The following is a 41,073-nucleotide window of genomic DNA, read 5'->3' on the forward strand; positions in this document are numbered from 1 at the left end:
TTCTAGTCTAGTGAAAGTGACTATTCCTGCAATTAGTGACTGCTGTACGATATTACCGAACTGATTTCGAAACCGTGCAACGGGCTATTATCCACCGCAAAACCCCGACGTAGACGAACCAACCGACGAACGACCGCCACTCGTGGTGTTGAGTCACGGCGGTCCGACGAGCGAGACGCTGCCGCTGCTTTCGATCAGCGGCGTGCCCTCGATCCAGTTTCTCACGACACGCGGGATCGCTGTCGTCGACGTCAACTATCGCGGGAGTACGGGCTACGGGCGTGACTACCGCGAACGACTCACCAACGAGTGGGGTGTGATCGATACGATCGACTGTGTCAACGCGGCTGAATACCTCGTCGAAGAGGGCCGAGTCGACGGGGAACGGCTGGCGATAGAGGGTGGCAGCGCCGGTGGATATGCCACGCTGTGTGGACTGACCTTCCACGATACGTTCGATGCCGGAGTGAGCCACTACGGCGTGGCCGATGTCGAAGCTCTGGCTCGCGAGACACACAAATTCGAGTCACGGTATCTTGACGGCCTTATCGGTCCCCTGCCCGAGACACAAGACACCTACCACGAACGGTCACCCCTCTATCACGCTGACGAGATTCGCTGCCCGACCCTGTTGCTGCAAGGCTCCGAGGACGCCGTCGTCCCGCCCTCTCAAGCGAAGCAGATGGTCGAAGAGCTCGCCGACAACGGTGTCCCGCACGCGTATCTCGAGTTCGAAGGCGAACAACACGGGTTCCGACGTGCGGAGTCGATTCAGCGCGCTGCCGAGGCAGAACTATCGTTTTATGGACAGGTGTTCGGATTCACTCCCGAGAGCGACATCGAGCCGATCGAGCTTAGCGAGTGACGACATCCGTCTGTAGCTAACTCCAGCGGTTCGGTTGAGCGGCGGTAGCGAGCCGTTCCTGCAGGACTGGACGCTGTTGATGGATCGTCCGGGTCGGCCACCATCCGTTCCAACAGCGGTGGTGGCGAATAAGCCGGGGTAGTCACTGAGTCGCTTGAGGATCTGCTGGGCGTGTAGCTAGAGGTCGCCGCCCAACGTTCCGATGGGGAAACCCGCGGATCGCCTCTTCGTCCATCTGTACCATGCCGTGTTCGTCCAGTTCATCGGCCGTTATCAGTCCACGTCCTTCCGCGCGTTGACCGCCAACACCGGCATTTCGGCGTGTCTGATGACTCGTTCGGCCGTGCTCCCGAGGAGGTAGCGGTTGAGACCCGTTCGGCCGGTCGTCCCCATCGTGATCAGGTCAACCCCGTGTTCGTCAGCGTAGTCAAGTAAATCGCGTGCCGGAAGCCCCTCGTAGACGCTCGTCGTTGCATCGAGATCGACATCCGCCGCGCGCGTAGCGATCTCCTCGGTCGCGCGCTCGCCTTCGGCTTCGAAACGCTCGGCCAACTCCGGTGGCGCGGAGTAGCCGGGTGTGAGTGTTACCGAGCCGGCATCGACGATGTTGACTGCATGAACGCGAGCGCCGGCTTTCTTTGCGATCTCGATGCCGTGGTCGATGGCCATGCTTGCGGCCTCGCTGCCGTCGGTCGGAATCAGTACGTCTTCGTAGTCCCCGCTGAGTTCGCTCCGCTCGATTGCTTTGGTCGTTAGTACTGGACACGAAGCCTGACGGACGACGCGCTCGGTCACACTGCCCGCTACGTATCGACTCACTCCGGTTCGACCGTGCGTCCCCATCGAGACGAGATCGATATCGTGTTCGGTGGCGTATTCGAGTATCGCGTCAGCAGGTTTCCCTCTGAGTACTGACGTCTCTATCGCGTCGCCCTGGAAGGTCTCCTCGGTTGTCGCGATGGCGTCTTCGTATTCGGCTTCAATGCGTTCGACGAACTGTCGATCGACCCCGCCAGCGTTGAACATCCCACCCGCCGTNCGCGATGGCGTCTTCGTATTCGGCTTCAATGCGTTCGACGAACTGTCGATCGACCCCGCCAGCGTTGAACATCCCACCCGCCGTCTGTACGTCGGCAGCACTGACGAGATGAACCGTTGCGTCGAACGCCTGCATGAGGTAGTGGGCGTGTTCGGCGGCTCGAATCGCGTGCTCACTGCCGTCGGTCGGAACGAGAATCGTCTCGTACATCGTTCGTCGGAACAGCTCGCCAGCAGATAAATCTAGATGACAGTTCTAAACCGTGGAGAAGTGGCCTGTGTGTTTACATTCGATACACTCGTAGTGTCTAAGTCATTTCGGCAGTATCTATTTAAGCTGGCTTGAGGGAGGGCAGGTCGTAGCGAGCACTATCGATAAAACTCACGGATCTACTCAGAGAGACGTTGAACGTGGACTGTGTTGAGTTGAGATGGGCGCACCCAACATCCGTCAGGAGTTGGGGATGTATCTCCGTTCGATGAGGGCGTCGCTGCGGGAGGTCGCCGAGGATGCATCAGAGTTCACAACGGACGCGTATGAGCCGTGTGCCGGCAGACAACGACTTAGATCGCCATCAACGGCAGCATCAACGTGATGCCACCAGCAACGCCAGCAGCCAGTTCGCGATGGCCACCACCGTCCAGTCCGGCACCGATCTGTAGCGCCTCGGGGATGAACTCGGTAATGACGAGGTAGATCATCGCCCCAGCAGCGAACCCGAATCCGAACGGCAAGAATCCTCGTGCCCACGAAACGAATGCAAACGCGATCACGGCACCGATCGGCTGGGGCAGCGACGAGAACACCGCTGCGCCAACCATCCGCCACTCACTCACCTCCATCGATCGGAGCGGGATCGAGATCGCGATTCCCTCGGGAATGTTGTGGATCGAAATCGCGATCGTCATGAACACGGCCAGTACGGGCACGACGAGACCGAACATCGTGACACCGCCCTCCAGACCGACATCGGCAAACGAAACCCCGATAGCAACTCCCTCGGGGAAGGAGTGGACNACGGGCACGACGAGACCGAACATCGTGACACCGCCCTCCAGACCGACATCGGCAAACGAAACCCCGATAGCAACTCCCTCGGGGAAGGAGTGGACCGTCAAAATACCGAGTATCAACACCAGTTTTCGCAGGTCGCCTTCAGCGACCACGTGAGTGGCCAACGGGGCGTCTTCTACTGGCACAGTAGTGTCTGCTGGCCCGGTATCCGAGGGTCCACCATCGGATCGAGGGGCGTTGGCGTCCTCGTCCACGGTGGAGCCACCGATCTCCGGAGAAGTCGGTTGGTCGCTCAGATCGATCCTGTCGAGCACAGCGTCGGCGATTATCACGAGGAAGACGCCAGCGATGCTTCCGAGTATGAGCAGTGTTGGGATCCCCGTCGAGACTGCGAGCCCCTCGCCCAAGAGGCCGAACCCGGACGCTGCGAGCATGATGCCCGAGGCGAGACCCCACAACGCGACGTTCCATCGGTCGCTGATGTCGTCGAACAGAAAGAACGGTATCGCACCCAATCCCGTCGCGAGTGCCGTGACTAGTCCGGCAACAAACACGAACGCCACTGCTCCCGGCTCGGTCATCGATATCCACTCGGGCGATCCGCGATCCGCTCCAGTTTCGTGACCATCTCTCGTCGTCGACTACACACTATACCCGAATAACTCTTATCAATATGCAAACTGTTTTTGGCTCTCCGAAACCTCTCGGTAGTGGATANTTCGTGACCATCTCTCGTCGTCGACTACACACTATACCCGAATAACTCTTATCAATATGCAAACTGTTTTTGGCTCTCCGAAACCTCTCGGTAGTGGATAGTCGATTCCAGACGTTGCAAATATAGTGGATCTGTAGTTCGAATCTGCAATCGTAGGGGATGTTGAAATCGATCATTCGCCTCTGTCAGTGCTTCCAATGATTGATTGCGGTGGACGACGGCAGATCTACTAGTGTTCGACAACGTTCTCGTCCCGACCGACGGAAGCGCGTGTGCCGAGATGGCCAGCGAGTACGCCAGGAACCTGGCGACGAAGTACGAGGCGACCGTCCACGCGCTGTGCGTCGCGGATTCCCGGAGACTCGAAAACGCACCACAATACGAACGGATCAAAGAAGAACGGAGCGAATCCGCCGAACAAGCCCGTTCCGAGTTCTCCGCTGCCGGACTCTCGGCGAATCAGGCCGTCCGGACTGACGTTCCCCACGAGGCCATCCTCGAATACGCGTCAAATCAGGAAATAGATCTGATCGTCATGGGAACACACGGGCGAACGGGGGTCGATCGGTATCCCCTCGGCAGCGTCACCGAGAAAGTCGTTCGTCTCTCGGACGCGCCAGTGTTGACGGTACAAGAGATGGACGACGACGCGATCACGTATCCATATACTGACGTCCTGGTGGCGACCGATGGCAGTGATGGAGCGGCTGCAGCAATCGATCCGGCCGTGGATATCGCACGGACCTACGATGCTCGTCTCCACGCACTCTCGGTCGTCGATTCGATGGCGCTGGGGGTCGACGTTCGTACCGATATCATCGACGAGCAGTTCGAGGACGCAGCCCAGACAGCAGTCAAAACTGTCGACGAGCGTGCTCGTGATGCATCCGTCTCCGTGATCGAAACTGCCGTCGAGTACGGAACGCCCTATCGAGAGATCAACGCCTATGCGGACGCGCACGATATCGACCTCGTCGTGATGGGGACTCGTGGACAAAGCGGCCTCAAGCGCTACCTCCTCGGCAGCGTGACGGAGAAGACGGTGCGGACGTCACCCGTGCCCGTGCTGTCGGTTCGGGAGCCGGATCCGAAGGAGTGACTATCCAGCCAGTACCGAGTACTGTTTGCACCAGAACGCCGAACACCGCTGTTGTTCCCGATAGCACGCCCGGATATGAGAACCAGGCAGGTAGTTGCTCTCCCCTTCCCCGACGATAGAACGTTCGCGTGCAATGGGCCAAACTGCGCCGGATGACGAACGTTCGTAAATGACCCTGCCCTGCTCGCTCACCCCGTCTTGGGACAACTGTCTATCGTTCCGCTGGTATCCGTATCCTGCAGCTGTCACTCTCTGGGTCGGCCTTCGGAGGCTGGTTGACTGTTGCATTCCGACCTCTACAGGAAACGCAAATGAGGCGTCGATATTTCCTCAATTTTCAATCATTGAGAATTGCCCTCGCAGTATATTCTGGCTGCGTTCGTCTGTTCAACTGTAGGAGAGAAAACCCATGGCAGCAAACCAGATGACCGGCGAAGCAAACACGTTCAAGAGCAAAATCGGAGGGATCACGCTCACTGGGAAAGCCCATAGCCTGAGCGCGTGGTTCGTCCTCGCACTCCGACTCATGATGGGGTACGCGTTCCTCTACTCCGGAGTGGACAAGATCCTCGCTGGCGGATTCGATGCACAGGGCTATCTGGTCGGAGCGGTCCCCGAGGGGAGCCCACTGGTTGGTGTGTTCGCGACGATGGGTCAGACAGCGTGGTTCGTGGATGTCGTGAACGTCGCCGTCCCGTGGGGTGAGCTTCTCATCGGGCTCGGTCTACTGGTCGGGTTCCTGACCCGCCTCGCAGCGTTCTGGGGCGCGTTCATGATGCTCCTGTTCTACTTCGGGAACTGGGAGGTCGCCAACGGTGTGATCAACGGTGACTTCGCGTACATGCTCGTGTTCCTCGCTGTGGCCGCCTTCGGGGCCGGGCGCATCCTCGGCCTCGACGCCATCGTCGAGCAGCACGAGATCGACGGCGAACCGCTCATCGAGCGCTACCCGAAACTCGACTACATCCTCGGGTGATCGTCACCCGGGGTGCTCTGTACGATAAGCTACCATCCGAAAACGAGTGAGACCAAACTACAAACACCATCGGGATTCACGACAACACGTTATGTACAATACCATACTCGTCCCAACGGACGGCAGTGAGGGAGCGAAAGCTGCAGCACGACACGGACTGAACCTTGCGAACGCCTTCGACAGCAAGGTTCAGTTCTTGAGCGTCGTCGACGATCGAGCGTACAGTAGCAGTCTCGCAGGTATCGACTCGGCGGCAAACGACCAACGGGAAGCGCTCGAACGACAGGCCTCTAACGCACTCCAAGTGCTCGAAGGACTCGTAGACGAAACGCCAAGCACGTACCAGACCGCGATCGAACACGGCGTCCCACACGAGACGATCCGTTCCTCTGCCGACGAGCACGATGTCGATCTGATCGCAATGGGTACCCATGGTCGTACTGGACTCGATCGATATCTCATCGGCAGCGTCGCCGAGCGCGTCGTCAGAACGAGTGACGTTCCCGTTCTTACTGCTCAGACCAAACCCGAGGAGAGTTCGGGGTACGACAGAATCGTGATCCCGACCGACGGAAGTGATACTGCAACCGTCGCCGTCGATCACGGACTCGCCATTGCAGAACAGTACGATGCGACGGTTCACGCGCTCTCAGTCGTCGAGCTCAGTGCTGTGGCAGGTTCGTACGATGTCCCTTCCATGATCGAATCGTTGACGGAACGATGCGAGCGAACTGTCGAAAGCGTCGCTGAAGAGTGTGAAAACCGCGGTCTCGATGTCGTTGCTGACGTTGTAGAAGGAACGCCCTACCAAGCGATACAGAAGTATATCAGAAGCGAGGAAATCGACCTCGTTGCGATGGGTACTCACGGACGGACTGGACTCGGACGATATCTCATCGGGAGCGTGACCGAGCGTATCGTTAGGACGAGCGATATTCCGGTACTCACAGTCTAATATCACGATATAATCCCCATCTTTCAACGACGTGAACGGCGATGTGCAGCCGGATCGCGGCACACTGCCGAACCTGTTCGGGCGCACTGCAAGGGGGCTGGCCGCCGTAGGCGAGCGCATGAGCGCGATCATGGGCGATCTCGAAACGGATCGTCAGCCGCCGATGACGATCCCGCTGGCACATTTCGTCGTCGGCTTCTGCTTTCTCCTCCTCGGCGGTCTGCTCGGAATCGTGGACGCGGTCGCTGGCGGGGTCGGGCTGACACGGCTCTCGCACATCCATCTGCTCTTCGTCGGCTGGATCTGTCTCACCATCATGGGCGCGATGACGCAGTTCGTCCCGGTCTGGTCGGGCGTCGAACTCCACTCGCGCCGGCTCGCGCTCGCACAGCTGTGGCTGCTCACCCCCGGACTCGTCGGGTTCGTCGCGGCGCTGCTCGCGGGAAATCTCGGTTGGCTCCCGCTGTTCGGATCGGTGATGCTCGTCGGCTTCTGGCTGTTCGTCTACAACGTCGGGCGGACGCTGCTGTGCGCTCGTCCGTTCGACGTGACCGAGCGCCATTTCGCGTTCGCGCTCGGAACGTTCCTCTTGCTGACGATACTGGGGGTGCTGCTGGCGATCGATTTCACCCAGCCACTGTTCGGCTCGTCGCTCCCGCGTGGGCAAATCCTCATGGCGCACGCGACGCTCGCGGTCTTCGGCGCGGTGCTCGCGACGGTGCTCGGCGCACTCTACCAGCTGGGAACGATGTTCACCCAGACCTCGCTGCACGGCATCGATCGCCCGCTCAAACGGTTCGAGGAAATCGCCTACCCCACCGGCGTACTGGCACTCGCCGCTGGCCGCCTCGTGGCGAACGGGAGTCTCGCCCGTGTCGGTGGGCTGCTCGTCGTTGCGGGTATCCTCGCCGTCGGTGTGATCCTCGCCCGACGGCTCTTCGAGACGCGGGTTCCGTGGACGCCGATGCTGTCGCGGTACGCCGTCGTGGCCGTTGCGATGGTGCTCTGGGCGCTGGTGACAGCGCCAGCGTGGGTCGCCGATCCGCTCGCCCGTGCGACGCTGTTCGGCACCGAGAGCCCCCACCTGCTCGCGTTCGGCGTCGTCGGATTCGTGGTGCTCGGCACGCTCTATCACGTGGTGCCGTTCATCGTCTGGGTGCATCGCTACAGCGACCGGCTCGGCTACGAGACGGTGCCCATGATCGACGATCTCTACGACGCACGCGTCGCCACCGCCGATCTCGTCGCGCTGGTCGTCGGTACCGGACTGCTCGTCGTCGGCGAGCGATTCGCCGTTCCGGCTTCCGTGTTCGCCGTCGGTGGTGGCATCGCAGTCGTCGGGTTCGCCCTCTTCGTCGGGAACATGCTGCTGGTCGTTCGCGATCACAGCCCACAGGGACTCGGGCGTATCCTCGTTCCGACATCCGCGTCACGTGACTCACGTGCCGTCGACTCCCGACCCGAGGAGCGCTGATCCACACCCTCTCCTTCCCCTTCTCATCCCTCCCCTCACTCTCATACCCGATCATGTTCGTGATGAAAGCGATGGCAACGGAGCGATGATAGAGAGAACGAACACCGATGACAGCGACCGAACCCGAATCCGAACCCACGACCGAGCCCGAACGCGTACGCCTCGACGAACTGGATGGAGCACCGCACGCGGTGGTGTTCGAACACGACGCGCCGCGCACCATCCGTCTCACGCTCGACGCCGACCAGCAGCTGCCCGCCCATCGCCATCCGGACACCGACATCGTCTGCCATCTCGTCGAGGGTGTACTCGATCTCGCACTCGATGATGAGTCCCATCGCCTCGCCGCGGGCGATCTGCTCCGGTTCAGCGGCGATCGCGAGATCGCACCGACGGCCATCGAGGACAGCGTCGCCGTGCTCGTGTTCGCCCCGCAGGAAACCGATTGATTCCGGAGGGATCACGTGCGATGGCCGGCAGCATCGTCGAACCGTATCCCGTCCGGAGTTCGTGAAAAGCGACGCACCTGCCGGACGGTCGAACGGCTGTCGTCGATCTCAGAACGGTGACTGTTCCCCGCCGGCCGATCCCGGCTGCCGTCTCGACCCGGCCGTTGCACTCTCGCTCGCTTCGTCGATCCGCCCGGTGTCGCGATAGCGTGCGTCGAGTTCGTCGAGACGATCGTTGATGGCCGTGCTCTGCTGGTGCATCGGATGGACGCGAACGCGCACGCGGTCGTACTCGTGGCGATCGCTCAGACCGTTCCACGCGCGAAACGAGCCGATGGTGAGCGTGTGGCTCTGCGGACAGAACGGTGTCGTCGGGGTGAACTCCGCACGGAGCGTCGAAGAATCGTCGGTCTCCTCGGCGTAGCGATAGCCCGCAGCCGGATGGCGATCGTCGAGATTGAGCCGTGCGAGATTGTAGCCGAACGTCATGTCGTAGACGCCGCGCTCGTCGAACAGCCGTTTCGTGAGCCGGTGGAAGGCCGTGTGGCGATCGTCGGTCAGAACGTCGTGACCGTCGAGAAACGGGCCGGGTTCCGGCAGGTTTTCGGGAACGAACTCGTGATAGCGATCGAAGAGGCTATCGTCCGCCCTGGAAAACGGCGACGGGAACTCGGGCATGGTCGTGTATCGAACCCGAGAACCGGTAACTGCTGTCCCGAACCCGTTCGTGGCCATCGGGCGTTTCGACGGGATGAAATCGGGATCGGTTCCTGATGCGAAGATGTTCGCAACAGCGTATTCCGGTTAGTATGATCAAGTATCACTATGGCCGATCGCTCCGGGGATGCAGGCGTCGCCTGCGACGGGTGGGACTACTCCGGCTGTGAGGGGACGAAATACTGTCCGCCACGCTGCCCACGGTTCGTCGATGGCGACGGGACGGCGCTGCTAGTCAGACCGTACGAGTCGGATCATCGGGACGCGCTGGTGCAGATGTACGAAGAGATCGATGCGGACAGCAGAACGCTCGGTCTGCCACCGGAGTCGCGTGAAGGGATCGAGGACTGGCTCGATCACCTCACGTCGAACGGATGGAACCTCGTCGCGCTCGCCGGCGACGACGTGGTCGGCCATATCGCGGCCGCCCCGCTTGACGACGAGGAGCCACATATCGTCGTGTTCGTCCACCACGCCTACCAGAATCGAGGCCTCGGTACCGAGCTGATTCGACAGCTCATCGCCCACGCCGACGACAGGGATCACGGTGCGCTCGTACTGACCGTCGCCGCGGAGAACGAACGAGCCAGAACCGTCTACGACAACATCGGCTTCGATGTGAGCGATCGGCTGGCAACCGAGATCACGATGCGGCTCTCGATCGAGGAACCGATCGCGAAACGCGTTCGGCTCCCGCCGGCGGAGCGGCCGTGAGCACCAAGATCGCCGAACATCATCGGGAAAGGAACGTTTGCATCGTGGCTCGCGTGTGGAACCATGGCCGAGCAATCGAACTGGTCTCGCGTCGGCGAGCAGCCCCGTGATGCGGTCGATCGTGAATGGGAGGTCTTCATTCGGAACGAGTCACGGGATCCACTGCAGCACGTCGGGAGCGTGTCCGCGCCCACGATCGAAACTGCTCGGACACAGGCGACGACCCTGTTCGGCCGGTACGCGACCGATCTGTGGCTCTGTCCAGCGACCGACGTGCGGCGCTATTCCAGAACGACGATCGACGAACGGGCCGTGTCGGTCGATTCCGAGGGAGAGCGCGACGAGCGAGGCCACAGCGCATGATCTCGATCAGCAAGCTCCTCTGTGGTCTCGACGCGGAGGGTGACGGGCTTCGCTACGACGCTGCCGGCGAGTCCGCGAAACCACAGATCACCGACCACAAACAGCGACGGCCGGTCGTCGTCTGGAACCTCACCAAACAGTGCAATCTCTCCTGCTCACACTGTTACGCGGCCGCCGACACCGAAACCGCCGACGGCGAGCTCACTACCGAGGAGGGCAAGCGCGTGCTCGACGATCTCGCCGACTACGGCGTCCCGGTCGTGCTGTTCTCCGGCGGCGAACCGCTCGTCCGCGACGATCTACCCGAACTGATCGAATACGCGGACGCGAGCGGCATCCGTCCGGTGCTCTCGACGAACGGCACGCTCATCACCACCGAGATCGCACGGGAGCTGCGCGAGGCGGGCCTGAAATATGCGGGCATCTCGGTCGACGGACTGCCCGAACGGAACGACGCGTTCCGTGGCCAAGACGGTGCGTTCGATGCGGCCGTGCGTGGGATCAGGGCGTGTCTCGACGCCGGCCTCAAGACCGGGCTCCGATACACGATCACCGAGCGGAACGCGGCGGATCTCCCCGCTGTCGTCGATCTTCTCCACGACGAGGGCGTCGATCGGTTCTGTTTCTACCATCTCGATTACGGTGGTCGTGGTGCAGGGATCGTCGACGCCGATCTCTCGCCGGAAGAAAAGCGGGCCGCCGTGAAGCAGCTCTGTGATCTCACGCGACGATATCACGATCACGGCGACGAGATCGAGACGTTGCTCGTGGGCAACTACACCGATGCCGCCTATCTCGTCGAATACGCGCGCCAGCATCTGAGTGAGGCCAACGCCGAACGGATAGACGATTACCTCCGCCGAAACGGGGGCGATCCGACCGGCGAGCGCGTCGCCGACATCGATTACCAGGGAAACGTCCATCTCACACAGTTCTGGCAGAACTACAGCCTCGGCAACGTGCGTGATCGCCCGTTCAGTGCGATCTGGGATGACGATTCGAACCCACTACTGGAAGCGTTGCGCAACCGAGAGCAGCGACTGTCAGGGCGGTGTGCTGACTGTCAATATCAAGATATCTGCCGAGGGGCGTCACGACTCCGGGCACTCTCCGTGCACGACGATCCGTTCGCCCCCGACCCGCAGTGTTATCTCAAAGAGGACGAAATCGTGCCGACAGTGTGACTGTTGTCTATCCGATCGTATGACAGTCAGCATGCCGTCGAGAAACGCGGATTCGACACTGGAGGGCGTCTCAGTATCGTCATTCGTTCGAGAGCGTGTCCGGATCGAACAGCTCCAGCGCCGTCCGCACATCGAAGGAATTCGTCGACGACGGGTTTCGAAGCGACTGCGTCGGCGGAGCCAGCAGTTCGTCGACGAGCGCGTCCGCCATATCGACGACGATGGCTCGTTGGGCATCCGTGAGGGTTCCGTGCTGCTCCAGTTTCGTGAGGGCGGTCCGGAGCTCCCGCTGTTCGATCCGATCCGCGTGGGCGTGCAGCCGCTCGATGGCGCGCTCTCGTGATCCATTCGGCTCGACCGATCGCTGCGAACCGCGATTTCGCCGATCACGACCACGGTTGTCGGTGCTCTGGGTCATCGATCACGCTCGTCAGGCAGTGAACTGCTGGTCGGGCGGTGCTCCATCGTACTCGTCAGGCAGGTACGCACAGAGCGGATCACTCGCCAGTGGATCGCCCGTGTACGCGTACGCTCGCGAACGACTCCCGCCACAGACGTGTCGGTACTCACATGCTCCACATTTCCCCCGGAGTGCGTCGGGATCGCGGAGTCGCCGGAACAGTTCCGACTCGCGATAGACGTCGACGACATCCTCGTGTTTGACGTTCCCCGCTGCCTGCGGCAGGAAGCCCGAGGGATACAGCTCGCCAGTATGGCTGACGAACGCGAACCCGTTTCCCGCGGTGATCCCCATTCGACGGCCGATCCCGTCCGGTGCCGACGATCGGGTCGCGTGGTCGGCGCGGCCGCGTTCGATCGCGACCCGTCGGTAGTGGGGCGCCTCGGTCGTCTTGATCCCGAAGGGGACGTCGTCGTTGACGGTACACAGCCACTCCATGACCCGTTCCGCACGGTCGGGCGAGATCGGATCGAGAACCCGTCCCCGTCCGACCGGGACGAGGAAGAACACCGACCAGAGCACGGCACCGAGCTCCGCAACGAGATTCCGAACGGCCGGTAGTTCGTTGACGGTGTCCGCACAGACGGTGGTGTTGATCTGTATCGGAACACCGGCAGCGCGGGCGTCGCGTGCTGCCCGCAGCGTTTGCTCGAAACTGCCCCGTTCTTGGCGGAACTCGTCGTGAGCCGCGGCCGAACCGCCATCGATGCTCAGTGCCATCCGGCGAAGGCCTGCATCGGCCAACTCCCGGATTCGGTCGGCAGTGAGCGACGTCGTCCCGCTCGGCGTGAGCGTCATTCGCAGCCCGTTGTCCGTCCCGTAGTCGACGAGTTCGACGGTGTCGTCGCGGGCCAGCGGATCGCCACCGGACAGCACGACGAGCTGTCCGTCGCCGAACGTACGGATGTCGTCCAGCAACTGCTTGCCTTCGGCCGTCGTGAGTTCGTCCGGATGTCGCTGGGGCTGTGCGTTCGCCCGACAGTGTTTGCAGGCGAGCGCACACGCCTGCGTGACCTCCCAGATGAGGACGAACGGGCGCTGGCTGGTGTCGATCGCCCGTGGATCGGCCGCCATCGATCAGACGTGGACGCGGGTGACGTGGCCGCCACAGCCACACTGTTCGACGTAGTTCCACTCGATCTCGTCGCCGTATTCGTCGGCGAGCGCGTCGAAGAGGTACTCCTGCGGGTGGCCGTGATCGCCGTGCGTGACGAGGTTGACGTGGTTGCCCGAGACCGTGTGTTCGATGGCGTCGAGCGCCTGCTCGACGACCAGTGCCCTGTCGTCGGCGTGGCGCGGTTTTTCGAGGTTCGCCGACCAGGAGTTGTCGTGCAGACGGTCGGTGATCGGTTCGGCATCGTTGTGGGATACGCTCGCCATGTTCTACCTTGGGCTCCGGAACGGGAAAGCAAACCCCCGAACGTGTTCGGCGTATCGGCAGCGGAGAACGCGATTCCCGAAGCGATCGGATTCGACGAACGATTGTGTGAACATCTTCGGGGAACCATTCGAGGGCATCCAGTCCGTCGATTCATCCATGCCCGCCGTGGACGAGTACGTGGTCGAGACCGAGGCGCCGCCGGACCGAGCGAGGGAGACGATGGACGCCCGCGATCTCCCGCCGCCACAGCCGCTCCAGAACACTCTCGAACGGCTCGTCGAAATGGACGACGAAACCGTGTTGGTGCAGGTGAACGACCGTGCTCCACAGCATCTGTATCCGCGGCTCACCGACCGTGGCTACGAGTACGAGACGATCGAGGTGGAGCCCGGCGTCGTCACCGTCATCTGGATGGCGGACCCCTGAATCGGACGTGGTGGCTCACGCCACACGACGATGAAACGGCTGCGTCGGGATGGTTACTTCTTCGGCAGCGTCGCGACGAACTCGTTTTCGCCCCGCTCCTCGACTTCGTAGCCCTCGGCGTCGAAGTCGGAGATTTCGGCCTGCATCTCGTAGAACAGCGGCTTCGGATCGTGGTCGTTGACCAGGGTCAGCGCCTCGCCGCTCTCCAGATTGCCGAACGCGTCGTGGACTTTCGGGTGGCGTTTCGGGGCCGGGATATCACGGAGATCGAGTCGGTCGGACATGCGCTTGCTCGTACTCCCCGGAGAGCCCAAATCGTTTTCCCGAAACCGTTCGGTTAGGCCTTCGTGATCGACACGCGCCACTCGTCCTCGCCGGCACGTTCGGTTTCGTGGGCGTAGCCCTGCCGTGCGAGAACGGCGTAGAGCGGCTCTGGCTCGAAACTGTTGACGAGCACGAGCGTCTCGCCGCCGTCGAGTTCGTCGAGCGCCGCCATGATCTCGCCGAACGGTTCGCCGTCGATCGTTCGGACATCGAGCTCGCGCGTGCCGTCCGCCGTCGGTCCGGTTGGCATGGACGTTCTCACCGATCGACAGGAATAGCCGTTCCGCCGATGATGTTCGCTCAGGGTCACGTCGTCGCGTAGACGAACATATTCGGGAACACTGATTGGGTTCCGGGCCGAAGACATCTCACTAGAGACGATGCCACGAGCCAATCTCACGCTCACGATCCCCGAACACGTCTGGATCGGGGAGATATCACGCACACATCCGGCGGCGACCGTCCGCATCCTCGCGGCGCTCGCCGGCGACGACGCCGGCGTCGGTCTCGCCGAGATCACGAGCGAGAACCTCCCCTCGATCCTCGCCGATATCGAGGCGAGCGATGCCGTCGTCGAACTCGACATTCTCCGCCAGCAGAGCGACGAGGCGCTGATCCAGTTCGAGACGACGACGCCGCTGTTGCTGTTCCCGATCCAGGATTCGGGCGTCCCGCTCGAGATGCCGTTCACCATCGAGGAGGGTGAGGCCATCTGGGAGGTCACCGCACCGCAGCGACGGCTCTCGGAGCTCGGCACGCAGTTCGAACAGTTCGGGATCCCGTTCACCGTCAACGAGATCCACCGTCGTATCGAGCCGACACAGCTCCTCACCGACACGCAGCTCGAACTCGTCCGTGCGGCCATCGAGCAGGGTTACTACGACACGCCGCGACGCTGCTCGCTGACCGATCTCGCCGCGGAATCGGATCTGGCGAAATCGACGTGCAGCGAGACCCTCCATCGTGCCGAGGAGAAGATCATCAAACGGTTCGTCGAGAACCTCCCCGAGTCGACACCGGCGGAGCGACCATGAGATGCGATGGCCACACGTCCACCGACGGTGGCGAGCAGCCGTCGGCGTGAGAGCACCGCTACCGACGACGAATGAGTACGTTCAAACCGCCCGTGGCCGATCGACCGATCGAACACGAGGCGATATCCAGATGGGGGGCAAAGATGGGGCGTGATCCGTTCGCTGCCGATCATCCACAGCTACAGGTCGTCTTCGATGCCCTCGACGACCCCGAATGTCGCACCATCATCAAGCAGATGGAGGAGCCGATGACCGCCAAGGAGCTCTCGGAGGACTGTGACGTGCCGCTGTCGACGACCTACCGGAAGCTCGAACGACTCACAGAGGCCTCGCTGGTCGAGGAACAAACCGAACTCAGAGCCAGCGGTCGACACACGGCACGGTACGCACTCGATTTCGAGGCGGTACACATCGATCTCGACGAAGATCGATCGCTGGAGCTGACGATCGAGCAGCCCGAACAGACGCCGGAGAAACAGCTCTCGGAGCTCTGGGCGGAGGTACGAAAGAAATGAGCGCACTCGTCGCGACCGCAGTGACCGTTTTCAAGGTGTTGAGTCTCTCGCTCGGCGGGCTGATAACGTATTTCGCGTACAAGGCCTATCGACGAACCGAATCACCCGCCCTTCGTGCGCTCACGATCGGCTTCGCCGTGATCACGGTCGGCGCGTTCGTGGCCGGCATCGTCGATCAGATCGTGCCGGTCGATCAGAGCCACGCGCTCCTCGTCGAGAGCGCGTTCACCGCGGCCGGCTTCGCGATCATCCTGTATTCGCTCTACGTCGACTGAGTGTTGACTCGCGGATGGAGGAGAAGGGAAAGAGTGGCGGATCCCACGAGCCGGCTGCTGGCGAACGTGTTCGGGAGATATCAGCGAGTGAGAATCGTCCCGGCTCATATTGAAGTGGCCGTCGAAGCACCGACGTAGCATGGACGTCACTCGAAAGACGCTCGCGAAGATCCTCGTCGTGGTGTTCGTGGCCAACCTCGTCGTCATGGGCGCTGGCGCGCTCTACTCGTATCAGAACGCCCCGCCCATCCCGCAGGAGGTGGTCGGCCCGGACGGCCAAACGGTCGCCACCGACGAGCGGATCCAGGCCGGCAAGGCCACCTTCCAGTCGAACGGTTTGATGAACCACGGGTCGATCCTGGGCAACGGGGCCTATTTCGGCGAGGACTTCACCGCCGATGCGCTCGATCTCAAGACCCAGTATATGCAGGAGTATTACGCGAACGAGCGCCGCGATCAGTCCTATCGCTCCCTGTCTGACGCCCAACAGGCAGCCATCGACAGCCGAGTGACGAACGAACTCGACAGGGACTACGACGGCGGCCCGGTCGAATACTCCGCCGCCGAACTGTTCGCCCACCAGCAGGTCCGCGAGGAGTACGTCGACCGCTACGCGAACGGTGCGCGCGAGCGTGGCGTGCCCGCCGGAATGATCGAAGATCCGGAGGACGCACGGCAGTTCGCCGACTTCGCGCTCTGGACCGCGTGGGTCTCCCACACCGATCGTCCCGGTGCGGACTACTCCTACACGAACAACTGGCCGTACAACCCCGTCGCGGGCAACGTGCCTGCCGGTCCGACGGTCGTCTGGAGCGCCATCGCGATGGTCCTGCTCATCGCGGGCGCTGGCATCGGCGTCTGGCTCTACCACTCGATCGAACTCGCCGAACCCGAGATCGCCGGCATCGATATCCCCGACCCGCGCGAGGTCGATCTCCTGCCGAGCCAGCGCGCCGCGACGCGATATATCCCCATCGCCGCGTTGCTGTTCGTCGTGCAGGTGCTCTTCGGCGCGCTGCTCGCGCACTACTACGTCGAACGCGACGGCTTCTTCGGACTCGGCGACCTGCTCGGGATCGATATCCTCCAGTGGCTCCCCTTCGCCATCTCGAAAACGTATCACCTCGATCTCGCCATCCTCTGGGTCGCCACGCTCTGGATCGGTGCCGGCCTCTTCCTGCCCGGCTTGCTCACTGGCCACGAACCCGACCACCAGCGCACGCTCGTCAACGTGCTGCTGGGCGCGCTCGTCGTCGTGGTCGTCGGCGGGTTCGTGGGCGTCTGGCTCGGCTTCAAGGGCGTCATCGGCACCGACAACCCGCTCTGGTGGATCCTCGGCAACGAGGGCCTGGAGTACGTCGAGGTCGGACGACTCTGGCAGTTCGGCTTGCTCCTCGGATTCGTCCTCTGGACGATCCTGCTCTATCGCGGGTTCAAGCCCATGCTCGAACGCGAGTCGCGCTACGGGCTCGCCCACATGATCATCTACGCCGGCGGTTCGATCGGCCTGCTGTTCGTCGCCGGCGTGCTCTACACGCCACAGACGAACATGGTGATGACGGAGTTCTGGCGCTGGTGGGTCGTCCACATGTGGGTCGAGGGCTCCTTCGAGTTCTTCATCGTCGCCGTCATCGGCATCACGCTCGTCTCGATGGGGCTGCTGGAGAAGCGCTCGGCGGAGAAGGCCGTCATGCTCCAGGCGCTGTTCGTGATGGGGTCGGGCGTCATCGGTGCCTCACACCACTACTGGTGGGTCGGATTGCCCGACGTCTGGATCCCGTTCGGCTCGATCTTCTCGACGCTCGAACTCATCCCACTGATCCTCATCCTCTTCGAGGCGCTCGGGCAGTATCGCGCGCTCGCGACGAGCGACGAATCGTTCGCCTACCGACTGCCCTTCATGTTCATCATCGCCTCGGGGGCGTGGAACTTCCTCGGCGCTGGCGTGCTGGGATTCTTCATCAACCTCCCGATGATCAACTACTACGAGCACGGCACCTACATGACGGTGGCCCACGCCCACGCGGCGATGTTCGGGGCCTTCGGCTTCCTCGCGCTCGGGATGGCCGTGTACATGCTCCGGCTCACCGTCGATCCCGATCGGTGGAACGAGCGCCGGCTCCGGTGGGCGTTCTGGCTCTGGAACGCCGGTCTCGCCATCATGGTGCTCATCTCGCTGCTGCCGATCGGCTTCCTCCAGCTCGAGACCGCGTTCACGCAGGGCTACGACGCCGCGCGCTCGCTGGCCTTCTACAATGGCGATCTCGTCCAACTGCTGTTCTGGGCACGGTTCCCCGGCGACACGCTGTTGATCCTCGGGACGGTCGTCTTCGCCTACGACGTGATCCGCAAGCGGTTCGTCCTGCGGGAGACGTCGACCCCCGACGAGACTCCCGGCGGAACGATCCCCGATCGGATTCTCCCCGAGGACGACGACTGAAGCCGGGATAGTCCCTCCCCACCTCCTCCGAGTGGTCCGTGTCGTGGGTTCTCGACCGGTTCCGTCCGACAGTATCAAGACGCCGGAACGAAACGGCGAACGTATGAGTAGCGACTCCGGCGAGCTGGACGGCGACCGTCCCGCGGGAACGGTCCGTCACGCACTCCGGGTCCAGTTCGAGCTCGGTTTCGAGGGCTCGTCGCCATGCCCGCTGCAGGAGTTCGATCGGTCGCCGACGGTTCTCGGCCAGCAACTGGTCGATGGGGACTGTCACGCGGACGTGCGGCTCGCCGACGACGGCGACAGCGATGCGGTGATCCACATGGAGAACGTGCCCGACGAGGCGTGTCCATGCCCGATTCTCGCCGCCCACGGCGCTGTCCCGAACATCACACGAGTGGCGGACGACCAGTTCCGCGTCGAATGCTATCTGCCGGATCGAGGGACGCTCGAACCGCTCGTCGAGGAGCTGCGTTCGGCCGTCGAACGACTCCGCCTTCGCCGGCTCCAGCAGCTCGATCATGCCGAGACGGGATCGGCGGAGCTCACGACGATCGATCTCTCGGTGCTCACCGAAAAGCAGCGCGAGGCGGCCGTGCTGGCCGTCTCCGCAGGCTACTACGAAACGCCCCGTCAGACGAGTCTCGGCGAGCTGGCCGACAGGCTCGACATCTCCAAATCGGCGCTGTCACAGCGGCTGACCGCCGTCGAATCGAAACTCGCTATCGCTGCCTTCGGCTCCACCGGACGATAAACCGCACCGGCACCGACCGTATCGGGACGATCTCGTCGCGGAACCGGTGAACGATACCCCCGAACGACCGATCCGTACTGATTGTCGTTCGTTTCCCTCCCTCACTCACACGACGTGGACGCGACCGTTCTATCTTAAAAGCCATCATTATACAGCGATGGACCCAGCAGGCCGAGTGGCAAACCGGGTCGTATGCAGAGATCGGATCGAAACCGACGATCGCCGGCGGAGAACGATATCGATGGCTGCACGAACGGATCCACTCCGCAGTTCCAACAGGTGGGATGATGGCCGAGATCGCCCCGAGGGGCACGGATACTGTCGGACGGAAGCGCGTGACGGTCGGAGTACGGAGATCCACTACAACGAGCGACAGTGCGCCTCACGATTTCCGATCGGTTCCGTCCAGTATAGACCGACGTGAGAAACGAGAGTCATCGACGGCGAACCGATCCGTTCCCGGCTCCGAAGCGGCCACCAACTGACATGTCCTCGATAGCAAGCGATACGACGGCAGTCGAGCTGACGGACGGCCAGACGGCAACGCTCCGGCTACTGATCGACTGCTACCGTGAACGCGACACCGCGGTCAAAGTGGAGACCGTGGTCGGGAGAGCCGAGCGAGATCCCACCACGGTTCGCAGTCAGCTGCGGAACCTCAAAGCGCTGCAGCTCGTCAGGGGGATTTCGGGCCCCAAGGGAGGCTACAAACCGACCGGGGACGCGTACGGAGTGCTCGATCGGCAGACGATGGACGACGTCGCAGCCGTCCCTCTCAGCCGGAACGGCGAACGGATCGAGCACGTGAACGTCGAGGAGATCGATCTCATCAGCGTCCGCCATCCGGAGCGCTGTCTCGCCGAGGTTCGGGTTCAGGGAGTAGTACGGGACGTTCGGGACGGCGATACCGTTACCGTCGGTCCAACGCCACAATCACGCCTTACCATCAGGGGGTCGATCGACGACGTCGATGGTGGTGTTCTGGTGATCGACGTCGAGAAGATGGACGCGCCTGCCAACGATTGAGAAACAGTCGCGCCCGACCGATCGGGAGCGGCGAGAGTGACCGCCGATCGCTCGCGGCTCACAGGTCCTTGCCGCCGTTGACGTCGATCACCTCGCCGGTGATGAACGACGACTTTTCGCTCGCGAGAAAGCCAACGACCTCGGCGACCTCCTCGACCGTGCCGAGGCGTCCGAGCGGCGTGTCCTCCGTGATGTCCTCCTGTAACCGTTCAGGAACGCTATCGAGCATGCTGGTGGCGATGAACCCCGGTGCGACGCAGTTGGCCGTCGAGCCCTCGTTCGCCAGCTCCAACGCCAGCGTCTTCGTGAATCCGAAGATCCCGCTTTTCGCCGTCGCGTAGTTGGCCTGGCCCATGTTGCCGCCCTTGCCGACGATGCTCGAAATGTTGATCAGGCGGCCCTCGTCTGCTGCGGCGATGTCGTCGTAGAACGCCTGCGTACTGTGAAAGGCTCCATCGAGATGGATGTCAAGGACGGTGTCCCACTGCTCGTGGCTCATCTCCGAAAAGAGGACGTCCTGGTTGATCCCCGCGTTGTTCACCACCACGTCGACGGGTCCGAACGCGTCGTGGGTCGCTTCCCGCATCGTCACCACTTCCTCCTGATCGGTGACGTCCGCCTGGACCGCGATCGCGCGACCATCGCCCGATTCGATCCGATCGACGACCTCGTTGGCGGCCGATTCCGACCGCCGGTAGTTGACCACCACGTTCGCCCCCTGTTTGCCGAAACACTCGGCGATCCCGCGGCCGATCCCCCGCGACGAACCGGTCACCACACACGTCCGATCATCCATATGGTAGCATCAGCAACGCATTCGGTATGAAGATTGGGTCGGGACGGATGCAAGCATCGGGCGATCTCAACGCGGTTCTCGTGCCCGTCAGTCGGGCGAAATACCCGGTTCGAGCCACCGTTTCTCGCCACATCGTCGGCATCGCCAGACCATTCACGGTGGGTGCGGGCGGGAGGACAGGCCGAACCGGTCCTCGACCGTCGTCCCCTCCGGCCGGAACGAATGGTGATGCAGCCGGCAGATCGTTTCGGAGACGTCCGCACCGGGGAGTGAGAGTCGCCCGCGGAGCGATTCTGCGCGAACCACGGTCAGCTCCAGAGCGAGATAGAGCAGCAGACAGATCGCGGCCACACCGAGTGCCATCGCGTTCACCCCATTTCCAACGAGAACGGCGATCATACCGATGAATCCGGCCAGAATCCCCACCGCCGTCTGGCCGACCGCTACGAGTGTGTAGTATGGATCCGCTACCACGATTCGAGGCGTGTTTTCGACGATCCGGAATCGGAAATGACGTTTATCATCCATATTTTTGTCAATTATGCGCGGTCCGTTTGTTGGAGATCGTTCGCCGTCGAGTGCTGGGAAGCCGCCATCGCTGAGTACTGTTTGATCCCCTATCAGCGTAATAAATATAACTACAACCGTCGATCACAGCAGGCACGGTCCGAACGGGGAAGATGCTTCCATCGCAGCATCGCTGTAATGGATGACGATCACGCGGGCCATCCACGTGGTTCTTTAAGTGATTCTGGCGACAAGGTAAAGATACGAGAGAGGCCCGTCGTGTTCTGGGCCGAAGATCGTTCGACACGGACGCATCTTTCAACTCGCAGCAGCTACTACCGTCCGAACCATGCCCAACGGTGGAACCGCTCCACGGCCGACGTCCCAGTCCGATCGGGAAGAGATCGGTCGGTTGAGTCGCCGTCCCGGCGATCGTACCGTCTCGCGTGCCGACCTCCAGCGCGACGAAACCACCCGCCGCTGGGGACTGGTCACGCCCAGCGCGACACGCATTGGACGTCCGGACTCGCCCGACGGCGACCTCAGTGAGAACGTCCGCCGCCTCCACGAAGAGCGTCACCCCGCGATGGAAGGCTACAGTCGGCGTGCCCACCGGCTCGAAAAGCTCCGTCTCACCCACGCACTCTGTGGCAGCCTCGGGCTGACGCCCTGGCAACGCGACCGCGCCATCGGTACGATGGTCGATCTCGATCTCACTGCCTTCGGCAGCCAGCGTGCCATCCCGAAAGTGGCGCTCGTCGTGATCCGCCACGTCGTCGATCGCGAGCGCGAACACCACCTCGGCCTCCACGACGAGGAGTGGATCGCCGAACAGCCACCGGACCGGCTTGCCGACCTCTACGACCAGTTCCACTCGATCACCGACGACGAGCAGTTCACCGCGCTCTGCGAGCAACACGACCTCGACGTCACGAATCTCAATCGCCTCCGGCGGACGCTGATCGACCAACTCGACGAACAGGACCTCCACGAGGCGGTCTACGGACGCAATCCCTACCGCGATCCGAGTCTTCCGGAGCTGACCATCGGCTCCTCGGCCTGATCGATGAGCGAGAGACCCGGCCATTCTTTAAGTGGTTCTGGCGACAAGGTAAAGATACGAGAGGAGACCTTTCGCGCTGGTCGGTGGTATTTTTCTCTCCTGGAACTGATGTCGGCGTGATCCGCTCAGCTACTCGTCGTTCATCGTACGATCGAGTTCCGTCCGAACGAACTCCTCGGCGATGACCGTATAGCGGATCGATCCATCGGCTTTCTCGCGAACACAGGCGGTACAGTACGTCATCCGTCGTTTGGTGCCGTCTTCGAGAACGTACTGCTCGGTTTCGCGCTCGCTGGAATCGCTCGATCCACAGTTCGGACACGCCGGAGGGTCCGTCGTTCTGTCACTCTCAGTACCCATTATAGTTGCTCCCGGAAATCGAGAACGATCAGGCGTCAACAGCCACGTACTGGTCTTCCCACTCGCGGCGGGCCTCGATCTCCCGGCGACCACGCTGGGTCAGTCGATAGTAGTTCGTTCGTTTGTCGAGCTCGCCCTTTTCGAGCAACCCCTTCTCGACGAGCGTGTCGAGATTGGGATAGAGCCGCCCGTGATGGATCTCCGTCTCGTAATAACCTTCGAGCTCGTCTTTGAGCTCGAGCCCGTTCGGTTCGTCCTCGCTGGCAGCCACGTACAGCAGGTCGCGCTGGAAGCCAGTCAGATCATACATATCCCGGAGATGGTCATTCTATCAGTAAAATATATCGATATTCGGAAACGGGATGGGATGGCTCGTCCGACGCGAAGAACCGAGACCGGATGGCTCGCAGTCGTTCGTGTCGGCCCGCAATGCAGCATTCGCGAACATCGGAGCCGGCATCGCAGCGCTCGCACACGGTGCTTCGGAGAGATGGTCGATAGAAAATACACTCCGATCAGGGCGGTTCCTCACCGCTCCACGGACCGGTCGTCGTTTCGTTGTGGAGTTTGACGCCACGGTGGAGCACCCCGCCGAGAACGGCAGCACCACCGGCCGCTACCGCGAGCCCCTTCGGCCCGAGTCCGGGCACCACACCCCGTCCGACGACGATGGCACCGCGCATCCCCTTCTCACTGTGCGAGACGCACTCGTATTTGCTCAGACCGTCACCGTCGAACGTCATCGCGAACTGATGGCCCGCCGTCGCCACCGTCTCGCTGCGATATCGCCCGTCCGTGTCGACGATATCGTGTGGGCCCGTATCCGTGACCCACTCCCAGACGACGGTCGTCCCGGGATCGACGTGGATCGCGGGCGGGTCGAACGCGTACGGGCCACCGTTGCCCGTCGCACCGAGTTTTACGTTCACTTCGTCGGCTCCGGTCCGATCGACGACGCCCTCGTAGTTGCCCGTGTTCGAGAGCCAGCCGTCGAACGATCGAGGCGCATCGCCGGCCCCGGTTGCGGAGGCGTTGGCTGTGCCGTCGTCGCTCTCCCCTCCGGCACCGCCACCGAGCGACGCGGTAGCGTCACCGACGACGACAGCCCCCTTCATCCCCATCGCCTCGTGGGGCGAACAGTAGTACCGATACACGCCCGACTCGTCGAAAGCGTGCTCGAACGTGGCTCCCTGATCGCTCTGCATCTCGCTCTCGAACGCGCCCGCCTCGGCGACGACGTTGTGGCTGCCGCCCTCCCCGTTCCACTTCCAAACGACGGTGGCTCCAGCGTCGATCCGCACCGCGGCAGGGCCGAACGCGAAATTGCCGCCGTTGCCCGTCGCGCCGACGGTGATCTCGACCGTCGACTGGCCACGCTGATCGGCGATCTCGGTGGCGTTCGAGACGCCCTCGAACCACGATTCGAGACCATCGGCCTGTGCGGCAGCCGGGTCGGCGAGCGCCCCGACGCCGATGGCCGTCCCCGCGAGAGCACCGAGGAACGCTCGTCGACTCGTTGATGTAGGTGGTGTCATCGTTCGCTCCCAGTCAGTACTGCGGCCCTTCTTCGTCGGTTTCTTTGGCCTCCTTCGGCGCAGGATCGAACACCTCCGGCCGCTCGGGCCCGGTCACGTCGATCTCTGAGAGCAGTCCTCGCCGTGTCACTCGCGTGAGCGCGTGATCGACGAGTTTGATGCGCGAGGGAACTGGCAGGTCCATCTCGCCGACCATGCAGCTTCCCGGTGGCACTTTCATCGTCTGGACGTATTTCTCGGGCTGGCTGGCGAGCGCGCCGTCGCGCCACGCCCGCGTCCAGACGTTGCCGATCGGATGGAAGTTCGAGGAGACGTTCGGCCCGCCCGTCACGAGAAACACCCGGACGGTCTCGCCGGTTTCGGCACTCATCGTGCCGTATCGATCGGGTGTGAACGGGTACTTCTCGCCGTTGAACAGCACGTACGTCGGTGCCTCGTTCGACATTGCATCCGCGTCGAAGCCGTGGTGGCCCTGCTCGCCGACCGGCGTGTCCGTGTAGAGCTCGTGCTGGCCGAGGTAGAACTCGCGATCGACCGGCGGCATGCCCGCTTTGGGCTCGACGAGCACCATCCCGAACATGCCCGTCGAGATGTGCTGATCCATATTTGGAACCGCACAGTGGTAGATATACGCACCGGGGTACATCGCTTTGAACGATTCGCCGTTGGCGTTGCCCGGCTCGGCGGTCGTGGCGACGCTCCCGCCACCGGTGCCGTAGATGGCGTGCATGTCGACGTTGTGCTCGCGCTTGTTCTCGGGGAGGTTCTCCATCGTGAACGACACCGTATCGCCCTCCCGAAGGCGGATCATCGGCCCCGGAACCTGCCCGTCGAAGGTCATGAAGTTGAACGTCACACCGTCCTCGATCTCGGCGGTGACCTCCTTGGCCTCCAGCGTGATCTCGTGGTGTTTCGATTCGTCTCGATCGATGGGTGCCGGGATATCGGTCGGATCGGCCGCCACCCGTTCCATCGACTTCTTCTGTGCTTGCTGGAGCGTCGTCGAGCGCTGGCCGACTCCCTCTGTTTCGAGACCGGTCGTACAGCCAGCGACGGAGGCTGCACCGCCGATGCCGAGCGCCCCCAGCAGCCGTCGTCGTGAGATCGGGAACATCGTTGGTAGCTCCTTACGGGTAATCCTTCACCGTCTATCGTCATCAATCGGAGCGCCGATTCCCACGCGGCTGCAACAACCCCGCAGATGTTCCCGGCGAGGTTTATCCGTTCGACGGGGTGAATCAGCAGATAGCGTCTCGTGAGTAACGTGGAACGACAGTTCGATTGGCCAACAGAAAATGGATGGCGACGTCACCAAAGACGAGCAGTCCAGTAAGCCTAGGCCGGGATTTGAACCCGGGGTCTCGTCCTTACCAAGGACGCGCTTTACCGCTAAGCTACCCAGGCGGACATCATCCCTACCGCCGAGTCGTCTTTATCCGTTTCGGTTCACGGGTCGGTCGCCGAGGGGCGCATGCCGGCGTCGGCCAACTCGAACGGCGCGCTCGCCCGCCGAGAGAGCGCGTCGCGCGTCGCGGTGTCGAAGAGTTCCGCGGCGGCGGGGAGCTCGGTCGCCCCTTCGTCGGCGAGATCGGCGACGAACTCGCGGTAGGATGCCGATGGATGGCCGTCGACGACCGTGGTGCCGGCGACGGCGGCGAGGCGGAACACGTCGGCTTCGAGGCGGCGCTCGTCACGGTCGCAGGTCCGATCGCGGCCGAAGTTGCGGACGGTTTCGACGGCGCTGCCGGCGGCTTCCGTGCGTGCGAGCAGGTAGAAGCCGCGGGCGACGAGCGCGTCGGCGGCGAGCACCGCCACGTTGGCGTCGTCGCTCCCGTCATTTTCCCAGGGATCCTCGGCGGCGAGCCGGCGCGTCAGTCGGAGCCCTTCGTAGATGAGCTGTGTGCCGGCGGCGCGTTTGGCGACGGTTTCGATGGCCACCGAGGAGTCGAGCGCACGGGCCGAGAGCACGACCAGCACCCCCGGTGCCATCGAGCCGGTTTCGAGGGCGGTCGTGACGACCTCGTTGAACGGCTCGGGGTCGATATCACGGACGGCCTCCCGCGCTGCAGACCGGACGTGGGAGGCTTCCTTCATCGACAAATAGTCAGGCCGGAGAAGGCAAAGGCCTTTGGAAACGGGCCGTACGTTCGCTCGTGATCACGACGAGCATCGACGGCGCGGTCGGGATCGTCACCCTCGATCGCCCCCGCAAACGCAACGCGCTCTCGCCCGCCGGGCTCGACGAGCTCGAAGCCGCGATCGAGGCGCTCGACACACCGGTCGTCCATCTCCGTGGTGCCGGCCCGGCGTTCTGCGCGGGTGCCGATCTGCGCGCGGTCGCCGAACTCGACGGTGAGGAGGCCCACGAGTTCGCCCGCAGCGGCCAGCGCGTCGCGAACGCCATCGAGCGCAGCGAATCGGTGGTCGTCGCGGGCATCGACGGGGCCGCCCGGGGTGGCGGGGTCGAGCTCACACTCGCCTGTGACGTTCGCATCGCGACTCCCGAGGCGAGCTTCGCCGAGACGGGCGTCAGGCTCAGCCTGTTCGGTGCGTGGGGCGGCACGCACCGGCTGCCAGCCGTCGTCGGCGCGGGCAACGCGCGCGATCTCGCACTCTCGGGGCGCACGATCGACGCCGAGGAAGCGCTGCGAATGGGACTGATCTCAAGGATCGTCGACGATCCCACCGAGGTCGTCGCATCGATCGCCGATCACGACCCCGCCGCGCTCGCCGCGATCAAGAGACGACTCCGTGACGACGCACCACCGGAAAAACAGGATCGGCGCGAGGCGGCGGCGTTCGCCGACCTCGTCGAGGACGCGGATCTCGCGGACTACCGCTAGTCGAACCGGGTGAGCGGTGCGGGCGCGGGCGGCGTGTGGCGTTTGTGCTCGCTGCGGGCGACCAACCCCTCGACGTGCTCGACGGTGTCCTCGTCGATCCCGAGTTCGCGCGCCGTCGCCGTCCGCGAGAGCGGACCGTCGATCCGCAGCGCGAGGATCGCGTCGAGCGTATCGTAGCCGATCCCCAGCTCCTCCTCGTCGGTCTGGCCGACCCACATCCCGGCCGTGGGCGTCTTGTCGACGAGATCGTCGGGAACGCCGACGTGGCGGGCGAGCTGGCGCACCTGGAGCTTGTAGAGGTTGCCGATCGGGTGGCAGTCGACCGCGCCATCGCCGTATTTCGTGAAGTAACCGACGAGCGATTCGGTGCGATTGCCCGTCCCGAGCACGAGCCGGTTTGCCCGGTTGGCGAGGTAGTAGTTGCAGACCGCCCGCACGCGCACCCGGAGGTTGCCGACGGCGGTCCGTTCCGATTCCTCGTCCCCAGCGTCGGGAAAAGCGTCGAGAAACGACTCGACGATCGGCTCGATCGCGAGCACGTCGTAGTCGATGCCGAGGTCCTCTGCGACGCGCTCGGCGTCGCTCATGTTCTCATCGCTGTTGACCTCGCTCGGCAGCACCAGCCCGTGGAGTCCGTCCGTGCCGAGCGCCTCCGCGGCTAGATAGGCCGTCAGCGTGCTGTCGATACCGCCCGAGATCCCGAGCACGCCGCCGGTCGCACCAGCGGCCTCGACGCGCTCGGCGACGAAGTCGGTGATCCGCTCGCGGTGGGCGTCGAGTTCGTCCGCCGAGAGCGAGAGGTCGAAGGGGACGTCCGTCGCCAGCGGTTGAGTGTCGGCCATTATCGATCCGTAGGTGAGCGGCCCACTAATATCCACCACCGACGCCGCGGGACTGGTCGATCGTCGTTTTCTCGGTGGTAGTTCAAGTGTGAAACAACGATCCACGGAAACGTCTCAAAACGATCCCCTGCGTCGCATCAATGGCTTGAACACCACCCACCGGGATCGACAATCATGGACGAATACACACGGCCGGACCGTGAGCATGCAGCGCTGTTGACGATCGATACACAGCGTGATTTCACGCGCGAAGCGGGCGCAGCAACGATCCCCGGAACGAACGAGGCCGCGGGAACCATGCAGCGCGTGACCCGACAGTTTCGAGAACAGGGCTCGCCGATCGTCCACGTCGTTCGTCTCTATCGGCCCGACGGCTCGAACGCGGATCTCTGTCGGCGAGCGGGGATCGAAGACGGCGATCGAGTGGCGATCCCCGGAAGCGACGGTGCGGAACTCGTCGACGAGATCACGCCCGCTGGCGACGTCTCGCTCGATACGGACCGACTCCTCGATGGGGAGTTCCAGCGGATCGGCGACGACGAAACGGTCATGTACAAACCCCGCTGGGGAGCGTTCTACGATACAGGATTGGAGGAGCGGTTGCGTGCTGCGAATATCGATACGATCGTCGTCTGTGGCTGTAACTTCCCGAACTGTCCGCGAACCACCATCTACGAGGCGAGCGAACGCGATTTCCGCGTGGTCGTCGTCACGGATGCCCTTTCGGGACTGTACGAACGCGGGCGCGAGGAGTTACAGGATATCGGTGTTCACCTGATGGATGCCGACGAGTTCGGCGAGTGGTTCAGCGCTCGGAACACGAACAGTACCTACTGATTGTTCCCGGTTCACGTGCGGAACGATCGGGCGTTCGTACCGTCGCCCTACGGGGTGAGAACGGTGAACAACAGCAGATTGTGCGCGCCCGGTCCGAGACCGACCGCCGCGACCGCGCCGAGCAGGAGATAGCCCTCGGCCGGTTCCTCGCGGACGTACTCACTCAGGAAGACGACGACGAGCGCCGCGAGCGCGAGTTTGACTAGGACGAACAGCCAGCCCGCGCCGATGACTTCCGCCGTCGGCAGTTCAGCGGCGAACTCGATGATCGCCCGCGACACCGGCGAGCGCTCGCCGAAGCCGAGCACGTCGAGCCCGACCGCCGTCGAGACGCCGTCGAGGGTGTGACCGAACACCGCAAGCGCGCCGACCGCGCCCGTCACCCGAGTCTTCGGCACCGCACGGCGCAGCCCGCTCCAGACCGCCACCGCGAGTATCGTTGCGATGACGATCCCCAGCGCAGGCCATGCGACGGTCAGTCCGGGCGCACCGCCGGCCAGCGCCCATCCGACGGCGACGAGGGCGAGGATAGTTCCAGAGAGGCCGACGATACCAGGAATCGAGGGAAGATGCCAGCGATCGGCAGGGAGACCAGCGACTGCGGTGGCGGCCCAGACGGCACCGGCGACGGTGGCGACGGAGAGATAGACCGTTGGCGAGCCGAAGAACGGTCGCAGGACGGGGGGAACGCCACGGACCTGATAGAGCACGTAGCAGCTCGATCCGAGCACCATCCACGGCGCGAACGCGACGACCACCCGGTCGGTGACGTGGGGGCCGATCCGGCGCAACGAGACGGCGACGGCGACGAACGCGACCACGAGAACGAGGAGATAGCCGATCGGCGGGAGCGCCGAGCCGGCGGGGAGCAACTGCGCGAGCACCTGCATATCCGACGGGCGGTCGGCCCGGGCGAAAGGGTTCCGGTCGCCGGGGGCGGATTTATCCGCCGTGCGCTCCCGTGGTCGGCATGGACCGCGACGCCTTCGCCGCGAGCATCGACCACACCGTTCTGGGCCCCGAAACCACGCCGGCGGACGTCGAACGAGTGCTCGACGAGGCCGACGAGTACGGGATGAACGTCTGCATCCCTCCCTGTTATCTCGACGAGGCCGACGGGCGCGACGTGACCGTCGCCACCGTCGTCGGCTTTCCGCACGGCCAGCACACCCCCGCGGTCAAACGCGAGGAGGCGGTCGACGCCTGGGAGGCCGGAGCCGACGAACTCGACGTCGTCATCAACGTCGGTCGGCTCCGCGCCGGTCAGGACGAGCACGTCACCGAGGAGCTCGCCGACGTAGTGGCCGCCGTCCCGATCCCGGTGAAGGTGATCATCGAAGCGCCGCTCCTGGACGACGCCGAAAAGCGTCGTGCCTGCCAGTGTGCGGTCGATGCGGACGCCGACTTCGTGAAGACCGCGACCGGGTTCGAGGGCGGTGCGACGCTTCCGGACGTCGAACTGATGAGCGAGTTCCTGCCGGTGAAGGCGAGCGGCGGCATCGGCAGCTACGAGAAAGCGAAGGAGATGTTGTCGGCGGGGGCCGAGCGCATCGGCGCGTCGAGCGGCGTCGCGCTCGTCGAAGGGTTCGAGACCGGCGAGTGATTTACTGGGCGCGCTCCAGCAGACGAACGACGCCGGTGACGACGAGCCACGGCGCGGTCAGGAGCGCACCGAAGCCGACGGCCGACGCGGCGAACAGCCACGCCAGCGTCGGCAGCGAAACCGCGAACCAGAGGGCCGCAAAGCCGAACGTCAGGACTGCGAGCACCGCCACCGCGAGCCCCGTGGTCCGCTCGGCCGTTCGTGGCCGTCGTGCGCGCGCATCGGCGCGTCCACGTCTGTGCAGTACCCCTCGTCCAGTATCGGCAGCACCGTCGTAACTCATTCTCGTTCGTCCGTAGTCGATCCGTCGCGATAAGTGTTAGCTGAAAAACATTTCTGTAACGCTGGCAACCGAACTGCGCTTCGGTAGTCGATCGGGAAAGTGCGAGCCGTTCACTCGCGTGTCGCATCCAGAACGTTCGCCTCGCCGTCGATCGTGAGCGTGAGCGTGGCGTCGTCGACCGGAATTCGGAGCGAGACCCGCCAGGGATCGGTTTCTTCGACGGTCAGGAACTCGTCGCTCCAGAGGAAGGGGAGCTCCCACGAGGGGGTTTCCGAGACGTCGATGCCGTGATCGTAGAGGAAGGCGACCACGGCGGGGTGGTTCTGGAAGGTCTCGCCGACCGTGGTCGTCATGTCGGCGCTGCAGCGCTCGCAGGTGTGGACGATCTCTACTTCGGGATCCGCCGGCGTCTCGCCCGCACGGAGTTCGGCGTGTCGACGGCCGAAACACCACATACAGAGCCCGTCGACGGCGAGGGCGGTCTGCGAGCGCATCCAGCCGTCGTAGATCGAGAGCAGTTCCTCGCGGTCCCGGCCGGCGAGCGTACCCGGCGGGAACGGGAAGTCGTGAAACGAGATTCCGCAGTTCGGACACCTGATGACGACGTACTCGTGATCGTACTCGGCGACGAGGGTCGCCCCGCAGTTGTAGCAGTCGCTGTCGAGCGAGAACGGGGCGACGCTGCGCTGGTCGGCATCGAGCGCCGCGAGCATCGACCGACAGACCGCCATCCCGCTGAACAGGAGGCCGTAGCCCTCCTCGGCGCGGTAAATGAACGTCCCGGTGAGCTGTTTCAGGTGGTAGTTGAACTGGCCGCTATCCGAGAGCCCGACGTGCTCGTTGAGCGCCGAGAACGGGACCAGTCGGTCGGAAGCCTCGTAGAGCGCGAACAGGATCTTGACGCGCGTCTCGTTGGCCAGCAGGCTGAACGCCTCCTCCAGACGGCTCTCGGTCGTCCAATCGGTCGCCGGCTCATCCCGTTTCATCGTCCCTCCGGCGGCCGGTGCGGGTCATGGCGGGCCAATGGGATGGTTCGTGATAAATACAGGGCCCGGGCGAGGGATGGGGGAGGGGGAGCGATCGTTTATCAGCGAGGGAAGGTTCGTGGTGATCGTGGAACCGAGCGAGTCGGGAGAGGGGAAAGCCGCTCGGGATCGATCCAAGCCGTTCGTTCGACCGTTCGGATACGTGGCGGACGAACCGATCATCCGCCGTATCGGCGACCGGGAACTGTCTCTCGGAAACGCGCGTGCGGCCGACGGCACACTCCACGACGAGGAGTTTCGGTACGTGCTGTCGGCAACCGAAGACGAGCAACCGCTGACGACCCATCACCATCCGCTCGACGATGGCCTCGGCAACGACTGGCCGGCGTTCGAGGAAGCCGTGGACACCGCTCGAACGCTCTACCGTCGAAGCGGCTCGGTGCTGATTCACTGTACCGCCGGTATCTCGCGGAGCAGCACGCTCGTTGCGACAATGCTCGCCGCCGAGGAGCAACGGAAATTCGACGACGCACTCGACATCGTCCGCGACGCGCGGCCGCACGCACTGCCACATCCGGCGCTTCACGAGTGGGCGGTGGTGTATCTCGCCGCACAGGCATAGTCGTCCGGTCGAACGAGTGGGTCGGGTCGAGCCGTCGCGTTTTTGGCCGCGCGCGCCGGAACAGTCGTAAGCGGATGGCCAGCTATCACATCGAGACCTACGGCTGCACCGCGAACCGTGGCGAGAGCCGCGCCATCGAGCGGCGGCTCCGCGACGGCGGCCATCACCCCGTCGACGGACCGGCAAACGCCGACGTGGCCATCCTGAACACGTGCACCGTGGTCGAAAAAACCGAGACGAACATGCGCCGTCGGGCCGAGGAGCTCGACGAGGCAACCGCCGACGTCGTCGTCACCGGCTGCATGGCGCTCGCGCAGGGCGAACAGTTCGCCGATCTCGACGCGACGGTCTGTGGCTGGGACGAGGTCCCCGAAGTCGTCCGCAACGGCGAGTGCCCGCGGCCGACGCCCGACGCCGAACCGATCCTCGACGGCGTCGTGGGGATCCTCCCCATCGCGCGCGGCTGCATGAGCAACTGCTCGTACTGCATCACCAAACACGCCACCGGCAAGATCGACTCGCCGCCGATCGAGGAGAACGTCCGGAAAGCCCGCGCGCTCGTCCACGCCGGCGCGAAGGAGATCCGCGTCACGGGCCAGGATACAGGAGTATATGGCTGGGACACCGGCGAACGCAAACTCCACGAACTGCTCGAACGCATCTGCGCCATCGACGGCGACTTTCGGGTGCGCGTGGGAATGGCCAACCCGAAGGGCGTCCACGGCATCCGGGAGGAGCTCGCCGACGTCTTCGCCGAGGAGGAGAAGCTCTACAACTTCCTCCACGCACCCGTCCAGTCGGGCAGCAACGACGTGCTGGGTGACATGCGCCGCCAGCACCAGGTGAGCGAGTTCCGTGACGTCGTCGAAACCTTCGACGACCGGCTCGACCACTGGACGCTCGCCACGGACTTCATCGTCGGCTTTCCCTCGGAAACCGACGCCGACCACGAACAGTCGATGGCCCTGCTCCGCGAGACGACCCCCGAGCGGATCAACGTCACCCGCTTCTCGAAGCGGCCCGGCACCGACGCCGCCGAGATGAAGGGGCTCGGCGGGACGAAGAAGAAGGAGCGCTCGAAGGCGATGAGCGACCTGAAGATGGACGTCGTGGGCGATGCCTACGAATCGATGGTCGGCGAGCGCCACGAGGTAATGGTCGTCGAACACGGCACCGGAGACTCGGTGAAGTGCTACGACGAGGCTTATCGACAAGTGATCATCCAAGACGCACCCGGCTACGGCGTCGAACCCGGCGATCTCGTCGACGTCGAGATTACAGGCCAGAACACCGTGTACGCCTTCGGCAAACCTGTCTAGCGCCAGTCGCGCTCGAAACGATCTGCCGAAGTCGAGTGGTAGCAGTCAATTCGACGGCGATTCCTGACGACAGTGAGAGACCGCTACCGTACCGCCACCGCCCACATACCTCCCCAACCGACTGCGCTCCTCGCTCGCTTCGCTCGCTGTGGTGCTCATCCCTCGCACGCCGATCTGCGTCCGGCGCTCGCTATCGTCTGCTCACGGGCGGCTTCGCCGCCCGTTCGCACGGCCAGCGGGACCTTCGGTCCCGCTCGGCTCTCGCCGGACGCAAGCGCGCGCCAACTGAAGCCGTATGAGTCGTAGCAGAAGGTCGATCATCCAGGACCGCGATCGACGGTCGATTCGTCGTCCGGCCGTTCGTCGGTCCCACGAACCAGCCTGTCGGCGTCCGGATCCCGTTTCCACTCGCCGAGCTCCTTCGGATCGATGTGGACGAACACGTCGTCGACTGGGTCGAGCGCCTGAATCGACGCGACGATCGCGCTCTCGATGTCGTGGGCCTCCCTGAGTGTCCGATTCCCCTCGACCTCGATGTGAATGCTCACGTCGATCTCCGGGCCCACGTAGTGGGCGATGACGTCGTGGGCACCCTCGACGTCGGGGTGGGCGAGCGCGCGCCGGAGGATGCGCCGCTGGAGGGCCTCCGAGGGTGCACCACCGACGAGGTAGGGCACGTTGTCGCGGACGACCTCGATCCCGGTGTAGAGGATCCCGAGCGAGACGAGCGCGGCCGCGAGCGGGTCGAGCAGCGGAACACCGAAGCGTGCGCCGAGCACGCCGACGAGCGCCGCGCTCGCCGTGAGCACGTCGTTGCGGTTGTCGAGCGCGGTCGCCGCGAGCGCCGGCGAGTCGTGGGCGCGACTGGCCGACAGGGAGTAGCGGTAGAGAGCCGTTTTCACGACCGCCGCGCCGGCGAGCACCGCGATCGCTGCCGGGCTCTCGGTGGCGGTCATACCATCGGAGAGGATCGCCGTCACCGACTGCCAGAGCACCGTGCCACCGGTCAGGAAGATACCGAGCGCGATGGCAAGCGCGACGAACGGCTCGATACGTTCGTGACCGTGGGGATGCTCGCTGTCGGGTGGTTGGGTCGTGAGATAGAGCCCGCCGAGAACGACGGTTGCGTAGACGGCATCGACGAGGCTGTTGGCGGCCTCCGAACCGACCGCGAGGCTCCCGGTTTCGAGCCAGACCCAGCCCTTCGCGGCGGCGAGGACGACGTTCGCCGCGAGAACGACGAGGCCGATCCGTCGAATCGCGCCCGCACGACTCATCACCGGACGGTTGACGAGCGCGCGCAAAGACGCTTCGGCCTATACGATGCGGACCGCATCGTCGGGATCGTCGACACGAGTGTCGTCCTGATCGGCGAAGGCCGCGTGGAGATGGTCGTAAGTGTCGTCGATCGCCTCGACGATGACCTGCGTCTCGTCGATGACCGGCATGAAGTTGGTGTCGCCGTTCCAGCGCGGCACCACGTGTCGGTGCAGGTGGTCGTCGATCGAGCCGCCGGCCGAATCGCCGAGGTTCATCCCGGTGTTCGCGCCGTCGGGACCGAGTCCCGTCTCGATCGCCCGCAGCGTCCGCTGGGTGAGCCGCGACAGATCGAGCAGCTCCGCCTCCGTGAGCTCGCCGTAGACGCCGGTGTGGCGGTAGGGGATCACCATTGCGTGGCCCGGGTTGTAGGGAGCGTTGTTCAACAGACAGAAGGCGTGCTCGCTCCGGGCGACGATCCGCGAGTCACGGTCGGCGTCGCGATCGGGAAGCACGCAGAACGGACACCCGTCGGCATCGTCGTCGCGCTCGACCCAGTCGATGCGCCACGGTGCGAACAGCTCGTCCATGGACGCCGTATTCGAGGCATCGGTTTAACCGCTCGTATCGCGGCCGAAACTCAGCTGTAATAAGTTTTTTGGCCGTTTTCGACTGTTTCACCGTTCACGCCGCGAAAACGGTTCGTCGAAATCGGCCCGGAGCGTGTTTCTTTCTCGTGTTCGCCCCGAAAAACGTTGAAACTCGGAGGAATCGAAACGAACGGAATTCGGTGTTTATGGGGGTCTCGCCCGGAGAAACGGGTGATGTCAACAACAAGCCGATCTGCAAGCGACCTCACTGAAGCCTGCGAGGACTGCGGCCGCGACACACCCCATAGCGTCTCGATCGAGCTGCGCACCGAGAGCGACAAACGAGAGAACCAGGAGTTCTCCCGCGAACCCTATCGCATCACCGAATGTGTCGCCTGTGGCAACGAGACGGTACTGCGGATGAACAACGCGTAGTCTTTTCTCCTCCCGGCGACGGGTTTTTGCCCACCGACGGACAGGCACGGCCATGCAGGCAGTCACGCTCGGGCCGGCCGGCACGTACTCCCACCGCGCAGCGCAGGCCGTCGGTGACGAGATCGCCTTCCGCGAGTCAGTGACGGGGATCGTCGAAGCGGTCGCGACCGGCGCGGCCGATCGGGGCGTCGTCCCGATCGAGAACAGCATCGAGGGCTCGGTCACCGAGAGCCTCGACGCGCTCGCCGACTTCGAGGTGGCGATCGTCCGCGAACTCATCACGCCGATCCGGCACGCGCTGCTCGCCCAGAGCGATGCATTCGACGTCGTGGCGAGCCACTCACAGGCGCTCGCACAGTGTCGGAGCTATCTCGATACGGAACATCCGGACGTGGCGCTCGAATCGGTCACGAGCACCGCCCGCGGCGTCGAACGCGCCCGCCAGGAGCCGACGGTGGCGGCGATCGGCCGCCCGGACACGGCCGACGGGGAACTCCAGGTGCTCGCCGAGAACATCCAGGATCGCACCTCGAACGCGACGCGGTTCGTCGTCGTCGCACCGATCGAGGAGCGCTCGACCGGGGGCGGCAAGAGTTCGCTCATCGTCTACCCGAACGACGACTATCCCGGCCTCCTCTTGGACCTGCTCGAACCGTTCGCCGACCGACGTATCAACCTCACGCGGATCGAATCGCGCCCGAGCGGCGAGCGTCTCGGCGATTACGTCTTCCATCTCGATGCCGAGGCGGGGCTCTACGAGGAGCGCACGCAGGAGGCCATCGCGGTCATCGAAGAGATAGCGGCGAAGGGCTGGGTGCGTCGGCTCGGCTCCTACGACGTCGAACACGTGGTCGGGTGAGGTGTGATTTAAGGCGCTCGCGGCCGTAGCCCGCGGCGAATGTCACGACGCAACCCCTTCGAGGAGATCGAGCAGATGTTCGAACAGATGAGTGACCAGTTCGGCCAGTTCGACGACATGAACGTCCCGGCGACCCAGTCGCTCTCGGTCGATCTCGCCGACCACGAGGACAGTTTCGAGGTCACGGCCGATCTCCCGGGCTACGAGCGCGAGGAGATCGATCTCTCGGTGGCCGATCGCACCCTCCGGATCAGCGCCGAGCGCGACGAAACGACCGAAGAGGGCGACGGTAACTACCTCCGCCGCGAGCGCCGTCGCCGATCGGTCAGCCGCTCGCTCTCGCTTCCCGAGGAAGTCGCGGAGGAAGAGGCCAGCGCCACCTACACGAACGGCGTGCTCACGGTCACGCTGCCGAAGGCCGCGAGCGACGAGGACTCGCGTAGCATCGACATCGAATAAGCTCCCCCACCCTTCGCCTCCCTCGCCACCCCACACCCACCACACCGACGCCGGCCGATTCAGAGATACTCGCCGATCTCCCGAGCGGTCGTGTCGGCCACGCCCTCCCAGTCCTTGGGCCGGTCACCGCCGCGTTGCGGCGGATCGAGGGCGAAATCGACGGCGCGATAGCGAAACGAATCGAGCGCCTGGGTGCCGACCCGGCCGACGAACTCGGCGTTCAGTCGTTTCGAGGAGACGCCGCCGCTCGCGAGGTCGTAGTAGCCCGTAAAGAGCTGAAACACGTCGACCACGTCGGCAGCGAGCGCCTCCTCGTCGAGATGGCGGAACAGTTTCGCGGTGTTGTCCGCCGGATCGGCCCGTCGCCATTCCAACTCGACGAGAGCCACGTGACTATCGGCACGACCCGCGATGTCGACCGGCGTGGCGGCGACGTGGTGTTCGGTTTCCCAGTCGAATCGCGGTCGGAGGGCGGCGAGGCGCTCGCGAAGGCGTGACTGGACGGCGGTGGCGAACGAGCCCATCGGCGGAGCTCCGGCCGAGCAGCTCGTATGGGTTTCGACCCAGATCAGCCCTCGTGGATCTCGATTGCGGGTCGGCCGGGCGTCGCCGTCCGGGCGACGTCGTCGGGTGCGTCGCTCGCGCGTTCGAGGCGGATTTCGGCGTCGAACTCGCGCTCGAACAGCCACGCGGCGCGTTCGAGCGCCGCGAACTCCGCGGTAGGTGCGAGTGTGTCGGTCAGCGACTGGTGGCGCTCGGCGAGGTCCTTCGCGTAGTCGGCGGCCGCCTCGCCGCGCTCGCGGAGCTCCTCGTCGGCCATCACGCTGCCGACCACGTCCCCGTCGCTCGCGATGGCGACGTCGAGCGCGCGGTGTTTCCACTCGGGCGCGACGACGACCTCGATCGCCGCCGGTTCCTCGATGTTCGCCACGTCGAGGATGTGGCGGACGTCCTCGCGAGTGTTTTCGACGAGCTGGCGCTCGGCCTCGTGGTCGGCGTCGTGTGCCGCCTCGGGCCAGTCGGCCGCGGCGACGAAGCCGTCCTCACCGAGCGCCGCCCAGCACTCCTCGGTGACGTGGGGCGTGACGGGTGCGAACAGCCGCACCGCTGTGTGCAGACCGCGCTCGAAGGTGTGCTCGTCGGGCGTCGCCTGCTCGCGGTAGCGCCGGAGCAGCGAGACCAGCCCGCGTGCCTCGCGCAGTGCGTCGTTGAACCGGAAGTTCTCGTAGCCAGCGCTCGCTTCGTCGATCGTCGCGTCGATCTCGCGGGCGACGTACTCGTCGATCGGGCGCTCGCCGGCGTCGGCGGTCGCGGTCTCGTCGGCGGCGAACGTCTCGACCATCCCGAGCAGACGCTCGATGAACTCGTTGCTCGACCGGACGCCGCGCTCGGTCCAGTCGAAGTCCTTGCTCGGTCGGGCGGCGCTCATCATGAACAGCCGGGCCGTGTCGGCGCCGTACTCGTCCATGATCTCGATCGGCGAGACGACGTTGCCCTTGCTCGACGACATCGCTGTGCCGTCGAGCTGGACCATCCCCTGCGGGAGGTAGTGCTCGAACGGTTCACGGACGTCGAGCAGCTCCATGTCGTCGATGGCCCGGGTCACGAACCGCGAGTAGAGCAGATGCATGATCGCGTGCTCGATGCCGCCGACGTACTCGTCGACGGGCATCCAGTCGTTCGCGCGCTCGGTGTCGAAGGGGACGGCATCGCTGTCGGGTGACGTGAACCTGAGGAAATACCACGACGAGTCCATGAACGTGTCCATCGTGTCGGTCTCGCGCTCGGCGGGGCCGCCACACTCGGGACACTCGGTCTCGACGAACGAATCGACCTCTTCGAGGGGGTTACCCGTCGGCGTCGGGACGAACTCGGGGAGCTCCACGGGGAGCTCTTCGTCGGGCACCATCACGGGACCACACTCCTCGCAGTGGACGACCGGGATCGGCGTCCCCCAGTAGCGCTGTCGGGAGATGAGCCAGTCGCGCAGCCGGTACTGGGTGTGGTTAGCCGCCGTGTCGAGGTCTTCGACCAGCCGCTCGCGTGCCGCTGCACTCTCCATGCCGTCGTACTCGCCGCTGTCGACGAGCACGCCGTCGTCGGTGTAGGCTTCCTCGTCGATGTCGATCTCGCCGTTCTCGGGCGCGACGACCTGCTCGATGTCGATGTCGTACTCGGTGGCGAACTCGTGGTCGCGCTCGTCGTGGCCCGGGACGCCCATCAGTGCGCCCGTACCGACGTCCGAGAGGACGAAATCCGCGACGTATATCGGAATCTCCTCGCCGGTCGCGGGGTTGATCGCGTACTCGCCGGTGAACACGCCGCGTTTCTCGTCGCCGTCGGCGTCGGGATCGAGCGTCTCGACCTGTGCCGCGAGCTCGGGATCGTCGGCGATCAGTTCTTGTGTGAGTTCGTGGCCCGGCGCGAGCGCGAAGAAGGTCACGCCGTAGATCGTGTCGAGACGCGTCGTGAACACCTCGATGCCGCCGAACTCTGGCACCTCGAACTCCACCGTGGCACCCTCCTGCCGGCCGATCCAGTTGCGCTGCATCCCGCGCACGCTGTCGGGCCACTCGTCCAGTTCGTCGATGCCGTCGAGCAGCTCGTCGGCGTAGTCGGTGATCGTCAGGAACCACTGATCGAGCGTGCGCGATTCGACCGGTGTCCCGCAGCGCCAGCAGAGTTCGGCCTCGCCCTCGACCTGTTCGTCGGCCAGTACCGTTTCGCAGGACGGACACCAGTTGACTTCGCCACCCTTTCGCTCGGCGAGTCCCTCCTCGTAGAACCGTTTGAACAGCCACTGGTTCCAGCGGTAATACTCGGGCTCACAGGTCGTGATCTCCCGGTTCCAGTCGTAACCGAACCCCATCGACTGCATCTGGGTCTTCATCGTGTCGATGCAGTCCATCGTCCACTCACGAGGGTTGATCTCGCGTTCGATAGCCGCGTTCTCGGCGGGCAGACCGAACGAGTCCCAGCCCATCGGGTGGAGTACGTCCTCGCCCTGCATCCGCTGATAGCGGGCGTAGGCGTCGGTGATCGTATAATTTCTGACGTGGCCCATGTGGAGATCCCCGGATGGGTAGGGGAACATCGCGAGCACGTAGCTCGGATCGGTGGCGTCGTCGGACGTCCGATAGACGTCGGCGTCGGCCCACCGCTCCTGCCACTTCGGCTCGATGGCGGCGTGATCGTAGGTGTCCTGTCGTTGCATTTACCGTCGATTGATCCCGGCCGGTTTTTTATGTTATCATTGGTGGGGGTGGCCACCACGGTCGTTTCGAGCGGCCGCGCACTCCCGATATGGCCACCATCGGCTGGACGATCGTCGCCGGACTGCTCGTCGTCACACTGGCGCCATTCCCTGTTCTCGTGGTCGTCTGGGCGCTAACGAAACTGTTCGACCGCGCTGTTGACCGCGCCGCGACCGAGTAAATCGAACCTGCTTCTCAGCGGCCGACGAGCGGGAAGGAATCGACGTCGTCGGCTTCGCTCGCGTGTTCGTAGATGACGTGAGCGGTCGCGACGTCCTGGATCGCCAGTCCGGTGCTGTCGAAGACCGTGATCTCGTCCGCCTCAGTGCGGCCCGACCGATCGCCGACGACGATCTCGCCGACCGCACCGTGGATGTCGGAATCGTCGATGCGTCCCTCCTCGTAGGAACGGCTGATCTCG

48 protein-coding genes, 1 tRNA gene and 2 pseudogenes are annotated in these 41,073 nt (G+C 63.9%); 26 read left to right on the forward strand and 25 right to left on the reverse strand.

Going from position 1 to position 41,073, the window contains the following annotated elements:
• The first annotated feature begins 145 nt into the window (after positions 1–145).
• Complete coding sequence (locus C451_RS09225; protein ID WP_338035189.1) at positions 146–865, forward strand: S9 family peptidase; 720 nt, start codon at positions 146–148, stop codon at positions 863–865.
• A 273-nt stretch (positions 866–1,138) separates the two neighbouring features.
• Here C451_RS09225 and C451_RS09230 read toward each other — a convergent pair.
• Together C451_RS09230 and C451_RS09235 are read right to left on the reverse strand one after the other, a co-directional pair.
• Positions 1,139–2,114, reverse strand: a pseudogene (locus tag C451_RS09230) (universal stress protein).
• 353 nt (positions 2,115–2,467) lie between these two features.
• Positions 2,468–3,499 (reverse strand): ZIP family metal transporter, encoded by a 1,032-nt coding sequence (locus C451_RS09235; protein ID WP_049913059.1) that lies wholly within the window; start codon positions 3,497–3,499, stop codon positions 2,468–2,470.
• 369 nt (positions 3,500–3,868) lie between these two features.
• Here C451_RS09235 and C451_RS09240 point away from each other — a divergent pair, with 369 nt between their 5' ends.
• The 5 genes from C451_RS09240 (at position 3,869) to C451_RS09260 (ending at position 8,589) form a co-directional block, all read left to right on the forward strand.
• Positions 3,869–4,735 (forward strand): universal stress protein, encoded by an 867-nt coding sequence (locus C451_RS09240; RefSeq protein WP_007739973.1) that lies wholly within the window; start codon positions 3,869–3,871, stop codon positions 4,733–4,735.
• 409 nt (positions 4,736–5,144) lie between these two features.
• Positions 5,145–5,711: a DoxX family membrane protein gene (locus C451_RS09245; protein WP_007739975.1), complete on the forward strand. Its 567-nt coding sequence runs from the start codon at positions 5,145–5,147 to the stop codon at positions 5,709–5,711.
• Between the two features lie 91 nt (positions 5,712–5,802).
• Positions 5,803–6,666, forward strand: coding sequence for a universal stress protein (locus tag C451_RS09250; RefSeq protein ID WP_007739977.1), 864 nt, complete (start codon positions 5,803–5,805; stop codon positions 6,664–6,666).
• A gap of 118 nt (positions 6,667–6,784) precedes the next feature.
• On the forward strand, positions 6,785–8,140 hold the full coding sequence (locus tag C451_RS09255) for a hypothetical protein (protein ID WP_152420455.1): 1,356 nt from the start codon (positions 6,785–6,787) through the stop codon (positions 8,138–8,140).
• A gap of 107 nt (positions 8,141–8,247) precedes the next feature.
• Positions 8,248–8,589, forward strand: coding sequence for a cupin domain-containing protein (locus C451_RS09260; RefSeq protein WP_007739980.1), 342 nt, complete (start codon positions 8,248–8,250; stop codon positions 8,587–8,589).
• 108 nt (positions 8,590–8,697) lie between these two features.
• Here C451_RS09260 and C451_RS09265 read toward each other — a convergent pair whose 3' ends face one another.
• The gene (locus tag C451_RS09265; protein WP_007739982.1) at positions 8,698–9,267 is read right to left on the reverse strand and encodes a hypothetical protein; all 570 of its coding nucleotides are present in this window, start codon (positions 9,265–9,267) and stop codon (positions 8,698–8,700) included.
• A 147-nt stretch (positions 9,268–9,414) separates the two neighbouring features.
• On the opposite strand from C451_RS09265, the gene C451_RS09270 reads away from it, so the two are divergent.
• From C451_RS09270 to C451_RS09280, 3 genes are all read left to right on the forward strand, one after another.
• Positions 9,415–10,020 (forward strand): GNAT family N-acetyltransferase, encoded by a 606-nt coding sequence (locus C451_RS09270; protein WP_007739984.1) that lies wholly within the window; start codon positions 9,415–9,417, stop codon positions 10,018–10,020.
• 63 nt (positions 10,021–10,083) lie between these two features.
• Positions 10,084–10,383, forward strand: coding sequence for an Htur_1727 family rSAM-partnered candidate RiPP (locus C451_RS09275; protein ID WP_007739986.1), 300 nt, complete (start codon positions 10,084–10,086; stop codon positions 10,381–10,383).
• Positions 10,380–11,567 carry a TIGR04347 family pseudo-SAM/SPASM protein gene (locus tag C451_RS09280; RefSeq protein WP_007739987.1) on the forward strand — a complete coding sequence of 396 codons (1,188 nt, stop codon included), beginning with the start codon at positions 10,380–10,382 and terminating at the stop codon, positions 11,565–11,567. Before C451_RS09275 ends, C451_RS09280 begins: the two co-directional genes overlap by 4 nt.
• Positions 11,568–11,646: 79 nt before the next feature.
• Here C451_RS09280 and C451_RS09285 read toward each other — a convergent pair whose 3' ends face one another.
• From C451_RS09285 to C451_RS09295, 3 genes are read right to left on the reverse strand one after another with little or no spacing between them, the layout of a single operon-like run.
• Complete coding sequence (locus C451_RS09285; RefSeq protein ID WP_007739993.1) at positions 11,647–11,985, reverse strand: glutamyl-tRNA reductase; 339 nt, start codon at positions 11,983–11,985, stop codon at positions 11,647–11,649.
• A 12-nt stretch (positions 11,986–11,997) separates the two neighbouring features.
• Positions 11,998–13,101, reverse strand: a complete 1,104-nt coding sequence (locus tag C451_RS09290; RefSeq protein ID WP_007739995.1) for a TIGR04053 family radical SAM/SPASM domain-containing protein — start codon at positions 13,099–13,101, stop codon at positions 11,998–12,000.
• Between the two features lie 3 nt (positions 13,102–13,104).
• Entirely contained in the window at positions 13,105–13,407 is a 303-nt protein-coding gene (locus tag C451_RS09295; protein ID WP_007739996.1) for a CGCGG family putative rSAM-modified RiPP protein, read from the reverse strand.
• A gap of 157 nt (positions 13,408–13,564) precedes the next feature.
• Here C451_RS09295 and C451_RS09300 point away from each other — a divergent pair, with 157 nt between their 5' ends.
• Positions 13,565–13,834, forward strand: a complete 270-nt coding sequence (locus C451_RS09300; protein ID WP_049913061.1) for a DUF2249 domain-containing protein — start codon at positions 13,565–13,567, stop codon at positions 13,832–13,834.
• Between the two features lie 53 nt (positions 13,835–13,887).
• Here the strand turns inward: C451_RS09300 and C451_RS09305 are convergent, their stop codons facing one another.
• Both C451_RS09305 and C451_RS09310 read right to left on the reverse strand, forming a co-directional pair.
• Complete coding sequence (locus tag C451_RS09305) at positions 13,888–14,118, reverse strand: DUF2249 domain-containing protein (protein ID WP_007740002.1); 231 nt, start codon at positions 14,116–14,118, stop codon at positions 13,888–13,890.
• 53 nt (positions 14,119–14,171) lie between these two features.
• A complete protein-coding gene (locus C451_RS09310) occupies positions 14,172–14,408 on the reverse strand; it encodes a DUF2249 domain-containing protein (protein WP_007740003.1) in 237 nt (78 codons plus the stop codon).
• 130 nt (positions 14,409–14,538) lie between these two features.
• Here C451_RS09310 and C451_RS09315 point away from each other — a divergent pair, with 130 nt between their 5' ends.
• The 6 genes from C451_RS09315 to C451_RS09340 all read left to right on the forward strand — a co-directional run bounded on the left by C451_RS09315 (position 14,539) and on the right by C451_RS09340 (position 20,202).
• On the forward strand, positions 14,539–15,192 hold the full coding sequence (locus C451_RS09315; RefSeq protein ID WP_007740004.1) for a helix-turn-helix domain-containing protein: 654 nt from the start codon (positions 14,539–14,541) through the stop codon (positions 15,190–15,192).
• 143 nt (positions 15,193–15,335) lie between these two features.
• Positions 15,336–15,707, forward strand: coding sequence for a winged helix-turn-helix domain-containing protein (locus tag C451_RS09320; RefSeq protein ID WP_049913062.1), 372 nt, complete (start codon positions 15,336–15,338; stop codon positions 15,705–15,707).
• On the forward strand, positions 15,704–15,982 hold the full coding sequence (locus C451_RS09325; protein WP_007740007.1) for a DUF7521 family protein: 279 nt from the start codon (positions 15,704–15,706) through the stop codon (positions 15,980–15,982). The genes C451_RS09320 and C451_RS09325 overlap by 4 nt, the downstream gene beginning before the upstream one ends.
• Before the next feature lie 139 nt (positions 15,983–16,121).
• Positions 16,122–18,422: a nitric-oxide reductase large subunit gene (locus C451_RS09330; protein WP_007740012.1), complete on the forward strand. Its 2,301-nt coding sequence runs from the start codon at positions 16,122–16,124 to the stop codon at positions 18,420–18,422.
• A gap of 103 nt (positions 18,423–18,525) precedes the next feature.
• Complete coding sequence (locus C451_RS09335; RefSeq protein WP_007740013.1) at positions 18,526–19,176, forward strand: helix-turn-helix domain-containing protein; 651 nt, start codon at positions 18,526–18,528, stop codon at positions 19,174–19,176.
• Positions 19,177–19,662: 486 nt separating this feature from the next.
• Positions 19,663–20,202, forward strand: coding sequence for an Rrf2 family transcriptional regulator (locus tag C451_RS09340; RefSeq protein WP_007740014.1), 540 nt, complete (start codon positions 19,663–19,665; stop codon positions 20,200–20,202).
• A gap of 58 nt (positions 20,203–20,260) precedes the next feature.
• Here C451_RS09340 and C451_RS09345 read toward each other — a convergent pair whose 3' ends face one another.
• Together C451_RS09345 and C451_RS09350 are read right to left on the reverse strand one after the other, a co-directional pair.
• Entirely contained in the window at positions 20,261–20,998 is a 738-nt protein-coding gene (locus C451_RS09345; RefSeq protein WP_007740015.1) for a beta-ketoacyl-ACP reductase, read from the reverse strand.
• A 153-nt stretch (positions 20,999–21,151) separates the two neighbouring features.
• Positions 21,152–21,472, reverse strand: a complete 321-nt coding sequence (locus tag C451_RS09350) for a hypothetical protein (RefSeq protein ID WP_152420454.1) — start codon at positions 21,470–21,472, stop codon at positions 21,152–21,154.
• Between the two features lie 382 nt (positions 21,473–21,854).
• Here C451_RS09350 and C451_RS09355 point away from each other — a divergent pair, with 382 nt between their 5' ends.
• On the forward strand, positions 21,855–22,568 hold the full coding sequence (locus tag C451_RS09355; RefSeq protein WP_007740017.1) for a hypothetical protein: 714 nt from the start codon (positions 21,855–21,857) through the stop codon (positions 22,566–22,568).
• A gap of 129 nt (positions 22,569–22,697) precedes the next feature.
• Here the strand turns inward: C451_RS09355 and C451_RS09360 are convergent, their stop codons facing one another.
• From C451_RS09360 to C451_RS09385, 6 genes are all read right to left on the reverse strand, one after another.
• Positions 22,698–22,928, reverse strand: coding sequence for a hypothetical protein (locus C451_RS09360; protein ID WP_007740018.1), 231 nt, complete (start codon positions 22,926–22,928; stop codon positions 22,698–22,700).
• Positions 22,929–22,956: 28 nt separating this feature from the next.
• Positions 22,957–23,238 (reverse strand): helix-turn-helix transcriptional regulator, encoded by a 282-nt coding sequence (locus C451_RS09365; RefSeq protein WP_007740019.1) that lies wholly within the window; start codon positions 23,236–23,238, stop codon positions 22,957–22,959.
• 205 nt (positions 23,239–23,443) lie between these two features.
• Complete coding sequence (locus C451_RS09370; RefSeq protein ID WP_007740020.1) at positions 23,444–24,463, reverse strand: halocyanin domain-containing protein; 1,020 nt, start codon at positions 24,461–24,463, stop codon at positions 23,444–23,446.
• Positions 24,464–24,476: 13 nt separating this feature from the next.
• Entirely contained in the window at positions 24,477–25,577 is a 1,101-nt protein-coding gene (gene nirK, locus C451_RS09375; RefSeq protein WP_007740022.1) for a copper-containing nitrite reductase, read from the reverse strand.
• 218 nt (positions 25,578–25,795) lie between these two features.
• Positions 25,796–25,867 (reverse strand) — tRNA-Thr (locus C451_RS09380).
• 42 nt (positions 25,868–25,909) lie between these two features.
• Positions 25,910–26,557: a DUF7114 family protein gene (locus C451_RS09385; RefSeq protein WP_007740024.1), complete on the reverse strand. Its 648-nt coding sequence runs from the start codon at positions 26,555–26,557 to the stop codon at positions 25,910–25,912.
• A 59-nt stretch (positions 26,558–26,616) separates the two neighbouring features.
• Here C451_RS09385 and C451_RS09390 point away from each other — a divergent pair, with 59 nt between their 5' ends.
• On the forward strand, positions 26,617–27,306 hold the full coding sequence (locus tag C451_RS09390) for an enoyl-CoA hydratase/isomerase family protein (RefSeq protein ID WP_007740025.1): 690 nt from the start codon (positions 26,617–26,619) through the stop codon (positions 27,304–27,306).
• On the opposite strand, the gene C451_RS09395 is transcribed toward C451_RS09390, so the two are convergent.
• Positions 27,303–28,148: an NAD+ synthase gene (locus tag C451_RS09395; RefSeq protein WP_007740028.1), complete on the reverse strand. Its 846-nt coding sequence runs from the start codon at positions 28,146–28,148 to the stop codon at positions 27,303–27,305. The two genes, C451_RS09390 and C451_RS09395, sit on opposite strands and share 4 nt — an antisense overlap.
• 174 nt (positions 28,149–28,322) lie before the next feature.
• Between C451_RS09395 and C451_RS09400 the strand changes: the two genes are divergently transcribed.
• Positions 28,323–28,985 (forward strand): cysteine hydrolase family protein, encoded by a 663-nt coding sequence (locus tag C451_RS09400; protein ID WP_007740034.1) that lies wholly within the window; start codon positions 28,323–28,325, stop codon positions 28,983–28,985.
• Positions 28,986–29,032: 47 nt separating this feature from the next.
• On the opposite strand, the gene C451_RS09405 is transcribed toward C451_RS09400, so the two are convergent.
• Positions 29,033–29,875: a DUF63 family protein gene (locus C451_RS09405; RefSeq protein WP_007740035.1), complete on the reverse strand. Its 843-nt coding sequence runs from the start codon at positions 29,873–29,875 to the stop codon at positions 29,033–29,035.
• An 80-nt stretch (positions 29,876–29,955) separates the two neighbouring features.
• Here C451_RS09405 and deoC point away from each other — a divergent pair, with 80 nt between their 5' ends.
• Positions 29,956–30,588 (forward strand): deoxyribose-phosphate aldolase, encoded by a 633-nt coding sequence (gene deoC / locus C451_RS09410; RefSeq protein WP_007740037.1) that lies wholly within the window; start codon positions 29,956–29,958, stop codon positions 30,586–30,588.
• 1 nt (position 30,589) lies between these two features.
• Here the strand turns inward: deoC and C451_RS09415 are convergent, their stop codons facing one another.
• Together C451_RS09415 and C451_RS09420 are read right to left on the reverse strand one after the other, a co-directional pair.
• Positions 30,590–30,871: a hypothetical protein gene (locus C451_RS09415; protein WP_007740039.1), complete on the reverse strand. Its 282-nt coding sequence runs from the start codon at positions 30,869–30,871 to the stop codon at positions 30,590–30,592.
• Positions 30,872–30,981: 110 nt separating this feature from the next.
• On the reverse strand, positions 30,982–31,857 hold the full coding sequence (locus tag C451_RS09420) for a winged helix-turn-helix domain-containing protein (protein ID WP_007740041.1): 876 nt from the start codon (positions 31,855–31,857) through the stop codon (positions 30,982–30,984).
• Positions 31,858–31,933: 76 nt separating this feature from the next.
• Here C451_RS09420 and C451_RS09425 point away from each other — a divergent pair, with 76 nt between their 5' ends.
• On the forward strand, positions 31,934–32,479 hold the full coding sequence (locus C451_RS09425) for a protein-tyrosine phosphatase family protein (protein ID WP_007740043.1): 546 nt from the start codon (positions 31,934–31,936) through the stop codon (positions 32,477–32,479).
• 74 nt (positions 32,480–32,553) lie between these two features.
• A complete protein-coding gene (locus tag C451_RS09430) occupies positions 32,554–33,798 on the forward strand; it encodes a tRNA (N(6)-L-threonylcarbamoyladenosine(37)-C(2))-methylthiotransferase (protein WP_007740045.1) in 1,245 nt (414 codons plus the stop codon).
• A 317-nt stretch (positions 33,799–34,115) separates the two neighbouring features.
• Here the strand turns inward: C451_RS09430 and C451_RS09435 are convergent, their stop codons facing one another.
• Together C451_RS09435 and C451_RS09440 are read right to left on the reverse strand one after the other, a co-directional pair.
• Positions 34,116–35,075, reverse strand: a complete 960-nt coding sequence (locus C451_RS09435; RefSeq protein WP_049913064.1) for a cation diffusion facilitator family transporter — start codon at positions 35,073–35,075, stop codon at positions 34,116–34,118.
• A 39-nt stretch (positions 35,076–35,114) separates the two neighbouring features.
• Complete coding sequence (locus tag C451_RS09440; RefSeq protein ID WP_007740050.1) at positions 35,115–35,645, reverse strand: HIT family protein; 531 nt, start codon at positions 35,643–35,645, stop codon at positions 35,115–35,117.
• Positions 35,646–35,879: 234 nt separating this feature from the next.
• Between C451_RS09440 and C451_RS09445 the strand changes: the two genes are divergently transcribed.
• Genes C451_RS09445 through C451_RS09455 form a run of 3 tightly spaced genes read left to right on the forward strand, consistent with a single transcriptional unit; the run spans position 35,880 to position 37,398 of the window.
• Positions 35,880–36,080, forward strand: a complete 201-nt coding sequence (locus C451_RS09445) for a DUF7835 family putative zinc beta-ribbon protein (protein WP_004054097.1) — start codon at positions 35,880–35,882, stop codon at positions 36,078–36,080.
• A 52-nt stretch (positions 36,081–36,132) separates the two neighbouring features.
• A complete protein-coding gene (gene pheA / locus C451_RS09450; RefSeq protein ID WP_007740051.1) occupies positions 36,133–36,939 on the forward strand; it encodes a prephenate dehydratase in 807 nt (268 codons plus the stop codon).
• 39 nt (positions 36,940–36,978) lie between these two features.
• The gene (locus C451_RS09455) at positions 36,979–37,398 is read left to right on the forward strand and encodes an Hsp20/alpha crystallin family protein (protein WP_007740052.1); all 420 of its coding nucleotides are present in this window, start codon (positions 36,979–36,981) and stop codon (positions 37,396–37,398) included.
• Between the two features lie 59 nt (positions 37,399–37,457).
• On the opposite strand, the gene C451_RS09460 is transcribed toward C451_RS09455, so the two are convergent.
• Both C451_RS09460 and leuS read right to left on the reverse strand, forming a co-directional pair.
• Complete coding sequence (locus C451_RS09460) at positions 37,458–37,922, reverse strand: hypothetical protein (RefSeq protein ID WP_007740053.1); 465 nt, start codon at positions 37,920–37,922, stop codon at positions 37,458–37,460.
• A gap of 44 nt (positions 37,923–37,966) precedes the next feature.
• Positions 37,967–40,612 carry a leucine--tRNA ligase gene (gene leuS, locus C451_RS09465; RefSeq protein ID WP_007740054.1) on the reverse strand — a complete coding sequence of 882 codons (2,646 nt, stop codon included), beginning with the start codon at positions 40,610–40,612 and terminating at the stop codon, positions 37,967–37,969.
• A gap of 89 nt (positions 40,613–40,701) precedes the next feature.
• On the opposite strand from leuS, the gene C451_RS24060 reads away from it, so the two are divergent.
• The gene (locus tag C451_RS24060; protein ID WP_275039328.1) at positions 40,702–40,833 is read left to right on the forward strand and encodes a DUF7535 family protein; all 132 of its coding nucleotides are present in this window, start codon (positions 40,702–40,704) and stop codon (positions 40,831–40,833) included.
• Between the two features lie 14 nt (positions 40,834–40,847).
• On the opposite strand, the pseudogene C451_RS09470 reads toward C451_RS24060, so the two are convergent.
• Positions 40,848–41,073: pseudogene (locus tag C451_RS09470) on the reverse strand (ornithine cyclodeaminase family protein); the annotation flags it as partial.

Source organism: Halococcus thailandensis JCM 13552, from assembly GCF_000336715.1.
Taxonomy (GTDB): Archaea; Halobacteriota; Halobacteria; order Halobacteriales; family Halococcaceae; genus Halococcus; species Halococcus thailandensis.

What these genes read in the sequence shown, in the direction of transcription:
- C451_RS09245 (WP_007739975.1), top strand. Translation starts at nt 5,145, where the DNA reads ATGGCAGCAAACCAGATGACCGGCGAAGCAAACACGTTCAAGAGCAAA.
- C451_RS09250 (WP_007739977.1), top strand. Translation starts at nt 5,803, where the DNA reads ATGTACAATACCATACTCGTCCCAACGGACGGCAGTGAGGGAGCGAAA.
- C451_RS09255 (WP_152420455.1), top strand. Translation starts at nt 6,785, where the DNA reads ATGAGCGCGATCATGGGCGATCTCGAAACGGATCGTCAGCCGCCGATG.
- C451_RS09260 (WP_007739980.1), top strand. Translation starts at nt 8,248, where the DNA reads ATGACAGCGACCGAACCCGAATCCGAACCCACGACCGAGCCCGAACGC.
- C451_RS09265 (WP_007739982.1), bottom strand. Translation starts at nt 9,267, where the DNA reads ATGCCCGAGTTCCCGTCGCCGTTTTCCAGGGCGGACGATAGCCTCTTC.
- C451_RS09270 (WP_007739984.1), top strand. Translation starts at nt 9,415, where the DNA reads ATGGCCGATCGCTCCGGGGATGCAGGCGTCGCCTGCGACGGGTGGGAC.
- C451_RS09275 (WP_007739986.1), top strand. Translation starts at nt 10,084, where the DNA reads ATGGCCGAGCAATCGAACTGGTCTCGCGTCGGCGAGCAGCCCCGTGAT.
- C451_RS09280 (WP_007739987.1), top strand. Translation starts at nt 10,380, where the DNA reads ATGATCTCGATCAGCAAGCTCCTCTGTGGTCTCGACGCGGAGGGTGAC.
- C451_RS09285 (WP_007739993.1), bottom strand. Translation starts at nt 11,985, where the DNA reads ATGACCCAGAGCACCGACAACCGTGGTCGTGATCGGCGAAATCGCGGT.
- C451_RS09290 (WP_007739995.1), bottom strand. Translation starts at nt 13,101, where the DNA reads ATGGCGGCCGATCCACGGGCGATCGACACCAGCCAGCGCCCGTTCGTC.
- C451_RS09295 (WP_007739996.1), bottom strand. Translation starts at nt 13,407, where the DNA reads ATGGCGAGCGTATCCCACAACGATGCCGAACCGATCACCGACCGTCTG.
- C451_RS09300 (WP_049913061.1), top strand. Translation starts at nt 13,565, where the DNA reads ATGCCCGCCGTGGACGAGTACGTGGTCGAGACCGAGGCGCCGCCGGAC.
- C451_RS09305 (WP_007740002.1), bottom strand. Translation starts at nt 14,118, where the DNA reads ATGTCCGACCGACTCGATCTCCGTGATATCCCGGCCCCGAAACGCCAC.
- C451_RS09310 (WP_007740003.1), bottom strand. Translation starts at nt 14,408, where the DNA reads ATGCCAACCGGACCGACGGCGGACGGCACGCGCGAGCTCGATGTCCGA.
- C451_RS09315 (WP_007740004.1), top strand. Translation starts at nt 14,539, where the DNA reads ATGCCACGAGCCAATCTCACGCTCACGATCCCCGAACACGTCTGGATC.
- C451_RS09320 (WP_049913062.1), top strand. Translation starts at nt 15,336, where the DNA reads ATGGGGCGTGATCCGTTCGCTGCCGATCATCCACAGCTACAGGTCGTC.
- C451_RS09325 (WP_007740007.1), top strand. Translation starts at nt 15,704, where the DNA reads ATGAGCGCACTCGTCGCGACCGCAGTGACCGTTTTCAAGGTGTTGAGT.
- C451_RS09330 (WP_007740012.1), top strand. Translation starts at nt 16,122, where the DNA reads ATGGACGTCACTCGAAAGACGCTCGCGAAGATCCTCGTCGTGGTGTTC.
- C451_RS09335 (WP_007740013.1), top strand. Translation starts at nt 18,526, where the DNA reads ATGAGTAGCGACTCCGGCGAGCTGGACGGCGACCGTCCCGCGGGAACG.
- C451_RS09340 (WP_007740014.1), top strand. Translation starts at nt 19,663, where the DNA reads ATGTCCTCGATAGCAAGCGATACGACGGCAGTCGAGCTGACGGACGGC.
- C451_RS09345 (WP_007740015.1), bottom strand. Translation starts at nt 20,998, where the DNA reads ATGGATGATCGGACGTGTGTGGTGACCGGTTCGTCGCGGGGGATCGGC.
- C451_RS09355 (WP_007740017.1), top strand. Translation starts at nt 21,855, where the DNA reads ATGCCCAACGGTGGAACCGCTCCACGGCCGACGTCCCAGTCCGATCGG.
- C451_RS09360 (WP_007740018.1), bottom strand. Translation starts at nt 22,928, where the DNA reads ATGGGTACTGAGAGTGACAGAACGACGGACCCTCCGGCGTGTCCGAAC.
- C451_RS09365 (WP_007740019.1), bottom strand. Translation starts at nt 23,238, where the DNA reads ATGTATGATCTGACTGGCTTCCAGCGCGACCTGCTGTACGTGGCTGCC.
- C451_RS09370 (WP_007740020.1), bottom strand. Translation starts at nt 24,463, where the DNA reads ATGACACCACCTACATCAACGAGTCGACGAGCGTTCCTCGGTGCTCTC.
- nirK (WP_007740022.1), bottom strand. Translation starts at nt 25,577, where the DNA reads ATGTTCCCGATCTCACGACGACGGCTGCTGGGGGCGCTCGGCATCGGC.
- C451_RS09385 (WP_007740024.1), bottom strand. Translation starts at nt 26,557, where the DNA reads ATGAAGGAAGCCTCCCACGTCCGGTCTGCAGCGCGGGAGGCCGTCCGT.
- C451_RS09395 (WP_007740028.1), bottom strand. Translation starts at nt 28,148, where the DNA reads ATGGCCGACACTCAACCGCTGGCGACGGACGTCCCCTTCGACCTCTCG.
- C451_RS09400 (WP_007740034.1), top strand. Translation starts at nt 28,323, where the DNA reads ATGGACGAATACACACGGCCGGACCGTGAGCATGCAGCGCTGTTGACG.
- C451_RS09405 (WP_007740035.1), bottom strand. Translation starts at nt 29,875, where the DNA reads ATGCAGGTGCTCGCGCAGTTGCTCCCCGCCGGCTCGGCGCTCCCGCCG.
- deoC (WP_007740037.1), top strand. Translation starts at nt 29,956, where the DNA reads ATGGACCGCGACGCCTTCGCCGCGAGCATCGACCACACCGTTCTGGGC.
- C451_RS09415 (WP_007740039.1), bottom strand. Translation starts at nt 30,871, where the DNA reads ATGAGTTACGACGGTGCTGCCGATACTGGACGAGGGGTACTGCACAGA.
- C451_RS09420 (WP_007740041.1), bottom strand. Translation starts at nt 31,857, where the DNA reads ATGAAACGGGATGAGCCGGCGACCGATTGGACGACCGAGAGCCGTCTG.
- C451_RS09425 (WP_007740043.1), top strand. Translation starts at nt 31,934, where the DNA reads ATGGGGGAGGGGGAGCGATCGTTTATCAGCGAGGGAAGGTTCGTGGTG.
- C451_RS09430 (WP_007740045.1), top strand. Translation starts at nt 32,554, where the DNA reads ATGGCCAGCTATCACATCGAGACCTACGGCTGCACCGCGAACCGTGGC.
- C451_RS09435 (WP_049913064.1), bottom strand. Translation starts at nt 35,075, where the DNA reads ATGAGTCGTGCGGGCGCGATTCGACGGATCGGCCTCGTCGTTCTCGCG.
- C451_RS09440 (WP_007740050.1), bottom strand. Translation starts at nt 35,645, where the DNA reads ATGGACGAGCTGTTCGCACCGTGGCGCATCGACTGGGTCGAGCGCGAC.
- C451_RS09445 (WP_004054097.1), top strand. Translation starts at nt 35,880, where the DNA reads ATGTCAACAACAAGCCGATCTGCAAGCGACCTCACTGAAGCCTGCGAG.
- pheA (WP_007740051.1), top strand. Translation starts at nt 36,133, where the DNA reads ATGCAGGCAGTCACGCTCGGGCCGGCCGGCACGTACTCCCACCGCGCA.
- C451_RS09455 (WP_007740052.1), top strand. Translation starts at nt 36,979, where the DNA reads ATGTCACGACGCAACCCCTTCGAGGAGATCGAGCAGATGTTCGAACAG.
- C451_RS09460 (WP_007740053.1), bottom strand. Translation starts at nt 37,922, where the DNA reads ATGGGCTCGTTCGCCACCGCCGTCCAGTCACGCCTTCGCGAGCGCCTC.
- leuS (WP_007740054.1), bottom strand. Translation starts at nt 40,612, where the DNA reads ATGCAACGACAGGACACCTACGATCACGCCGCCATCGAGCCGAAGTGG.
- C451_RS24060 (WP_275039328.1), top strand. Translation starts at nt 40,702, where the DNA reads ATGGCCACCATCGGCTGGACGATCGTCGCCGGACTGCTCGTCGTCACA.